Source organism: Pseudomonas gorinensis, assembly GCF_042015035.1.
GTDB classification, from domain to species: Bacteria; Pseudomonadota; Gammaproteobacteria; order Pseudomonadales; family Pseudomonadaceae; genus Aquipseudomonas; species Aquipseudomonas gorinensis.
The window spans coordinates 4408642-4463769 of sequence record NZ_CP167125.1; the positions used below are offsets into that span (position 1 = coordinate 4408642).

The 55128-nt window shown below is 60.9% G+C and carries 57 protein-coding genes and 2 pseudogenes (2 of these 59 cut by a window edge); 23 read left to right on the forward strand and 36 right to left on the reverse strand.

Going from position 1 to position 55128, the window contains the following annotated elements; genetic code table 11:
• The 10 genes in view from tagH to tssA are tightly spaced (at most 34 nt apart) and all read right to left on the reverse strand, a layout consistent with a single transcriptional unit that may run on beyond the window.
• On the reverse strand, positions 1–1036 hold the 5' portion of the coding sequence (tagH, locus tag AB7933_RS19950; RefSeq protein ID WP_024075947.1) for a type VI secretion system-associated FHA domain protein TagH. The gene continues 155 nt to the left of window position 1, outside the view; 1036 of the gene's 1191 nt are visible here — the first part of the coding sequence; the start codon lies at positions 1034–1036; the stop codon falls past the left edge of the window.
• Between the two features lie 15 nt (positions 1037–1051).
• Positions 1052–1183, reverse strand: coding sequence for a hypothetical protein (locus tag AB7933_RS19955; RefSeq protein ID WP_024075948.1), 132 nt, complete (start codon positions 1181–1183; stop codon positions 1052–1054).
• A gap of 27 nt (positions 1184–1210) precedes the next feature.
• Positions 1211–2737, reverse strand: coding sequence for a sigma-54-dependent Fis family transcriptional regulator (locus AB7933_RS19960; RefSeq protein WP_024075949.1), 1527 nt, complete (start codon positions 2735–2737; stop codon positions 1211–1213).
• On the reverse strand, positions 2734–5172 hold the full coding sequence (locus tag AB7933_RS19965; protein WP_024075950.1) for an AAA family ATPase: 2439 nt from the start codon (positions 5170–5172) through the stop codon (positions 2734–2736). The genes AB7933_RS19960 and AB7933_RS19965 overlap by 4 nt, the downstream gene beginning before the upstream one ends.
• A 12-nt stretch (positions 5173–5184) precedes the next feature.
• Entirely contained in the window at positions 5185–6192 is a 1008-nt protein-coding gene (tssG, locus tag AB7933_RS19970; RefSeq protein WP_024075951.1) for a type VI secretion system baseplate subunit TssG, read from the reverse strand.
• The gene (gene tssF / locus AB7933_RS19975) at positions 6156–7943 is read right to left on the reverse strand and encodes a type VI secretion system baseplate subunit TssF (protein ID WP_024075952.1); all 1788 of its coding nucleotides are present in this window, start codon (positions 7941–7943) and stop codon (positions 6156–6158) included. The genes tssG and tssF overlap by 37 nt, the downstream gene beginning before the upstream one ends.
• Positions 7933–8334 carry a type VI secretion system baseplate subunit TssE gene (gene tssE / locus AB7933_RS19980; RefSeq protein ID WP_024075953.1) on the reverse strand — a complete coding sequence of 134 codons (402 nt, stop codon included), beginning with the start codon at positions 8332–8334 and terminating at the stop codon, positions 7933–7935. The genes tssF and tssE overlap by 11 nt, the downstream gene beginning before the upstream one ends.
• 14 nt (positions 8335–8348) lie before the next feature.
• Positions 8349–9824: a type VI secretion system contractile sheath large subunit gene (gene tssC / locus AB7933_RS19985; protein WP_024075954.1), complete on the reverse strand. Its 1476-nt coding sequence runs from the start codon at positions 9822–9824 to the stop codon at positions 8349–8351.
• Between the two features lie 26 nt (positions 9825–9850).
• A complete protein-coding gene (gene tssB, locus AB7933_RS19990) occupies positions 9851–10348 on the reverse strand; it encodes a type VI secretion system contractile sheath small subunit (protein WP_024075955.1) in 498 nt (165 codons plus the stop codon).
• A gap of 34 nt (positions 10349–10382) precedes the next feature.
• Positions 10383–11936 (reverse strand): type VI secretion system protein TssA, encoded by a 1554-nt coding sequence (gene tssA / locus AB7933_RS19995; protein WP_081730343.1) that lies wholly within the window; start codon positions 11934–11936, stop codon positions 10383–10385.
• A 477-nt stretch (positions 11937–12413) separates the two neighbouring features.
• On the opposite strand from tssA, the pseudogene AB7933_RS20000 reads away from it, so the two are divergent.
• From AB7933_RS20000 to AB7933_RS20010, 3 genes and pseudogenes are all read left to right on the forward strand, one after another.
• Positions 12414–12485 (forward strand): annotated as a pseudogene (locus AB7933_RS20000) (type VI secretion system tube protein Hcp); the annotation flags it as partial.
• A 96-nt stretch (positions 12486–12581) separates the two neighbouring features.
• Positions 12582–13544: an IS30-like element ISPpu17 family transposase gene (locus AB7933_RS20005; RefSeq protein ID WP_004577240.1), complete on the forward strand. Its 963-nt coding sequence runs from the start codon at positions 12582–12584 to the stop codon at positions 13542–13544.
• A 1-nt stretch (position 13545) separates the two neighbouring features.
• Positions 13546–13998 (forward strand): annotated as a pseudogene (locus AB7933_RS20010) (Hcp family type VI secretion system effector); the annotation flags it as partial.
• A 53-nt stretch (positions 13999–14051) separates the two neighbouring features.
• Here the strand turns inward: AB7933_RS20010 and AB7933_RS20015 are convergent.
• A complete protein-coding gene (locus tag AB7933_RS20015) occupies positions 14052–14873 on the reverse strand; it encodes an aldo/keto reductase (protein ID WP_024075958.1) in 822 nt (273 codons plus the stop codon).
• A 106-nt stretch (positions 14874–14979) separates the two neighbouring features.
• Between AB7933_RS20015 and AB7933_RS20020 the strand changes: the two genes are divergently transcribed.
• Positions 14980–15474: a DUF1543 domain-containing protein gene (locus tag AB7933_RS20020; RefSeq protein WP_024075959.1), complete on the forward strand. Its 495-nt coding sequence runs from the start codon at positions 14980–14982 to the stop codon at positions 15472–15474.
• Positions 15475–15555: 81 nt separating this feature from the next.
• On the opposite strand, the gene AB7933_RS20025 is transcribed toward AB7933_RS20020, so the two are convergent.
• Positions 15556–16767, reverse strand: coding sequence for a TPM domain-containing protein (locus AB7933_RS20025; protein ID WP_024075960.1), 1212 nt, complete (start codon positions 16765–16767; stop codon positions 15556–15558).
• Positions 16768–16880: 113 nt separating this feature from the next.
• Positions 16881–17690 (reverse strand): diaminopimelate epimerase, encoded by an 810-nt coding sequence (gene dapF / locus AB7933_RS20030; RefSeq protein WP_024075961.1) that lies wholly within the window; start codon positions 17688–17690, stop codon positions 16881–16883.
• A gap of 78 nt (positions 17691–17768) precedes the next feature.
• Here dapF and AB7933_RS20035 point away from each other — a divergent pair, with 78 nt between their 5' ends.
• On the forward strand, positions 17769–18287 hold the full coding sequence (locus AB7933_RS20035; protein ID WP_024075962.1) for an AAA family ATPase: 519 nt from the start codon (positions 17769–17771) through the stop codon (positions 18285–18287).
• On the opposite strand, the gene AB7933_RS20040 is transcribed toward AB7933_RS20035, so the two are convergent.
• On the reverse strand, positions 18265–19869 hold the full coding sequence (locus AB7933_RS20040; protein ID WP_024075963.1) for a L,D-transpeptidase family protein: 1605 nt from the start codon (positions 19867–19869) through the stop codon (positions 18265–18267). The genes AB7933_RS20035 and AB7933_RS20040 overlap by 23 nt on opposite strands.
• A gap of 39 nt (positions 19870–19908) precedes the next feature.
• Here AB7933_RS20040 and AB7933_RS20045 point away from each other — a divergent pair, with 39 nt between their 5' ends.
• Positions 19909–20622, forward strand: coding sequence for a murein L,D-transpeptidase catalytic domain family protein (locus tag AB7933_RS20045; RefSeq protein WP_024075964.1), 714 nt, complete (start codon positions 19909–19911; stop codon positions 20620–20622).
• 29 nt (positions 20623–20651) lie between these two features.
• Entirely contained in the window at positions 20652–21398 is a 747-nt protein-coding gene (locus tag AB7933_RS20050; RefSeq protein WP_024075965.1) for a creatininase family protein, read from the forward strand.
• A 67-nt stretch (positions 21399–21465) separates the two neighbouring features.
• On the opposite strand, the gene AB7933_RS20055 is transcribed toward AB7933_RS20050, so the two are convergent.
• Entirely contained in the window at positions 21466–21807 is a 342-nt protein-coding gene (locus tag AB7933_RS20055) for a hypothetical protein (protein ID WP_024075966.1), read from the reverse strand.
• Positions 21808–21855: 48 nt separating this feature from the next.
• Positions 21856–22500, reverse strand: coding sequence for a hypothetical protein (locus AB7933_RS20060; protein WP_024075967.1), 645 nt, complete (start codon positions 22498–22500; stop codon positions 21856–21858).
• A 134-nt stretch (positions 22501–22634) separates the two neighbouring features.
• Between AB7933_RS20060 and AB7933_RS20065 the strand changes: the two genes are divergently transcribed.
• On the forward strand, positions 22635–22901 hold the full coding sequence (locus tag AB7933_RS20065) for a hypothetical protein (RefSeq protein WP_024075968.1): 267 nt from the start codon (positions 22635–22637) through the stop codon (positions 22899–22901).
• Here AB7933_RS20065 and yfcF read toward each other — a convergent pair.
• Both yfcF and AB7933_RS20075 read right to left on the reverse strand, forming a co-directional pair.
• On the reverse strand, positions 22876–23508 hold the full coding sequence (yfcF, locus tag AB7933_RS20070) for a glutathione transferase (protein ID WP_024075969.1): 633 nt from the start codon (positions 23506–23508) through the stop codon (positions 22876–22878). The two genes, AB7933_RS20065 and yfcF, sit on opposite strands and share 26 nt — an antisense overlap.
• Before the next feature lie 112 nt (positions 23509–23620).
• Positions 23621–24157, reverse strand: a complete 537-nt coding sequence (locus AB7933_RS20075) for a DUF924 family protein (RefSeq protein ID WP_041161238.1) — start codon at positions 24155–24157, stop codon at positions 23621–23623.
• 162 nt (positions 24158–24319) lie between these two features.
• Here AB7933_RS20075 and AB7933_RS20080 point away from each other — a divergent pair, with 162 nt between their 5' ends.
• Complete coding sequence (locus tag AB7933_RS20080) at positions 24320–25474, forward strand: DUF1624 domain-containing protein (RefSeq protein ID WP_024075971.1); 1155 nt, start codon at positions 24320–24322, stop codon at positions 25472–25474.
• A gap of 213 nt (positions 25475–25687) precedes the next feature.
• Here the strand turns inward: AB7933_RS20080 and metE are convergent, their stop codons facing one another.
• The 8 genes from metE to AB7933_RS20120 form a co-directional block, all read right to left on the reverse strand.
• The gene (gene metE, locus AB7933_RS20085) at positions 25688–27976 is read right to left on the reverse strand and encodes a 5-methyltetrahydropteroyltriglutamate--homocysteine S-methyltransferase (protein ID WP_024075972.1); all 2289 of its coding nucleotides are present in this window, start codon (positions 27974–27976) and stop codon (positions 25688–25690) included.
• A gap of 274 nt (positions 27977–28250) precedes the next feature.
• On the reverse strand, positions 28251–29570 hold the full coding sequence (locus tag AB7933_RS20090) for an OprD family porin (protein ID WP_041161239.1): 1320 nt from the start codon (positions 29568–29570) through the stop codon (positions 28251–28253).
• A 158-nt stretch (positions 29571–29728) separates the two neighbouring features.
• Entirely contained in the window at positions 29729–30562 is an 834-nt protein-coding gene (locus tag AB7933_RS20095; RefSeq protein ID WP_024075974.1) for a phosphodiesterase, read from the reverse strand.
• 10 nt (positions 30563–30572) lie between these two features.
• The gene (locus AB7933_RS20100; RefSeq protein WP_024075975.1) at positions 30573–31604 is read right to left on the reverse strand and encodes an ABC transporter ATP-binding protein; all 1032 of its coding nucleotides are present in this window, start codon (positions 31602–31604) and stop codon (positions 30573–30575) included.
• Entirely contained in the window at positions 31601–32395 is a 795-nt protein-coding gene (locus tag AB7933_RS20105; protein WP_024075976.1) for an ABC transporter permease, read from the reverse strand. Before AB7933_RS20105 ends, AB7933_RS20100 begins: the two co-directional genes overlap by 4 nt.
• Positions 32392–33210, reverse strand: coding sequence for an ABC transporter permease (locus tag AB7933_RS20110; protein WP_024075977.1), 819 nt, complete (start codon positions 33208–33210; stop codon positions 32392–32394). The genes AB7933_RS20105 and AB7933_RS20110 overlap by 4 nt, the downstream gene beginning before the upstream one ends.
• Positions 33211–34215 carry an ABC transporter substrate-binding protein gene (locus tag AB7933_RS20115; RefSeq protein ID WP_024075978.1) on the reverse strand — a complete coding sequence of 335 codons (1005 nt, stop codon included), beginning with the start codon at positions 34213–34215 and terminating at the stop codon, positions 33211–33213.
• Entirely contained in the window at positions 34199–35218 is a 1020-nt protein-coding gene (locus AB7933_RS20120; RefSeq protein ID WP_024075979.1) for a LacI family DNA-binding transcriptional regulator, read from the reverse strand. The genes AB7933_RS20115 and AB7933_RS20120 overlap by 17 nt, the downstream gene beginning before the upstream one ends.
• Before the next feature lie 354 nt (positions 35219–35572).
• Here AB7933_RS20120 and AB7933_RS20125 point away from each other — a divergent pair, with 354 nt between their 5' ends.
• Both AB7933_RS20125 and AB7933_RS20130 read left to right on the forward strand, forming a co-directional pair.
• A complete protein-coding gene (locus AB7933_RS20125) occupies positions 35573–36670 on the forward strand; it encodes a carboxynorspermidine decarboxylase (RefSeq protein ID WP_024075980.1) in 1098 nt (365 codons plus the stop codon).
• 28 nt (positions 36671–36698) lie between these two features.
• Positions 36699–37943 carry a saccharopine dehydrogenase family protein gene (locus tag AB7933_RS20130; protein ID WP_024075981.1) on the forward strand — a complete coding sequence of 415 codons (1245 nt, stop codon included), beginning with the start codon at positions 36699–36701 and terminating at the stop codon, positions 37941–37943.
• Between the two features lie 131 nt (positions 37944–38074).
• Here AB7933_RS20130 and AB7933_RS20135 read toward each other — a convergent pair whose 3' ends face one another.
• Entirely contained in the window at positions 38075–38854 is a 780-nt protein-coding gene (locus tag AB7933_RS20135; RefSeq protein WP_024075982.1) for an IclR family transcriptional regulator, read from the reverse strand.
• Between the two features lie 216 nt (positions 38855–39070).
• Between AB7933_RS20135 and AB7933_RS20140 the strand changes: the two genes are divergently transcribed.
• From AB7933_RS20140 to AB7933_RS20165, 6 genes are all read left to right on the forward strand, one after another.
• On the forward strand, positions 39071–39853 hold the full coding sequence (locus AB7933_RS20140; RefSeq protein WP_024075983.1) for an ABC transporter substrate-binding protein: 783 nt from the start codon (positions 39071–39073) through the stop codon (positions 39851–39853).
• Positions 39850–40518, forward strand: a complete 669-nt coding sequence (locus AB7933_RS20145; RefSeq protein ID WP_024075984.1) for an amino acid ABC transporter permease — start codon at positions 39850–39852, stop codon at positions 40516–40518. Before AB7933_RS20140 ends, AB7933_RS20145 begins: the two co-directional genes overlap by 4 nt.
• Positions 40515–41267, forward strand: coding sequence for an amino acid ABC transporter ATP-binding protein (locus AB7933_RS20150; protein ID WP_024075985.1), 753 nt, complete (start codon positions 40515–40517; stop codon positions 41265–41267). The genes AB7933_RS20145 and AB7933_RS20150 overlap by 4 nt, the downstream gene beginning before the upstream one ends.
• On the forward strand, positions 41264–42532 hold the full coding sequence (locus AB7933_RS20155) for an NAD(P)/FAD-dependent oxidoreductase (RefSeq protein ID WP_024075986.1): 1269 nt from the start codon (positions 41264–41266) through the stop codon (positions 42530–42532). Before AB7933_RS20150 ends, AB7933_RS20155 begins: the two co-directional genes overlap by 4 nt.
• A gap of 132 nt (positions 42533–42664) precedes the next feature.
• Positions 42665–43432 carry a methanethiol S-methyltransferase gene (gene mddA / locus AB7933_RS20160; RefSeq protein ID WP_024075987.1) on the forward strand — a complete coding sequence of 256 codons (768 nt, stop codon included), beginning with the start codon at positions 42665–42667 and terminating at the stop codon, positions 43430–43432.
• 788 nt (positions 43433–44220) lie between these two features.
• A complete protein-coding gene (locus tag AB7933_RS20165) occupies positions 44221–45045 on the forward strand; it encodes a hypothetical protein (protein WP_305452087.1) in 825 nt (274 codons plus the stop codon).
• On the opposite strand, the gene AB7933_RS20170 is transcribed toward AB7933_RS20165, so the two are convergent.
• Entirely contained in the window at positions 44968–45930 is a 963-nt protein-coding gene (locus AB7933_RS20170) for an IS30-like element ISPpu17 family transposase (protein ID WP_004577240.1), read from the reverse strand. The genes AB7933_RS20165 and AB7933_RS20170 overlap by 78 nt on opposite strands.
• 85 nt (positions 45931–46015) lie before the next feature.
• On the opposite strand from AB7933_RS20170, the gene AB7933_RS20175 reads away from it, so the two are divergent.
• Positions 46016–46807: a DUF2599 domain-containing protein gene (locus AB7933_RS20175; RefSeq protein WP_305452088.1), complete on the forward strand. Its 792-nt coding sequence runs from the start codon at positions 46016–46018 to the stop codon at positions 46805–46807.
• Between the two features lie 130 nt (positions 46808–46937).
• Here AB7933_RS20175 and glsB read toward each other — a convergent pair whose 3' ends face one another.
• Together glsB and AB7933_RS20185 are read right to left on the reverse strand one after the other, a co-directional pair.
• Positions 46938–47846 (reverse strand): glutaminase B, encoded by a 909-nt coding sequence (gene glsB / locus AB7933_RS20180; protein ID WP_024075989.1) that lies wholly within the window; start codon positions 47844–47846, stop codon positions 46938–46940.
• Between the two features lie 166 nt (positions 47847–48012).
• Positions 48013–48423 carry a hypothetical protein gene (locus AB7933_RS20185; protein ID WP_024075990.1) on the reverse strand — a complete coding sequence of 137 codons (411 nt, stop codon included), beginning with the start codon at positions 48421–48423 and terminating at the stop codon, positions 48013–48015.
• Between the two features lie 109 nt (positions 48424–48532).
• On the opposite strand from AB7933_RS20185, the gene AB7933_RS20190 reads away from it, so the two are divergent.
• Positions 48533–49393 carry an AraC family transcriptional regulator gene (locus AB7933_RS20190; RefSeq protein WP_024075991.1) on the forward strand — a complete coding sequence of 287 codons (861 nt, stop codon included), beginning with the start codon at positions 48533–48535 and terminating at the stop codon, positions 49391–49393.
• Here the strand turns inward: AB7933_RS20190 and AB7933_RS20195 are convergent, their stop codons facing one another.
• On the reverse strand, positions 49394–50035 hold the full coding sequence (locus AB7933_RS20195) for a ribonuclease T2 family protein (RefSeq protein WP_024075992.1): 642 nt from the start codon (positions 50033–50035) through the stop codon (positions 49394–49396).
• 89 nt (positions 50036–50124) lie between these two features.
• The gene (locus tag AB7933_RS20200) at positions 50125–51105 is read right to left on the reverse strand and encodes a Gfo/Idh/MocA family protein (RefSeq protein ID WP_024075993.1); all 981 of its coding nucleotides are present in this window, start codon (positions 51103–51105) and stop codon (positions 50125–50127) included.
• Positions 51106–51232: 127 nt separating this feature from the next.
• On the opposite strand from AB7933_RS20200, the gene AB7933_RS20205 reads away from it, so the two are divergent.
• Positions 51233–51595 carry an NUDIX hydrolase gene (locus AB7933_RS20205; RefSeq protein WP_041161240.1) on the forward strand — a complete coding sequence of 121 codons (363 nt, stop codon included), beginning with the start codon at positions 51233–51235 and terminating at the stop codon, positions 51593–51595.
• 135 nt (positions 51596–51730) lie between these two features.
• Positions 51731–52264 (forward strand): hypothetical protein, encoded by a 534-nt coding sequence (locus tag AB7933_RS20210; RefSeq protein ID WP_024075995.1) that lies wholly within the window; start codon positions 51731–51733, stop codon positions 52262–52264.
• Between the two features lie 23 nt (positions 52265–52287).
• Here AB7933_RS20210 and AB7933_RS20215 read toward each other — a convergent pair whose 3' ends face one another.
• The 4 genes from AB7933_RS20215 to AB7933_RS20230 are packed head-to-tail and all read right to left on the reverse strand — an operon-like array spanning position 52288 to position 54129.
• On the reverse strand, positions 52288–52782 hold the full coding sequence (locus tag AB7933_RS20215) for a periplasmic heavy metal sensor (protein ID WP_024075996.1): 495 nt from the start codon (positions 52780–52782) through the stop codon (positions 52288–52290).
• Positions 52779–53210: a hypothetical protein gene (locus AB7933_RS20220; protein WP_024075997.1), complete on the reverse strand. Its 432-nt coding sequence runs from the start codon at positions 53208–53210 to the stop codon at positions 52779–52781. The genes AB7933_RS20215 and AB7933_RS20220 overlap by 4 nt, the downstream gene beginning before the upstream one ends.
• Positions 53207–53785 carry an RNA polymerase sigma factor gene (locus AB7933_RS20225; RefSeq protein ID WP_024075998.1) on the reverse strand — a complete coding sequence of 193 codons (579 nt, stop codon included), beginning with the start codon at positions 53783–53785 and terminating at the stop codon, positions 53207–53209. Before AB7933_RS20225 ends, AB7933_RS20220 begins: the two co-directional genes overlap by 4 nt.
• 32 nt (positions 53786–53817) lie before the next feature.
• On the reverse strand, positions 53818–54129 hold the full coding sequence (locus AB7933_RS20230) for a YXWGXW repeat-containing protein (protein WP_024075999.1): 312 nt from the start codon (positions 54127–54129) through the stop codon (positions 53818–53820).
• 223 nt (positions 54130–54352) lie between these two features.
• On the opposite strand from AB7933_RS20230, the gene AB7933_RS20235 reads away from it, so the two are divergent.
• Entirely contained in the window at positions 54353–54493 is a 141-nt protein-coding gene (locus AB7933_RS20235; RefSeq protein ID WP_024076000.1) for a hypothetical protein, read from the forward strand.
• Between the two features lie 210 nt (positions 54494–54703).
• Positions 54704–55128: the 5' end (the start) of a sensor domain-containing diguanylate cyclase gene (locus tag AB7933_RS20240; protein WP_024076001.1), read on the forward strand. It continues 520 nt past the right edge of the window; only the first 425 of its 945 coding nucleotides appear in the window; it begins with the start codon at positions 54704–54706; its stop codon lies beyond the right edge, outside the window.

Below are 55128 nucleotides of genomic sequence, written 5' to 3' on the forward strand. Positions count from 1 at the left end.
TGTTGAACCGGGGCGATTTGTCCTGGCGCTCGAAACACAGCAGCAGATAGCTGGGGGCGAACGCTTCCCGCGCGCTGCGCGCCGCGGCACGACATGCCGCCAGCAATGCAATCTGATGCGTCTGCATATCCCGGTGCACTTGAGTGATCGCCAGGTCGGCGGGCAGTTGGCCAAATTCGCTGATGCCCAACAATGCGGCCAACGCCGTCTCGGCATCCGCGCACTGCCTGAGGGGGTTTGGGCTGTTCACAACGGGAGCGGCGGGCGCCAGGTTCGATTCACTTTTCAGTTCGTCGCAGGTGCGCAGGTTGTGCTGCAACCCCTCGATACTCAGCTTGAGCAAGCCGGCGACCTTGATCGCCAATGCCTCTCGCGCTGGCCTGTCAACGTCGTCGAGGCGGATCCCCAGCGCTGCCGCAAACTGCGTCCAAAAGGACTCGTTGTCCGCTGGCGCAGTGACAACCTGCGGGCTCGGGGGCTCCTCCAGGTCGGGCTCCACCCATCGAGGCAAGACCAGATGGTCTCGGTCCGCCGCGCTGTGAGTCATCCACTGCCCCGGTTCTTGGGCGACAGTACTCAATGCGTCCAGCCCGTCCAATGACGGATGGGTGAGGTCCTCATCATCCAGCGCCTGCATGGGGTCCAGGGCCAGGAAAGCATCGTCGGGAATCGGCCCCGGTGCCGTAAATCGCCGCGCGCCGGGCGGGGCCGGCGGCTCGATAAGCCTTGCGCGTATCGCCAATGCCCCCAGTTGAAAAAGATCACCGTCGGCGATCAGTCGCGCCTGCCCTTTATTCAGGCGTTCACCACTGTCGGCCACGCAAATGCCATTGCTGCTGATGTCCGTCAGAAAGTAGCGACCTTCACGGTAGCTCACCAGCCCATGGTGACTGGACAACAGTCGACTGGCATCGGGGATCACCCAGTCGCAACCGGCCCCGCGACCGATCACACCGCCGACACCGGCAAACGTCTTGCGAGCGCCGGCCAGCGGCTCGGTGCCAGCGCCGTCATACACTTCAAATACCAGTTGCATGCTCGGGTCCTCCATTCACTGGCCGCGACTGGTCGCTTGCGGGTCGCCCAACGGACGGTAGTCAGCATCATCGAAGACATAATTGGCGTTACAGCCGCCCAGCACACACAACACAAGCAACATGGCTTGCCACAGACGATCAGGCATCGGGTATCTCCCATAGACACAAGGCATTCAGCACTCCCCCTTGGCTTCACCAACAGGAATATTCAAGCGGGCAAGCCGGTAGAGCAGCGTGCGGCGAGCGACGCCCAGCTCACGGGCGGTGCGTGTTCGATTACCACGGTTCTTCTGCAGGCAATCGATCAGGACCATGCGCTCCACCCTCTCCAGGCGCTGGCGTAATGTGGTCTCTACAGCGGCCTCCGTTCGCGGCGACAGCGCCAGGTGCAGCGGCAGGATCACACCGTCATCACACAGCAGCACCGCGCGCTCCACCAGGCACTTGAGTTCGCGGACATTGCCGGGGAAGCCATGACTCGTCAGTTGATCCAGGGCCGCGCTTGACCAGCCAACAGCTGGCCGACCGAGTGCCATACAGGCCTCGTCGGCGAAATGACGCGCCAGTTGCAGCGCGTCGCCGTCGCGCTCACGCAGCGCCGGCAACTCGATGGGAAACTGCGCCAGCCGGTAATACAGGTCTTCGCGGAAGGTCCCCTGGGCCACCATGGCAAGCAGGTCACGGTGAGTCGCCGCGATGATGCGGACATCGACCTTATGGGAAGCATTGGCCCCCAGCGGACGCACTTCTCCTTCCTGCAAAACGCGCAGCAACTTGGCCTGCAGTGAGAGCGGCATGTCACCGATTTCATCCAACAGCAGCGTGCCGCCATGGGCTGCATCGAATAACCCGACGTGGTCGCGCTGGGCCCCGGTAAATGCGCCCTTGCGGTAGCCGAACAGCTCGCTCTCCAACAGGCCTTCCGGAAACGCGGCGCAGTTCTGCACCACGAACGCTTTAGCGCTGCGCGGCCCGGCGGCGTGGATGGCCCGCGCCACCACTTCCTTGCCGGTACCGGTCTCGCCACGCAGCAACACGGTGTACGGCGTGTGCAGGACCTTACCGATCAAGCGGCAGGTCTCGTTCATCGCAACACTGTTGCCGATCAAGCCGTACACACGAGTGGCGGGCGCTCTCGATTTGAGCCGGGTGACCTCCGATGCGGGCTGCATCCGTCGCAACAGGCTCAATTGCGCCAGCGCGAAGCCGCCAAGGCGCGCCAGCGAGGCAACATAACCTTGCAATTGGGCTGGGCGCGGGCTGGCGCACAGCAATACCCCCATGATGGTTTTGCTGCGCCCCAGCAGCGGTATGCAGGACAGGCAATGCCAAGGCTGCGCCACTGCCGGCAGGAACCCGATGTCATGCACGCACTGGCTCAGGTCATGCAGGGTAAGGGGCTGCCCTTGGGTCAGCACGTAGTGCAACAGAGGTTCACGCTGGGAGCCAGGGCCCGACGCTGGGTCGCCCGGCGGCAGCGCCCCGTGGAGATGCTGGGCGATCAGCTCAAGCCTGCCCGCCGGCTCATCGAACAGGTACAGCTGGCTGAGTTCACACTGGCTCAGTTGCGCAGCGCCGGTCACGCACAAGTCCGCCAGCGTGGTTTCGTCGTGTTCATGGCCCAGTCGGCAGAACCAGCCGAGCAAGGTCTCGGCATAGGTCAGGGGATGGGGTAATGGGGTAAACAGGCTTTTCATCATTGGCCGAACTCGCAGACTGGCCGACCGCTGCTATCCAGCCGTGCATGAACCCGTGACAGACCTGCATGGCCCACCGTTGCAGTCAGCAGCCGATCAGCGATCTGCGGCAGCAGGTCCGACTCGATCCACTGATCGATCGCGCGCGCTCCGCTGTCACCGTGTGTGCAGAGCCGGACCATGTGCGCCACCAGCTCGGGCGTGTGGGTAAACGCCAACTGGCGTTGCTGCAATCGCTGGCCAAGGCGCGCAAGCTTGAGGCGTGCCACGTCATTGAGCACCTCACCCGTCACCGGGTAATAGGGCACCACCCGCATCCGGGCCAGCAACGCCGGTTTGAAGTGTGCCCGCAGCGCGGGGAGGATCGCGGCTTGCAATACCTCGATGTCCGGGCGCAGGCCGTCGGCGCACGCCTCACTGATGCAGTCGCTGCCAAGATTGGAGGTCATCAGGATCAACGTATTACGGAAATCGATCTCCCGCCCTTCGCCATCATTGGCCAAGCCCTTGTCGAAGACTTGGTAGAACAGGTTCAACACCTCCGGGTCTGCCTTCTCGACCTCGTCGAGCAACACCACCGAATAAGGGCGTTGCCGCACCGCTTCGGTCAGGACACCGCCTTCGCCGTAGCCCACGTAACCCGGAGGTGCACCGATCAATCGAGACAGTGAGTGTTTTTCCTGATACTCCGACATATTGATGAGGGTGACGAACCGCTGGCCTCCGTACAGCAGGTCGGCCAGCGCCAGCGCGGTTTCGGTCTTGCCCACACCGCTGGGGCCGGCCAGCAGGAATACACCTACCGGCGCATCGGGTTCGTTGAGGCCGGCAGCTACGGCCCGCAGGCTGCGATCAAGCGCCTGCACGACCGGCTCCTGTCCCAGAATGCGTGCTCGCAAGGCATCGGCGAACCCCAGGACTTTTTCGCTGGGTTCAAGGGCCACTTGCTCGACGGGAATCCCGGTCCACGCACTGATGACCTGGGCCACCAGGCGCGGGCACACCGTCGGGCTTGCCGTCGGCTGCTCGCGCTGTTCAACCCAGCACTGCTCCAGGGCCTGGCGCTCCTGCTCCAGGGCATCCAGTCGCAGGCTCAAGGCTTGCAGGGCCACCTCATCGACCGGCAGCCCGACCTCGGCATCCCTGCGCAGCGCCAGGTGTTGCCGCGTCCCTTCGGCAAGCTCGGCGACAAGGCATTGCAAGGCTTCGGGCCGCGCCGACAAGCACGTGCGAGCCCTTGCGCACGCCGTATCCAGCACATCCACCGCTTTATCCGGTAGCTGGCGCCCGGCCAAATACCGCGCGCTCATGTGCGCTGCCGCGACAACCGCATCATCGCGCACGTACACGTCATGGCTGGCCTCATAGACCGGCACCAGTCCACGCAGGATCGATACCGCGGCCTCGACACTCGGTTCGCCCACCCGTACCGGTTGAAAACGCCGCGCCAATGCGGGGTCCTTTTCGATGTATTGCTTGTACTCCGACCAGGTGGTGGCGGCGATGGTCCGCAGTTGACCGCGGGCCAACGCAGGCTTGAGCAGGTTGGCGGCATCCGACGCACCACCCGGCCCCGCGGCCCCCACCAGCATATGAGCCTCGTCGATAAACAGGATCACGGCCTGGGGCGAGGCGTTGACTTCGTCGATCACCCCCTTGAGGCGGCGCTCGAATTCGCCCTTGATACCAGCCCCCGCTTGCAGCAGCCCCATATCAAGGGTCAGCACGCGCACATCCTGGAGGGCTGGCGGTACCTGCGATGCGACCACTTGCAGGGCGAAGCCTTCGACAATCGCCGTTTTCCCGACCCCGGCTTCTCCGACCAGGATCGGGTTGTTCTTGCGTCGACGCACGAGGATGTCGATCAATTGCCGGATTTCACCCTCCCGGCAGATGACAGGGTCGATCAAGCCTTCACGGGCCTGGCGCGTCAGGTCCTGGGTAAAACGCTGCAACCATGATTCAGCCACCACTGCCTGGACTTGTGCGCCCTGGCTCAATAAGAAGTCACGTACGCGATCAGCGTCCAAACGGCTCAAAATACCTTGATAACCGCTGCCGGCGTGCTCCAGGGGATGACGTAGCAGCGCGAGCAACAGGGCGCCCTGGTCAACGTCATGTCGCCCCAGTTCAAGGTGCGCAACCATCAACGCCTGTTGCAACCACTGCACCAAAGCCTGGGCGAACACCGGGTTGCGGGTTGCACACTGCGCGGTCTTTGGCTGCAGCGTCGCCTGCAGTTCGTGCAGCGCTACGTTGGCCTCTGCCAGCGCCTTGGCCAACACGCCATCGGCGTGCTCCAGCAGCGCCAGCAGCAGGTCCTCCACCAGCACTTCGCGACCGCCCCGGGCGATACAACGTTCAGCCGAGCGTTCCAGGTCGCTGCGGGTTTGCGCCGCCAATGTCCGTATCAATTGTTGCAGGTCTACATTCATCATAATCATCAGTCCTTAATGCGCATTGCCAGCCAGCGTGACCACACCATCCGCCCGCTCATGCCCCAGCCAACTGGTCCATCCCAGGCGACACACATTGCGTTCGCCGATATGCAGCGCGCGGATCTCCCCTTCGGCGAGCACCAGGCGCACGTCATATTCCAGCGGTGCGCGCGCGGTTAAGCGCAGCAGTGCACATAAGGGGCGCAGGTCCTCCCCGGTCGGCAGGAACTGGTGAAATCGTTGCCAGTCGAGCCCGAGCAGATGCACGGTGAACTTGCCGCTGCAATCGGTGACCCGACTCCCCAGCACCAGGTCCTGGCCGAGCGTGTGGTTGGCCGCCCCCAGCCGATTGCGCTGCTGTCCGTTGATTGACACGCTGCGTTCAACCCACTGTTCGATGAACAACCGGCGGTGCTTGAAGTAATGGCGCATCACCGTCTCAATCATTGCCGCCGAATGCGCGCGCAGGCTCAGCAGCCCCAGGTAAGGCAGCAGCCGTTTGCAGTCCAGCGCTGCCGCCCGACGAATGTCCTGGCCTCCCAGTCCGATCAAGGCAAACATCTGCGCCGAGAACGCATCACTGGCGCCCCGTCGGAAGCAGGCTCGATAACGATATTTGCGCCAGATCGGCAGCATCAGCCGTTGCAGGCGGTGGTGAAACACGTCCAGGAAATCCCGGGTGGCGTTACCGCCTGACACCTCTGCGTACGCCTGCTCCGCGTAGAACGCGGGCAGTGGTGACCCCGCGCCACATAGCCCGAGGACATTGAGGCGAAGCCGCGCGCGCAATTGACCGTACTCCACAAAAAACTCCACTCGATCGATGTCGTGTCCGGGAAAGCCCAAGCCTGGATTGGCCTGGAATTCCAATTGGTCATACAACGCGTCCTCATCCAGCAGTGGATGGGCATCACGCAAGCGCTCGATCACCTGTAACACCGCCTGGAACAGCGAGTACTCGCGGATGAAACGGGACAGTTCGGTTAAAGCAGGGGCTGCTCGCCCATGCGGGGTGGCCATAGGTACACATCTCCTTGTGTGCTGATCACTCGCAATTCGTGATACGAATTCAAGCTGGCGTACAGCGCAAAAAACTCGTTGAGCACCGAAGCGAATACAAAGGTTTCGCCCTGGCCGAGGAAGCCTTGGGTATCGATCGACAGGTCCACCCGCACACCGCGAATCGGCAGGCCATTGAGCAATCGGTCGACGGCTTCGTGCCGGATGGCGCGCAGCGCTCCCAACCGCTTTGCACTGATCTTCTGCGCCTGGCGGCTGTGATAACGCGGCAGGTCGTAGGTTTCGAGGATGACTTTCAGGGCATTGATATCGGTCAACGACAGGTAGTTGAGCGACAGGTTGCTGATCAGTCGCCACAGGAAGTCCTGGTCCAGGGGCGGAGCAAGACTCGTGGTCGGCACGGTGATATTTCGAAACGCCAGAAATTCCGGGGTCTGCTCGCAGGGCTGGTTGACCTGCCCCACCTGTAGCTGCAGCGGCAGGTTCTGATTGGTGCAGGTCAACTCGATCGACAGTGTTTCCTGTTCGTGCCCCTGGTCACGCTCAAACGCGATCCAGGTGTCGAGACCGGCATGCTGTGCCGATGCACGCTGGCGAAGGCTGTAGCTGGGGGCCATGTTCGAGGCTGGGGTGGCGCTGTCGTGTTCAAAGGACTCGAACGGTACGTAATGCCGATAACCCAGGCCACCCGGGCGCCATCCCGTCACGCTGTCCACGGAAAACACCGCGGCGTTGCCGCGGGTATATTCCCCAGGCACCAGCAGGTACTCATCCTGCTTGCCGTCCAGGCGAACGGGCACGGCATCATGGTTGAACAGATTGACGATGGGGGTGCAATAGAGCTTCACGTTGTCCAGGCCGGGGCGTTGCGGCTCATGCCCCTGGGTGCGCAGTTCAAAACGCATCACCATGCCACGCACCCGTTTGAGCAGTGCCTGGGGCACCCCATGTAACCGATCCAAACCGCTGACATCCACAAACAGGTATTTGTCAGGGAAGGCAAAATACTCCTGCAGCAGGCGATAACCACGGAAGGTATTTACTGGGTAAGGAATCAACGCCTGTTCTTCGCAGAACCCCACCGGGTGTACCTGGCTGGCACACAGCCGCAGCGACATTGCCTGCCCATCGGTCCCGTTGACGGGCTGGCCGTCATCACCGAGAAGCAACAACTCGATGCCGTCGAGATGACGCAGCAGGCCCAGGTACAACCCCTGGCTGACGTGGCGATCCCCGGCCAGGTGCAACCGCAACGTGTCGAACACCAACTCACTGAAATTCCCCGGAGCGCTCATGTCCAACCGCAGGTCCAACAGGGCTCGCTCACCCTGGAAGACATACGTCACGGCGCTCAGTTGCAGCGCCATGACCTGGGTGCTGTAGCAGGTCCGAAAGCGACAGCGCTCGCCATTGATGGCCGCGCTTTCCACTGCGGTGTCGCGCGCCACCCGGACAGCAGGCCCTGCCCGTTTCAACGGATCGAACTGCAAGATGCTGAACGATGGCAGAGGCCGCATGTAGTTGGGCCACAACAACTGCATCAACGAATGGGTCAGTTCGGGTAATTCGTCATCCAGTTTCTGCCGCAGGCGGCCGGTGAGAAACGCAAAGCCTTCGAGCAAACGCTCCACGTCCGGGTCCTGGCCGGCCTCTGCGAGAAACGGTGCCAGGGCTGGATTGCGCTCGGCGAAACGTCGCCCCAGCTGACGCAAGGCACTGAGTTCGCTTTGGTAATAACGATTAAAGGTCATCCGGCGCAACCTCGACCTGCCCACCATCACCCAGAAGCGCACTGAACACCACCGGTTGCCTGATTCCATTGGCGAGCAGCGTGGCCTCGATGGCAAATGCCAGGACCAGGGGATCGCGGTCGCGGGGCAATAGCCTTACGCGCACGTTCGCCAAACGCGGCTCATAGGCCTGGATAAACCGTTCGATCGACAGGCGCGATCGGCTCAATGATTCGTGCAGGCTCAGGCGCAGGTCATTGAGATCCGGCAAGCCGTAGTCGTGCAATGTCTGGACACTGCCCGCACGCGTGCTGAGCATCTTGCCCAGGTGCGTCGCGATGGACGCCACGCTGTTCGCCTGGGCAGGTGCCTGGCCGTCAAGGCGCTCGAATAGGCTGCAGTAATGTGTCATCCCCTGGTGCCTGCTCATTCTTTGTCGAGCTTGCCGACCAGGGACAAGGTGAAATCCGCCCCCATGTACTTGAAGTGAGGTCGCACACTGAGGTTGACGCGGTACCAGCCAGGTTCCCCGTCGACGTCACTGACGACAATACGGGCGGCTCGCAGCGGACGCCGGCCGCGCACTTCGGCGCTGGGGTTTTCCTGGTCCGCCACGTATTGGCGAATCCACTTGTTGAGCTCCAGCTCAAGGTCGGTGCGCTCCTTCCACGAACCCAGTTGTTCGCGCTGCAGCACCTTGAGGTAATGGGCCAACCGGTTGACCACCATCATGTACGGCAACTGGGTACCCAGGCGGTAGTTCAGCTCGGCCTCCCTGCCCTCGGCGCTGGTGCCGAAGTACTTGGGTTTCTGCACGGAACTGGCGGAGAAGAACGCGGCATTGTCACTGCCCTTGCGCATGGTCAGGGCAATAAAGCCTTCCTCGGCCAACTCATATTCGCGACGATCGGAAACCAGCACCTCGGTAGGAATCTTGGTTTCGATTTCGCCCATGCTGTGGAAGTGGTGCAACGGCAGGTCCTCCACCATGCCACCGCTTTGCGGACCGATAATGTTCGGGCACCAGCGAAACCGGGCGAAGCTATCGGTCAGGCGCGTGGCGAACGCGTAGGCAGTATTGCCCCACAGATAGTGTTCGTGGCTGTTGACCACGTTTTCCTGGTAGGCAAAGGTCTTGACCGGGCACTCCGACGGGTCGTAGGGGGTGCGCAGCAGGAACCGTGGCACGGTAAGGCCGATGTAGCGGGCATCTTCGCTCTGGCGAAAGCTCTGCCACTTGGCAAACTGGGGGCCTTCGAAATGATCCTTGAGATCCTTCAGGTCGGGCAGCCCGGTAAAGCTTTCCAAGCCAAAGAACCCCGGCCCGGCAGCCGCGATAAACGGCGCATGGGCCATGCAGGCCACGCTGGAAACGTACTGCATCAGCTTGACATCCGGCGCGCTGGGCGAGAGGAAGTAGTTGGCAATGATGGCGCCTACCGGCTGGCCGCCAAACTGACCGTATTCGGCACTGTAGATGTGTTTATAGAGCCCGGACTGGTTGATTTCCGGCGAGTCTTCAAAATCATCCAACAGGTCCTGCCGCGCGACATTCAGCAGTTCGATCTTGATGTTCTCGCGAAAATTAGTGCGATCGACCAGCAACTGCAGGCCCTTCCACGCGGCTTCAAGCGCCTGGAAATCCGGGTGGTGGAGAATTTCGTCCATCTGCTGGCTGAGCTTGGCATCGATTTCGGCGATCATCCGATCGACCAGGCGTTTCTTGACCGGCTCACCGCTGTTGTGCGGTTTGACCAGCTCTTCGATAAACGCCGAGACCCCGCGCTTGGCGATGCCATACGCCTCGTCGTCAACCGTCAGCAGCGTCTGGGCAATAATGTTGTCAAGGATGCCGCCGTTGTCATCCGTTGATGTGGCCAGCGGTTTATGTTGTGCGCTCATCGTTCAGTGTCCTTTTCCTGAAAAAGTCATACGGTGGAACTGCCCAGCCCCAACTCGGCCAATACCCGAGCACGGGATTCATCATTGGCCAGGGCTTGCTCGATGGCCTTGCGAAAGCTCGGCGTATTCCCCAGTGGCCCCTTCAATGCCATCAACGCTTCACGCAGCGTCATCAGCTTTTTCAGTTCGGGAATCTGCTCCACCAGGCTTGCGGGGTTGAAGTCCTGCATCGAATTGATCCGCACCTGTATGCCCAGCTCTTCAACGTCGGGCGCGTCCTGGAGGCGATTGGGCACGCTGAGCGCCAACTCCAGCGCTTGCTTGGCCAGCACCTCGTCCAGGGTGTTCTTGTCGATACTGATCGGCTTGCGGTCTTCCAGCTTGCGCAAGTCCTCACGCTGGGTGAAATCCCCCAGTACCAACAACTTCAACGGCAGTTCAACTTCTTCCTGTGCGTCTCCAACGGCAGGTTTGAAGGTGATATTGATGCGTTCCTTGGGTGCTACCGAACCTTCTTTGGCCATGGTCTATCTCCTTTTTTTCGAGCGGCTCGAAAGCCTATTCAAGTACCGCTTCCAGGTCGAAGTGGCACAACCTGCGATGGGTGTCTTCCTTGCGCTCCCGCACGGCATGGCTTTGTGGCAACAGGTCGCAGCAGCGATACAGCAACTGCGCCACCTGCAGCGCCAGGCCAGGCTCCCAACGGTCCAGCCCCGCCTGCTGCAGTTCATGATCCAACTGTTCAAGCTGGATTCTCGCCAGCTCGTACTTGCCGGCCAGTACACACAACCGGGCCTGGGCCAAACGCCAATGGAAGCGCGCTCGCTCGCCGCGTGCGGCATGCAGGCCCTGCCTGAGTTCCCCGACGGCGGCCTTGAGCCCGTCCTTGCGCAACCGTGGCATGACATCCTGCAACGCCCTCTCCCACGGCTCGGCGTCGGCATCGATCGATATCTGCGAGGGTGAGGTTCTTTGCAGATGGCGATTCACCTGCAGCGCAATCCAGTCGCGAGTCGCAGCATCCGCAAACGGAACGCCGTCGTGAAAGCAGAACCCGAGGAGGTTCGGCAGGCGTTGCAACAACAGGGCGAGGCTGACTTCCACCTCGGACATCGCCAGATGAGCCTGCAGCGCCTCGAGGCACTCCCACTGCATGCGCAAACCGTCGAACCAGAACATCGCACTGGCCAGGCTCGCTTCAAGCTCAAGCACCAGGTCGGCGTAATGACCTTGGGCAAAACGCTCCTGGTAACGGTTGAGCTTGTCGGATGTGGGGCCACGCAGGCTGGTGATCCCTGCACTGTCGGCGTCGGGGTAACTGACCAGGGGCAGCCAGGCCAGCGTACGGCCCAGGCGCAATGCGCGCAGGTCTGTAGCGTCCTGGCGCAGCCACCAGGTACACAATGGGCGAGCCTGGTCCTGCAGGGTGCGAAGTCGCTTATGTGCGTCTTTTTCGTTATCGATTGCAGCTTCCGGCTTGAGCAATTGAGTCGCTGCCTGCTTGACCTGTGCAACGACCGCCGTCACACCGGCCGGCTCGGGACCGCATTGCGCCGTGCGCGCCAGGCGCTCTGATAATTGCCTGCGAATCGGCAGAAGGAGTGGCGCGTCGCTTCCCAGGCATGCGCTCCAGCATTCATCCAGGCTGGAAAGGTGTTCAAGGATGGCTTGGAACAGTGGTTGCTGATCCGCGATTGCAAGGGTTTGCGCAAACAAGGGCTCAAGGCGCAGCACCAGCCAGCCGAAAGCTGCGCCACGGGTACGCATCTTGGCGGGGTGGACAGCCGCCCAATGCTGTTCGCAAAGATGACGCAGCAGGCCCAGGCCCGCCAGCAAACCAGGAAAGGATTCACGCTGGTACAACGCCCAGGTCAACCATGCCGCGACCCGCAAATCCTTGGAATGCTGACGCAGCACGCCTTCGCTGATGACCCTGACGAGCTGCCAGTCTGGCTGGCTGCCGCCGTGGATCGATTGGGCCTTGGCCAGCTCGGTTTCAAGGGCTTCATATTCGCTGGAGAAGCGCACTTCACTGCCGGCATAACTTGCATCTGAACATGGCGTTCGGGCGACCTCAAGGTAATAAGCGCAAAGCGTGTCTGAGTAAATCATTTTTAACCGCGCACGATTATCCAAGATAGGACCGGCGAACTAACTGCGTATTGGCTGCGCACCAGTAAGCCATGAAGCTTCGTGAAAAACGTGACGAAGCGAGCGAACATTAGTCACGCAAAAAACATTCAGCAAGCAACATGCACCCACTTAAGGAATTTCCTACAATCACCATAAAACCTGGCCTGCGCAGCAATTTGCGCAGTTTAATCCGTTGCAAAACACCCTGACTGCTCGCACTTCATTGATTAGAGCGGCCCAAACAGAACAAGCAACTAATTGCGCACTTAAGCGCAAATACCAGCCGTTAATATCGCCCCCGCCTCCCCGCAACTTATAAAATACAAGCGCACGCCACATCGAACCCCTTATTTCATTGGAGTTCCAACTTTCAGGCACGCTTCTTGTTATAGGGGTTTTGCCCATCCGGCCCGTCGCCGAATGGAACTCCCTATCAATAAGGCAAGGAAACCCGACATGCCAACACCCGCGTATCTTTCTATTACCGGTGTCAAGCAAGGTTTGATAACGGCAGGCACTTTTACCCAGCCTGAATTCATAGAATAAGCGCAACGCTTGAAACGAGAGGCAGAGAGCCAGCCACCGGTAGAATCCAGGCTCTCACACCGAAGGATTCAAGCGCAGATGACTACGCATTACCGGCAGCTGACTCAGGGACAACGTTACCAGATTGAGGCTGGCTTGAGCGCCGCAGAGAGCCAGGCGAGCATTGCAAAGCGGGTCGGCGTGCATCCCTCGACGATCAGTCGCGAGGTTCGCCGCAACAGCACCCAGAATATCTACAAGGCTGTTTCTGCGGCCCATGAAAGTGATGCTCGTCGAGCGGGTGCGCGCAAGTTTTGCAAGCCGGCGACATGGCTCAGCCATCATCTCCCGGTGTGGCTCAAGCATGGCATGAGTCCGGAGCAGATCGCCCAGCGGTTGAAGCAGGAGCAGCCAAGCCGGGCGGTCAGCCATGAGTGGATTTATCGGTTCATTGCCGCCGAACAGCGCGCCGGTGGTGAGCTTTATACCTATCTGCGACATCGCCGAAAGCGCTACCGGAAACGCTATGGAAGCCACGATCGGCGCGGGCAGCTGCGTAATCGCGTGTCAATCAGTGAACGCCCAGCCGAGGTCGAAAGCCGCGAGCGCCTGGGGGACTGGGAGGGCGATACGGTACATGGACTGGGCGGTAACCTGGTGACCCTGGTTGATCGCAAAAGCGGCTATCTGAGCGCCTATCCGGTCAAGCGCAGAACGCGCCGGCAGGTAACGCGGGCGATCAATCTGATGCTTCAGGGCCATGCCGCTCACACGCTGACGCTGGATAACGGAAGGGAGTTTGCCGGGCATGAACGCATCGCGCTACGGAGCCAGTGCCAGGTCTTTTTTGCAGACCCCTATTCATCCTGGCAACGTGGCACCAATGAAAACACCAACGGTCTGCTCCGCCAGTATTTCCCCAAGGGCAGCGACTTCAGCAAGCTGACCGTCGAAGCCGTCAATCGGACAGTAGCGAGGATCAATCTACGCCCGCGCAAGCGCTTGGGCTGGAAGACGCCGTACGAAGTGCATACAGGGGTGAGCGTTGCACTTATGTGTTGAATTCAGGCAGGACTCGGTAGGTGGCATTTACCAGGAAGGTCATGAGGACCAGATTCTCGTGCAGGCGTTTGCTCACCAGGTAATCATTCCCCGCGACCCGCAATCGGGCCAACCGACGGGGCAGAGGGTGCATAAACCGTTGATGATCAGCAAGGTCTTCGACAAGTCATCGCCATTGCTCTTCAGCGCCCTCACCAGCGGCGAAGAGGTCAAGTGCCGACTGGAGTGGCTGCGGACCTCAGCGGCAGGCACGCAGGAGCACTACTTCACCATCGAACTCGAAGGGGCGACCATCGTCGACATCCAGTCGCGCATGCCCAATTGCCAGGACCCGGACAACGCGCATTTCACCCACCTCGAAGACGTCTACTTCAGCTATCGCAAGATCACTTGGACCCATGAGGTCTCCGGTACATCCGGCTCGGACGACTGGCGCAGCCCGGCGGCCGGCTGACCCGGCCTGATGCGCAAACGGCTGCCAGGGACGGCGCCGTTTCTGCGCGACACTCAGACCATCGACAGGGGGTGCTTGCGCTTGGGCGCGCCGAACACCCGGTCGATGGCCTCCAGATCGTGTTCATCCAGCACCAGGTTCGCGGCGCTGGCGTTAAGGCGCACGTGTTCGGGCGTCACGGCCTTGGGGATGGCAATCACCCCCTCCTGGCGCAACACCCACGCCAAGGCCACCTGGGCAGGCGTGACCTCATGAAGGTGAGCGATGTGCTTGAGCGTCTGGCTGGATAGCAGCCCACCCCCCTGGGCAATCGGACAATAAGCCATCAATGGCAAGTGATGCTGTTGCCACCATGGCAGCAGGTCGAATTCGATACCGCGCTCTTCAATGTTGTAGAGCACCTGGTTGGTGGCGCAGGCCGGGGAAGCAAGTTCCTGCAGGTCGGCGACATCGAAATTGGACACGCCCCAGCGGCCGATTTTGCCGGCTTCGCGCAGCCGCTCGAAGGCCTCGACCGTTTCTTCAAGCGGATACTGGCCGCGCCAATGCAGCAGATACAGATCGATGTAATCAGTCCCCAAGCGCCGGAGGCTGGCCTCGCAAGCACGGGGGACACCCTTGTGGCTGGCGTTATGGGGGTAGACCTTGCTCACCAGGAACACCTCGTCACGCTTGCCGCGAATGGCCTCGCCGACCACCTCCTCGGCCCCCCCTTCGCCGTACATTTCGGCGGTATCGATCAGGGTCATGCCCTCGTCGATCCCCAGTTGCAACGCGGCGACTTCGGCGCGGCGCTGGTCGGGGTTCTCGCCCATGCGCCAGGTTCCCTGGCCGATGACAGGGACGGGAACGCCGGCCAGATCAATGGTTCGCATGACAATCTCCTGATGAGTTCGCGGGTTAACAGTGTGGCATTGGCCGGACAAAAGGGTTCAATCGAAGTATGGTTGCCCTTTGCCAAGCTGCCAGGAAGGACCTGCAATGCTGTTTGTCGTGATGCTCGGGGGCAAGCACCCCCGCGCCCGGATCGAAGTCCATGATGTGGTATTCGCCGTGGCGGATACGTTGGAAGGCACCTACCCGCAATTGCGCGACGCCTGGTTTGGCAGCCCCAAGGGTGTGCATATCGATGCCTGGATGGCCGTGGAGGGTGTCGATGGCTGGACAGTCGAGCTCAGCCCCCTGGCACCCCAGGCCGGGGCGCAACATCTGTATTTCATCAACCTGGGCGGCTATGAAGCCCACAGCTTTGGCGAAGCCCATCACTACCTGCTGGTGGTCGCGCCCAACAAACAGGCAGCCAAAGCCAAGGGTCAGCGACAGATGCTGCGCCACTGGTCCCAGGCTCACACCGACGGGGTATTGGATATCGATGACTGCCTCCCCATCGACCTGGTGGACGGCCGCTATGTCCACCTTGTGCAGGGGCCGCACCGGCCAATCGTGCAGCAGAACGACTATATCGTGCTGCCCTGATCGCCGTGCTGGCTCACCTAAGGACGTGCACTGCAACTACCGGAGCTCTCACCCAAGGTCGATGGGCTACGCGACTCGCGATCACCAACTGCCGGACGCCCCGCCGCCGCCGCTGGAACCGCCACCTCCCGACGAACTGCTGCTGGAACTTGAGCTGCTGGCGCTCGAACCGGAACCGCTGCCCGAGCTCGATCCCGACCCAACGCTGGCCTTGCCAAAGATAAACAGCGCCACGAATGAGGCAATCGGGATCGCAAACAGCCAGCCATCACGCCCGCGCTCGAACAGCACGCCCGCCACCACGTACACCGCCACCGCCGCCAGCGCTCGCGCAACACATCCCACGCGGCTGCGTTTCCAGGCATCTTTCATGATGACAAACAGGATCAGGTACATCCCCAGCACCACCAATGCGCCCAGGGGAAACGCCAGCCAGTGGATGAAATCGACATCCACGTAACGATCCGTCACTACCAGCCCGGCAATGTAGGCCAGCAGGCCCAGCACGCCATAAAACACCGTGCGCGCCATCCACAATGCACCGAATGTGGCACCGCCGATCAGCAGGGTCAGCGGTAACAACAGTAGGTACACCGGCCAATCCTGACCACCGGCGAACACCGCCAGCAGCACCGTCACCGCGACCGCGACCACCAGCGCCCGGCGCCATGGCAGCTTGCCGGCGCTGATCAACACGCCGCCGATGGCGCCCACGATGAACGCCAGCAATACCGCGATTGCCGGAGGCGGCAGCCCCGGGCTGGCCACCTTCGGCAGGTCGCCACCCTCGACCAGCACGCTGAGGTCGTCCACACCCTGTTGGATACCCCCCGCGTAGTCGCCCTGGCGAAGCGCCGGAGTGATGTGTTCTTCGATGATGCGGTGGGCCAACAGGTCGGTGACGGTACCTTCCAGGCCATACCCCACTTCGATGCGCACCTTGCGATCGTCCTTGGCCACCAGCAACAGGATGCCGTCGTTGACGTCCTTGCGCCCCAGCTTCCAGGCGCGGAACAGTTGGTTGGTGAAGTCTTCGAGGCTGTCGCGGCCGGTGCTGGGTACCAGCAACACGGCTATCTGCGCGCCCTTGCGTTGTTCGAGGGCCGCGAGCTGGTCGGTCAGGCGGCGGATGGCCGTCGCATCGAGGGTATTGGTGAGGTCGATCACGCGCTGGTCCAGCGCGACCTTGATCGGGCTCGCAGGTGCCGTGTCGGCCTGGGCGGTGCTGATCAACAGGGTGACAGCCAGCAGGGCCAGCAGACTCAAGGCGGATCGCCGCAACCACAGCATCATGTTTTGTTACCTGAAGTGTCTTCCTTGGGCTGCCGACTTTACCCTATCGGTGCTAGACCGGGTGCAGCCCATGGCGTTGAGGCCCCAAATGAACCTGTCGGTACTCGGCACGCCTACACCGGAATCGCGTACACCGTGCCTTGCATGATCGGCTCCACACGCCCGGTCAACAGCACACCACCCTGCCCGTCCCACTGCACGGTGAGCGTGCCGCCGTCGCAGTGCACTTCAACCGTATCGTCCAGCAAACCACGGCGGATACCATTTACCACCGCCCCGCAGCAGCACGACCCGGAACCCAGCGGTACACCGCCGCCCCGCTCCCAGATGCGCAGGCGGATATGGCGGCGATCCAGTACCTGGACAAAATGAACATTGGTCCTGGCCGGGAATAACGGGTGAACTTCCAGGGCGGGGCCCAGCGCTTCGACGTCGACGGCAGCGATATCCTCGACAAAGAACGTGCAGTGTGGATTCCCCATGCTGCACGCGGCCGGGCTGCCGCTGATCGGCAAGGTTCGGGTATCCAGCGGCTCGGCGAGCGGCACTGCGGCCCAGTCCAGCGATGGCGCGCCCATATTGACCGACACCCGCTGCCCCGCCACCCGCACGCACGTCAGCAACCCGCGCTCAGTGCGCAATACGATCGAATCGGTGCCGGTTTCCTGCATCAAGCGGTCGGCCACCCCCCGAGTGGCACTGCCACAGGCCTCAAGGGGCGTGCCATTGGGGTTCCAGAACTTGATACGCGCAGCGGCATCGGCGCAGTCGAGCACCACGGCCAGTTGGTTGAAACCGATACCGGTGTGGCGATTGCCCAGGCAGCGGGCAACCTGCGCGGTGATCGGGTCGTCCTGGCCACGGCGGTCGATGATGATGAAATCATCGCCATGAGCATGCATTTTCACGAACGGCAAGGTCATGCTGGGCTCCTAGGGTCGACCGGTGGGTGAACAGGAGGATACCCTGAACCGGCCCTCCGGACTTATCGAGATAGAACCATGCTTATCGTCTTCAGCGGCCTTCCCGGAACCGGAAAGACCACCATCGCCCGTGAACTCGCGCGCCAGACTCGCGCGGTTTACCTGCGCATCGACGTGATCGAGCAGGCGATTCGCAATGCCGGCGTGCTGGCGGCAGATGTGGGCACGAGCGGCTATGGGGTGGCCAATGCGCTGGCGCTGAGTCATCTGCAACTGGGTCATACGGTGATAGCCGATTGCGTGAATCCGGTCCGGGAAAGCCGATCTGCATGGGCGAACGTGGCCACGCAGGCTAGCGTGGACGTGCTCGACATCCAGGTGATCTGCTCTGACCCACAGGTCCATCAACGCCGCGTGGAAACCCGCTCAGGCGACATCGCCGGCCTGGTTCCGCCCACCTGGCAGTCGGTCCTGGACCATGAGTATGAGGCTTGGGATGAAGCGCCATGGACCCTCGACACGGCGCTGCTGACGGTGAACCAGGCCGTCACCCTGGTGATTGCGCGCCTCGCTTCTACAGGGCTTGGGAACCCATAGCCTTCATCAACACCAGATCGCGCCCGTAGATATCCGGCGCATACACCAGCCCGCCCTGGCGATCCACTTCCACCGTCCAGTAGCCCAGTAACACCGGCACCGGCGTGGCCAGTCGGAATTCATGGGTCACACCCGTGGCCAGCAATTCATCGGTGCGAGCACGTTCCGCCGGCGTCACCAGCAGGTCGCGCAGCAGCAGCGGTTGCTCGACCCGCACGCAACCGGAGCTGAACGCGCGCGGGCCTTTGGTGAACAGTGGCTGGCTGGGGGTGTCGTGCAGGTACACCGAATACGGGTTGGGGAAGCGCATCACGATCTTGCCCAACGGGTTGCGCGGGCCGGCTTCCTGGCGCAGCAGGATGTTGCCGGGGCGTGCCCAGTCGATCTGTTCGGGGGCCAGCGGGTGGCCTTCGGCGTCGAGCACTTGCAGGTTCTGCTGGCGCAGGTACTCGGGGTTGAGCCGAATCGCCGGGAGTTTGTCCTCACGCATGATGGTCGGCGGGATGGTCCAAGTGGGGTTGAGGGTCAGCCGGGTGATGCGCGATTTGAGCAGCGGTGTCTGGCGCTCGGCACGCCCGACTTGCAGGCGGGTTTGCCACACGGGAATGCCGCTCTGGTAAACGCTCAGTTGTGCGGCGGCCACGTTGACCAGCACGCCCTCGGGTTCCAGGTCCTGGCTCAGCCAGCGAAAGCGCTCCAGGTTGATGCGCAATTGTTCGCGACGAATCGCTGGGCTGATATTGAGTTCGGCCACGGTGCCCGCGCCAATCACGCCATCGGATTGCAAGGAGTGGCTGAGCTGGAAGGCTTTGACGGCCGTGACCAGTTCATCCCGGTATTGCCTGCCGTTGCCGGCGGGAGCCTGGGCCAGGTAGCCGCCGCTGTATAAGCGCCGCGCCAATTCTGGAACCCGTGGGTCTTCCATGCCGGGGCGCAGCAACGGGCCGCTGGCGACCGCTTCCCAGTGCGGCAACGGTTGTTGGCGCGCCGTGGAGTAAACATTGCGCAGGCTGCGATACAAGTCGGCGCTGGGACGGGCTTGGTCAAACGCCTGGGCCATATCGTGCAGGCCGGTGGCGGCAAACCCCAGCACTTCGGTGTTGGGGTCACGGGCGGGAGGCTGGGCATGCCACAGCGGTTCGAAGCGCGATTGTTGCAGGCGCCCGTAGTGCAGGTCTTGCAAGGCTTGCAGGTACTGGCGGCTGGTGTCGATATCGTTGCACAGCACGTTCGCCGTGGCATTCGCCGGGGGCAGGCTATAGTGGGTGGGGTCCAGGCCGTCATCGGCCAGCATCAGCAACTGAGATTGCAGGGCCTGGCGGCGTTCGTCGGCGGACCACAGCGGTACATCACCCTGCTGCTGGTAGAACGCCTGCAGGCGCGATTGCAAGGCGGCGTCGATCCGGGGGGCAAGTTCGGGGCAAACCCCAGGCAACTGCGCAAGGGCCTGCTGTATGGGGGCCGAGTTGACCGGACTGGGCGCCGTCACTGGCAATGAATCCACCATCAGCGCGTCGGCTGTCGCGACCAATGGTGCAACGAGCAAGCAAATGCTCACGTAATATGCGTGTTTTTTGAACAATGGCTTTGCTCCAATCCACAGCGGGGGGATGTACTGTAGATGCTGACTTTTATGTGCCGTCTCGGCCTTATCACTGTGAGCCTGGCAATGTTGAGCAGTGTTGCGCTCGCCGCCAATGGCAACCCTCCTTCCTTGTATAACAGCCTGGCGCGCTCGGCTCCAGAACTCAATCCCACAGTACTGAAAAGCGCCCTGAGCGCCGTGCAGTGTGCGATCAATAATGGCGAGGAACGTTCCGAGCGCCTGGCTGTGATTGACTATTCCCAACCTTCGACCGCCCGTCGGCTGTGGATCTTCGACTTGCGCAAGAAAACCCTGGTGCTGCGCGACCTGGTGGCCCATGGCGCGAAGTCCGGGGAAAACTTCGCCACCCAATTTTCCAATCGCGAGGGCAGCCACCAGTCCAGCCTGGGGCTGTTCCGCACCCAGGAAAGTTACCTGGGCACCCATGGCTACTCGCTGCGCATGGATGGCCTGGAGCCGGGCTTCAATGACCAGGCCCGCGACCGCGCGCTGGTGATTCATGCCGCCGACTACGTAAGCCCGCTGTGGAGCAAGCGCGAAGGCCGTATCGGCCGCAGCCAGGGGTGCCCGGCAGTGCGCCCGCAGGTAGCACGCCAGGTCGTGGATAAACTCAAGGACGGGCAGTTCATGTTCTCGTGGTACCCCGACCAGCGCTGGTTGAAGTCCTCGACGTACCTCAACTGTAAACCCCAACAGGTGGCAAGTAGTCGTACAATCCGTGGCGGCTAACCTGTCCCACCGATAAAAGAGAGCGTCGCATGCTGCTACATAAGTCCACCTGGATCGAGATCGAGCAGTTCCTGGAGCGCAGTCGCACGGTAGTGATCCCCATCGGCTCCAACGAGCAGCACGGCCCCACGGGCCTGCTCGGCACCGACTGGATGTGCCCGGAGATCATCGCCCATCAAGCCCAAGAGAACGCCGACATCCTGATCGGCCCGACCTTCAATATCGGCATGGCCCAGCACCACCTGGGCTTCCCCGGCACCATCTCTCTGCGCCCTTCCACCTTTATTGCCGCGATTGGCGACTGGGTGCGCTCGCTGGCCGGGCATGGTTTCGAGAAGATCCTGTTCCTCAACGGCCACGGCGGCAATATCGCCACGATTGAAGCGGCCTTTTCCGAGCTGTACGCCGAAGCCAGCTACGCCCGCCGCCCGGCCGGGTTCGCGCTGAAGCTGGTGAACTGGTGGGACCTGGAAGGCGTCAACGACCTGGCCCATCGGCAGTTCCCGGTAGGTCATGGCAGCCATGCCACGCCGTCGGAAATTGCGGTGACGCAGTGGGCTTATCCGGAGTCGATCAAGACTGCCGCGTATTCGCCGCAGATCGCCAATACCGGGCCGATCCGTGAAGCACTGGACTTCCGCGCCCGCTTCCCCGACGGGCGCATGGGTTCCGACCCGGCCCTGGCGACGGTGGAGAAAGGCGCAGAATTGGTGGCGTTGGCGGCTCAAGGGCTGGTCAAGACGGTCGACAGCTTCAGCCACGAAGCAAAACCCTAGGCGTTACATCAATCAGACTGCGGGAGAGGGCAACCCCCTCCCACGCAAGGTCTTGCGTGATCAGTGATTACTGGCATTCCTTGGCGGCCAGTTCGAGGCGCGAAGGGGTGATGGTCGACGCCAACGGCTTGCGCTCATACAGGAACACCTTGGTGCTGTCCTGGGACTTGTAGGCTTCCAGCACATCATCGGCGGCGATCTTGCTGGTCAGCACCACCTTGGCGTGGCGCGAGTTCTGCGTCACGGTCGAGGTGATGTCGTGCTTTTCAAGCTTGGGCAATACACATTGCACATAGCCTTCGGGGGTTTTGGCGGTTTGCAGGGTCAAGCTCGGCGAATTCGGCGCGGAGACACAACCGGCCAGCAACAAAGAAGCGACAGCCAGAACCGGTACAAAAAAAGAGCGCATACAAAATCCTGAAAAATAGAAATAGAAATAGAAAAGGAAAAATTTACATCAACCTGCTTGGACCAGCGCCTTGAGCGATGCATCAAACTGCTTCAAGGCATCTTGTTGCACATCACGCTGCTGCTCGATCTGCGCCGCAATCTCCGGCGCGGCCTTGTCATGCACCCACACCGACGGCACTTGCTTGTGCACCGAACCTTCAGCCTTGGCGATGTATTGCAGGTTCGCATCATAGAACCGCGCAATAAACCGCGCCTCGACCTGGTCGTTTTGCTGGGTCAGCAACTGGTTATGGGTATCGAGCATCACCACCACATCAGGATGAGCCTGCACCAAGGCATCCAGGCTGTCGTAGAACGTCACCGACAGGAAGGTACCTTGCAGCGAGTTCATCAACCAGTCGATCGCCAGTTCAGGGTCGGAGCTGTTAACGAACGCCTCGCGGATACGTGCATCAAGGCTGCCCTTGGCACCGTTCATGGCCATCGTGTGGTAGCGCTCAAGGTAGTTGAGGTTGTCGAGCGTATTTTCGCTGTACAGCACCCCAACCGACTGCGTGCGGCGCAGAGAGTCTACGCTAGCGTCGATAGGTAGCAAATGGCTGCTACGCAGGTCATCGGCAATTGCCGGGGTGGTCATGCCCACAACCCCCAGCATCAGGGTCATCATAGCCAGCTGGATAAACGTCCTCATCGCGCGATTTCCTTGAACGGCGTGTCGATGGGGATGATTTTCCGCTTTTCATGAAAAAACAGAACTTGCGATCTTCGATGGTGACTATCATCTGAACCGATAGTGCTGAACATAAAATTTATAAGGACCATGCCATGAAGCCCCACCAGAAAACCTTCGACCGGATCCGCGATGCCGTATTGCCGGAGTTTCGCGATCGGGTCGCCGATTACCTGGTTGACTATGAACAGGTGCTGCAGGACCCGATGGCCGACCCGGACCACGTCTATGCCAGTGCCCAGCAGCTACGCGGTTACCTGCGCGGCTTGAACACCACGCGGGTCCTGGGCATGGCCGATTGGGAAGAGTTGGACCGCCGCGTGGCGCAGGAATGGCCTAAAGCACGGGTCTTGGCAGATTGACCCAGGCTTGCACCGAGGGGCGCTGCCACTGGCGCCGGGCATAGTCCACCAACTCGGCAGGTACGCTGTCACCGTTGAGGATCAGGCGGTTGAGCATCACTGCAAGGTCTACGTCGGCAATCGACCACTCCCCGAACAAGTACGGCGGGTTCCCCGCCAACAACACCTGCGCCGCGTCGATCAACTTGCGCGCGGCGGCTTCGGCCGGCGCTGACAACGGCGGCATCGCTTGCCCGTAGAACACCACCAGCGTCGAACGCTCCTGGCGAATCGGCAGCAAATCGCTGCGCAACCACGCCTGCACCTGCCGCGCCCTCGCCCGCTGCTTGGGATCAGCCGGGTAGACCGGCGTCTCGGGGTAAGCCTGCTCCAGGTACTCGCTGATCGCGGACGATTCCGACAAGGCAAAGTCGCCCTCCACCAGAGTCGGCACCCGTTGGGTCACAGACAACTGGGCAAAGTCCTCCGCCTGGTTGTGCCCGGCGTCCAGGTCGAGGGTGACCATGTCGAAGGCCAGGCCTTTTTCGCGCAGGGTGACAAACACCGACATCGCATAGGGGCTGGTGAACAGCGAATCAACGTAAAGACGCAACGGACCTTGGCTCATGGGACGATCTCCTTGGATGAGCCCCCACGCTACGAGATGCGCCGCCATAAAGACAATGCAGGGTTTTTATGGGGGCATTCCCGAGAGGAATAACAGCGCGACGGGCCGTCGATCAGCCGGCGAAACCACCGGCCTTGAGGAAGGCGTGCTCCGAGTCGGTGGTCTGCCTGGCCAGCACGTCATTGCGATGGGGAAAGCGCCCGAACCGCTCGATGATGGCGGCGTGCTCCTTGGCCCAGCGATAGGTGTTGGCATCCAGTGCCTGGTTCAGGGCCAGGGAGCGTTGCTGATCCTGCGGGTTTTCCGAGTGTTCAAACGGCAAGTAGCAGAACGCGCGCAACGCGGGTTCGATCAATTGATCCAGCCCCGTGTCGACGATGCGCTGGGCATACAGGCGCGCCAACGGGTCGGTGGCGAACATATGCGCGGTTCCCCGAAAGGCATTGCGCGGATATTGATCGAGCAGGATCAGCAAGGCCAGGCCGCCCTCCGCTGTGTCCAGCCAGCCTTCCAGCTCGCGCCGGGCGGCTTGCAGGTGGGTGGCGCGGAACGTGTCGCCAAAGCTGGCATCGAAGGCCGCGTCCTTGGCGAACCAGCGCTTGGGGCCGGCTTGCTGCCAGAAAGCGATGACGGATTGCGGGGTGTGGATTACCGCGTTGTTGCGAGTACTCACGATCAGCCTCTCCCTTGCTTGTGTTCCTCACAGTGAACCAGAAGGACTGCGTGGCTGAAACCTTAACCGTCAGCAGCGCAGGCATTTGCGTTATAGGATAACATCCAGTTTTTTCGCCCGGCCCTGTGATTTCTGCTTATGACCGACACTGTTCCCCTGCGCCAACGCCTGCTCTCCATCGACGCCCTGCGCGGCCTGGTGATCCTGTTCATGCTCCTCGACCACGTACGCGAAACCTTCCTGTTGCACCGACAGGTCACCGACCCGATGAGCCTCGACAGCACCGAGCCTGCACTGTTCGCGAGCCGCACCCTCGCCCATCTGTGTGCGCCGGTGTTCGTACTGCTCACCGGGCTGTCCGCCTGGTTGTACGGTCAGAAATACACGGGCCGTCGCGATGTGTCAGCGTTCCTGTTCAAGCGTGGGCTGTTCCTGGTGGTGCTGGAATTTACCCTGGTCAACTTCGCCTGGACCTTCCAGCTGCTGCCCAGCGTGATCTATCTGCAGGTGATCTGGGCGATCGGCATCAGCATGATCGCCCTCGCCGCGCTGGTCTGGTTGCCGCGCCCGCTGTTGATCGCGCTGGCGCTGGTGATCATCGGCGGGCATAACCTGCTGGATGGGCTGCACTTCGATCCAGGCTCGGCGCTGCATGTTCCGTGGACGATCCTGCATGAGCGCAGTTGGATTGAAGTGTCCGACACCCTGCGCCTGCGCACGACCTACCCGGTGCTGCCGTGGATCGGTGTGATTGCCCTGGGTTACGGTCTGGGCCCGTGGTTTGCCAATGCCGCATTGCCGGCCGTGCGCCAGCGCCATTTGCTGTTCGGCGGTGTGGGTGCGTTGGCGGGGTTCGTGCTGTTGCGTGCGCTCAATGGCTATGGCGAAAAGCCCTGGCAGGCGTATGACAGCGGCATGCAGACGCTGATGAGCTTTTTCAACGTGACCAAGTACCCACCTTCGCTGCTGTTCCTGGCGTTGACGTTGGGGGTTGGGCTGTTGCTGTTGCTGGCGTTTGAACGCGCGGGGCATCGATGCTGGATCAACGTGTTAGCGGTGTTTGGTTGCGTGCCGATGTTCTTTTATCTGCTGCATCTTTATGTGCTGAAAGTGCTGTATGTCGCCTGTGTGGCGCTGTTTGGCTTGAACCATGGCAACTACTTCGGTTTCGACAGTATCGGTGCGGTGTGGCTGATGGCGTTGGTGCTGCCCCTGGCGCTCTACCCGCCCGTGCACTGGTTCGCCAGGCTCAAGGCCCGGCGCCGCGACCTGGCGTGGCTCAAATACCTCTGACCTGGTACAGACTGAATGTGATGCCAGTCAGTTACGCGTACATGGCCTTTTGTAGGAGCGAGCTTGCTCGCGAAAAACATCAACGATAACGCGTGTTCCCTGAATCAACGCGGCGCCTGTGAGTTTTTCGCGAGCAAGCTCGCTCCTACAAAAAAGCCTTTGGGCAAGCCCGCTCGCCACAGGTTACTTGTGCCCTTTCTGTTTTGTAAGGTTTTAAGCCAACTCAGCCCGTAGCTGGCGAGCCGCGGTGACCATATGAATCAACGCCGCTTCCGTCTCCGGCCAACCCCGTGTCTTCAACCCGCAATCCGGGTTCACCCACAAGCGTTCGGCCGGAATGCGCTGGGCCGCCTTGCGCAGCAGGTTGGCCATTTCCGAGGCATCCGGCACCCTTGGCGAGTGGATGTCGTAGACGCCCGGGCCGATGTCGTTGGGGTAGGCGAAGGCTTCGAACGCACGCAGCAGTTCCATGTCCGAGCGTGAGGTTTCGATGGTGATCACGTCGGCATCCATCGCCGCGATGGACTCGATCACATCGTTGAACTCGCTATAGCACATATGGGTATGGATCTGGGTTTCATCGCGCACGCCCGAGGCGCACAGGCGGAACACTTCGGTGGCCCAGTCCAGGTAGGGCTGCCACTGCGCACGACGCAACGGCAGACCTTCACGGAACGCCGCTTCGTCAATCTGCACGATCTGGATGCCAGCGGCTTCCAAGTCCAGCACTTCATCACGAATCGCCAACGCCAGTTGCCGAGCCTGCACTTCGCGGCTCACGTCCTCGCGCGGGAAGGACCACATCAGCATGGTCACCGGGCCAGTCAGCATGCCCTTCATCACCTTGTGGGTCAGGCCCTGGGCGTAGCGGATCCACTCCACCGTCATCGCCTTCGGACGGCTCAGGTCACCGAAGATCACCGCCGGTTTTACGCAGCGCGAACCGTAGCTCTGGACCCAGCCGAAGCGTGTGAACACGTAGCCGTCCAGTTGCTCGGCGAAGTACTCGACCATGTCGTTACGCTCGGCTTCACCGTGTACCAGCACGTCCAGGCCGAGGTTTTCCTGGACCTCGACGGCATGCTTGATCTCGCTGTGCATCGCTTCGACGTATTCGGCTTCGCTCAGCTTGCCTTGCTTGTAGGACTGGCGCGCCAGGCGGATCGACGCGGTTTGCGGGAACGAACCGATGGTGGTGGTGGGGAACAGCGGCAGGTTGAGGCGCGCGCGCTGTTTGTCGATACGCTGGGCAAACGGCGACTGACGTTGGCTGTCCTGGGCGGTGATCGCTGCCACGCGAGCTTGCACCGCGGGCTTGTGAATACGCCGCGAGGTCGCTCGGGCAGCCTGTACGGCGCGGCTTTGCGCCAGGGCGGCGAGCACATCGGGGGCTTCGGGTTCGTTCACCGCGCGGGCCAGTACCGCGACTTCGGCACACTTCTGCACGGCGAACGCCAGCCAGCTTTTCAACTCGGCATCCAATTGGTCTTCGCGGCCCACGTCCACGGGGCTGTGCAACAGCGAACAGGACGGCGCCACCCACAGGCGATCGCCGAGTTTTTCATGGGCATGCTGCAAGGTCGCCAGGGCTTTCTCCAGGTCGCAGCGCCAGACATTGCGGCCATTGACCACCCCCAGGGACAACACCTTATAGGCCGGCAGGCGATCGAGGATGGTCGGGTACTGGTCCGGCGCACGTACCAGGTCGATATGCAAACCGTCGACCGGCAGGCTAGCCGCCAGGCCAAGGTTCTCTTCCAGGCCGCCGAAATAGGTGGCCACCAGCTTTTTCAGCGGGTCGCGCTGGATCAGGTTATAGGCGCGCTCAAATGCGTTTTTCCAGGCCTGTGGCAGGTCGAGGACCAGAATCGGCTCATCGATCTGCACCCACTCCACGCCCAACTCCGCCAGGCGCTGGAAGATCTGGCCGTACAACGGCAGCAGGCGCTCGAGCAGGTCGAGCTTGTCGAAGTCACCGCCCTTGGCCTTGCCCAGCCACAGGTAAGTCAACGGGCCGATCACCACCGGCTTGACCGTATGGCCAAGCTCACGGGCTTCCTGCACTTCCTCGAACAGCTGGTCCCAGCCGAGGTGGAACTGCTGGTCAACGCTGAACTCGGGTACCAGGTAGTGGTAATTGGTGTCGAACCACTTGGTCATTTCCTCGGCGTGTGCCCCCCCACAACAGCTGTCGCTGACGCCACGGGCCATGCCGAACAGGGTGTGCAGGGTGGCCTGGCCATCGGCGGGACGGAAACGCTCGGGGATCACGCCGAACATCAGCGAGTGGGTCAACACCTGGTCGTACCAGGCGAAATCGCCGGCGGGCAACAGGTCAATACCGGCCTGCTGTTGCAACGCCCAATGGGTCTTGCGCAGCTCACGGCCGACAGCCCGCAGGCCAGCTTCGTCGAGTTCGCCCTTCCAGAACGCTTCCTGCGCTTTTTTCAGTTCACGATCGCGTCCAATGCGCGGAAATCCGAGGGAATGAGCGACTGCCATGACTTACAACTCCACTGTAGGTATTAATGGCAGCCATTGTCGGCAGACGGTGATAGTGAGACAAACTCATTTTATTCCTGATGATCACAAGATTCACTCATGTTAATGCGGCCATGCCACACTCGTGGCGCCGGGCAGCCTGAACATCCCCCCTTGTAGGAGCGAGCTTGCTCGCGAAGAACGCCAACGATCACGCGGGCTGCGTGACGGTCCGCGGCGCACTTAGGTTTTTCGCGCGCAAGCTCGCTCCTACAGGGGGGATCCGCTCGGCCGGTTACATCAACGGAATCGAGTAATTCACAAACACCCGGTTCTGATCCTGGTCCCGCGCGACCTCGCTGCGCGACACGCCGTTGCGCCAGCCGAACCCGACGTTCTTGAAGGTGCCGCCCTGCACCACGTAGTCCAGGCCGATATCCCGTTCCCACTCGCTGGCGTTATTGCCGCTGGCGGTGAGGATATGGTCACCTTTCAAATACATCATCGACGCCTTCAAACCCGGCACGCCCAGCGCTGTAAAGTCATAGGCATACTGGGCGAAGGCTGTGCGTTCGCCGGCCTGGATAAAGGTCTGCACCGTACGGTCGGTGTAGAGGTACAGGCTCGAACCGCCCTCCCCTTTGTTCGCCAGGCCGCCTTGGTTGAGTTGGGCAAAGTTGCTGTCATCGGACACTTGCTGGTAACCCGCGGTAATCGCATGCGGCCCCAGGGAGTAAATGAAGGCTGCACTCCAGGTGTTGTTGTCGATTTCACCGCTGCCGTTTTTGGTATAGCCGCTGAACTTGTAGCCTTCGGCACGCCCCGCGGCGCTGCTGTTTTTGCCGTCCGAGGTGGTCTTGAAGTAACGCAGGTCGGTTTTCAATGAGCCGTAGTCACCCAACGGCAACACGTGGATCAACCCGGCGAAGTGTTGCTGGTAATAGTCTTCGAGGTTGGCGTAGTAGTACTGGACCATCAGGTCCTTGGTCAGTTGGTAGTCCGCACCGGCGTAGGTGAATTTATTGCTTTCGCGGGTGCCGCCGGCTGCTGCCAGGCCACTGCTGTCGCTGGAGCCGCGCCCCGTGGCGTGCTGGAGCTGGCCGCCGATCAAGGTCAGGTTGTCGATGTCTTTGCTGGTCACCTGGCCGCCTTCGAACGATTGCGGTAAGAGGCGGCCGTCGTTGCTCACCAGGATCGGCAGGTTCGGGCGCAGGTAGCCGTAACGCGCTTCGGTCTTGGCGAAACGCGCCTTCGCGGTGGCACCGCCACGGGCCCAATTGTCGGCGGCCTTGCCGTCATCGTTGGGGATCATCGAACTGCCCACATGGCGACCGGCGCCGCTGTCGAGGGTCACGCCGAGCATGCCGATGGCGTCCAGGCCAAAGCCGACGGTGCCGTCGGTAAAACCCGACTGGTAATTGAGGATAAACGCCTGGCCCCACTCTTCGGTCTTCGACGGTGCCGCCGTGCCGTCGCGGTTGTCGTTGTTGAAGTAGAAGTTACGCATACTCAAGTTGGCTTGGCTGTCGCTCAAAAAGTCAGCAGACGCCAAGGGGCTCAGGGCAATACCCAGGCCACCGGTCAATACACTCAATACATTCAACGTGGCTTTCATCAGGACGAACTCCGGCGCGGAATCCAAGTTCCGGGCGCAAAAAATGGGCAGCAGGATGCCGTCGGCCAAACGTGACGTTGGCCGGGGCGTTAACGGTTATTCAGTTGCTTAGTGCTTAGTTAGTTACCTGGTTGAGTGAAGTGAAACCTCCGTAAACCTCAGTCAATCAATCCATGAGCGTCATAGAACGGATACGGCCCCGGGTAATCCCCGAACACGCCGTTGTGGCTGATCAAGCCGTGTTGCGCATCCCAGCGATGCAACAAATACCCCGCCGGTTCCAGGTTGAAATGCGCGGGCGCGGCGTCTTGCAGGTCCAGCACGATCTGATGGGAGGTGCCGGGACACACACAACTCAAGCTGCCGCCAAAGCGCCGCTGCATCGGCCGGTGCAGGTGCCCGCACAGCAGGCGTTCCACTTGCGGGTGGCGCGCCACGACGCGCTCCAGCGCGGCGGCGTTGATAAAGGGTTCGCGGTCCATATGGCCGATGCCGCTGACAAACGGCGGATGGTGCAGGATCAGCAACGTCGGCGTGTCAGGACGTCGCGCCAGTTGCTCATCCAGCCACTGCAATTGGCTGTCCAGGAGCTGGCCGCCATGCCCACCGGGGATAGTCGAGTCCAGGCCGATGAGGCGCAGCGGATGCTCATCCACCACCCAGTCCAACGGCTGCTCTGCCGACAAAGGCAAATAGGCATGATCGCGGAATGCGTCGAGCAACGGCCCGCGGGTGTCGTGGTTGCCCGGCACCAGGTAGCACGGCATGTGCAGGCGCGCGAGTTCAGGGTGCAGCACGGCGTATTCATCGGCGCGGCCGAAGTCCACCAGGTCACCGCTGACCACCACAATGTCGGGCCGTGGGTGGCTGGCGTTCAAATGGTCGACGGCACGGCGCAGTGCGCCCAAGGTATCGACAACCCCATAGGTCAGGCGCTGGCCGGCTTTAAGGTGCAGATCGCTGATCTGTGCAACAAGAAACGGACGCTTCAAAAGTCGACTCTCATGCATTCAGGGTAAACAACATGTGCGGCGCAACGGCCAAGGCAATCGGCGCGCCGACGACATGCAGCTGGTTGTCGCTGCTGTCCACCAGCAGCGGTTGCAGGCCACCCACATCCACCAGCAGGCGGCTCTGGGCGCCCTGGAAGAACTGCGCGAGCAGATGCCCGTGCAGGTGCCCTTCGCTCTCCATCACCCGTAGGTGTTCGGGGCGGCAGTACACCGTATTGGGCATGTCGGCGGCCCGCCACGGCAGCTCGCCGCCGCAGACTTTCAGGCCATGGGCGGTTCGCGAGGTGACGGCAAAGGCATTGAGGTTGCCGACAAAACCGGCGACGAACGCATTGGCCGGTTTCTGGTAGATCTCCCGTGGGCTGGCCAGTTGCGCGACACGGCCGTGCTCCATCACCAGGATACGATCGCCCAGGGCCATGGCTTCGCCCTGGTCGTGGGTGACAAATACCGAGGTGATACCAAGGCCGCGCAGCAGCTCATTCAGCTCGCTGCGCAGGCGCTCGCGCAACTGCGCATCCAGGGCCGCCAGCGGTTCATCCAGCAACAGCACTTTGGGGCGTGGCGCCAAGGCACGGGCCAAGGCCACGCGTTGACGCTGGCCACCGGACAATTCGTGGATGCTGCGTTTGCCGTGATTTTGCAGGCCCACCAGCTCAAGCAATTCCTCGCAGCGCTTATTGCGCACCAGTGGCGACATGCCGCGAATCTTCAAGCCGTAGACGATATTCCCCGCCACATCCAAGTTGGGAAACAGCGCGTAATTCTGGAACACCATGCCCACATCGCGGCGCTCAATGGGCAGGCGGGTGACGTCCTGGTCGCCGAACAACACCTGGCCCACATCCGGGCGTTCCAGGCCGGCGATCAGGCGCAAGGTGGTGGTTTTGCCACAGCCCGACGGGCCGAGAATCGCCAGGGTTTCACCGCCTTCGACGGTCAGGTCCAAGTCATGCACCGCCACGGTGCCGTCGGCGAAAGCCTTACGGCAGCCCTTGAGACGAATAGTGATAGCAGTCATCGACGCTCTCCACGGGACAGACGCGCACTGATGGCCTGCAACGCAATCAACAGCGGCACGATCATCAGCAAAAAGATAAGGGTGTAGGCGCTGGCGATTTCCAGGCGCGCCGAAGCGTAGCTGTCGGCCAGGCCCACCGGCAGGGTCTTGGTCATCGGTGTATGGAGCATCCAGGTCAGGTTGAATTCACCCAGCGACAAGGTCACCACCATCAGCACGCCCGCCAGAATCCCTGCCCGGCAGTTGGGCACTACCACGCTGAAAAAGCGCTTGATCGGCCCGGCGCCGAGGCTGGCCGCGGCCTCTTCCAGCACCGGCAGTTGCTGGCGTTGCATCACCGCCATCACCGGGCGTACCAGGAACGGCAAGGTAAACAGCACATGGCCAACCAGGATGAACAGCCAGCTGCTACGAAAGCCGCCGAACTGGCCATAGGTCAGCAGCAAGGCCAACGCACTGGCCAGGCCCGGCATGGCCACCGGCAGCACCATCAGTTCCTCGAAGGCGCGGCTGAAGCGGTTGTTCATGCGTACCAAGGCATAGGCCGCCGGTACGCCGATCACACACACGCACACTGCGCATGCCACGGCCAATTGCAGCGACAGCCATACGGTGGGCGAATAGGCCTGCCACACCTGGATCAACCAGTCGAAGGTCAGGCCGCTGGACAGGCCGACAAAGAAATTGCGCGTCAACCCGGCCAGCAATGACATCAGCACCGGCACCAACATGAAGGCGCACACCAGCAAAGTGAACAGCAGTTGAATCACAAACAGCGATGAGCGCTTCACAGGACCGTCCCCGCGTTTTTCACCAGGCGTCGCGTCAGCAACAGGACCGCCCAGGTCACCGCACCGAGCACCACCGACAGCGCAGCGGCCACTGCGAAGTTGGCATAGTTGGTGAACACGTTGTAGATCGCCACCGGGGTGACATTCAGGCGTGTGCCCAAGGTAAACGCAGTGCCGAAGGCGCCCATGGAGGTGGCGAAACAGATCGCCCCGCACGACGCCAGCGCCGGCGCCAGGCCCGGTACGATCACGTCGCACACCACGCGCCAGTGCCCGGCCCCCAGGGAATGTGCGGCTTCCTCCAGGCTGCGGTCGAGGCTTTCGCACGCCGCCATCACCGTGAGGATCACCCGCGGGATCGAAAAGTACAGGTAGCCGACAAACAGCCCGGCCAGCGAGTAGGCAAAGATCCAGCGCTCACCGGCCAGTTGCAGGCCCAAAGAGGCCAGCAACCCCTGGCGCCCGGCCAACAGGATCACCAGGAAGCCCACCACCACGCCCGGAAACGCCAGTGGAAACGTCAACAACGCCACCAGCGCCGAGCGACCGAAAAAACGCTGGCGCGCCAGGAAGACGCCGCTGATGCCGCCAATCAACAGCGCCACCAGTGTCACGAAAACGGCAAGCGCGCAGGTTTGCGCCAGGCTGCCCAAATATTGCGAACTGCTCAGTACCTGCCAATAACCACTGCCATGGCTGTCACGGCTCTCGCCGCCGAGCACCATCAAGTGCGCCAACGGCAACAGCCAGAACGCGAGCAGCACTGCAAACGCCGGGGCCAGCGCCCAGGCTGCATGTTTTGCCGATGCGGCCACTTACTTGACCTCGTTCAGATAACGGGCGGCAAAGGCTTCCTGCACAGCGGCCATTTTTTGGTAATCCACCACACCGGCACGGGCATAGTCGCTATCGGGCAGGAACTGGGCGGCGACCTCGGCGGGCATCTTCATCGGCCGTACCGGGCGCAGGTAAGCCTTGGCCCAGAGTGCCTGGCCTTCGTCAGACAGCACGAAGTCGAGGACCTTTTCAGCGTTGGCGCGATGGGGCGCGTTGGCGACCAGGCTCATCACATAGGGCACGCTGATGCTGCCTTCCTGCGGGATCACGAAGGCGACGTTGGCCTTGTCCTTGTAGCGGGCGCGGTAGGCGTTGAAGTCGTAGTCCACCAGGATCGGCAACTCGCCGGACAGCACCCGCGCATAGGCTGTTTGCTTGGGCACGATGGGGGCGTTTTTCGCCAGTTTCTGGAAGTAGTCGATGGCCGGGGCGAAGTTATCCAGGTCGCCGCCCAGGGCGCGGTTGATCGCCACGGCGGATACATAGCCGACAAACGCGCTGGATGGATCGAGGTAACCGACCATGCCTTTGTATTGCGGCTTGAGCAGGTCTGCCCAGCTTTGCGGCACCGGCAGGCCGCCCAATGCATCGACGTTGACCATGATGCCCAAGGTGCCGGAGTGGATCGCGAACCAGTGGCCGGCGGGGTCTTTCAGGCCGGCGGGAATCTGCTCCCAGCCCTTGGGCTTGTAGGTGTCGACCACTTCGGCCTTTTGCGCTTGCAGGCCGAAGGTCACGCCGTAATACACCACGTCGGCGACCGGCGCGGCCTTCTCGGCGACCAGTTGCGCCAGGGATTCGCCGGAGTTCTTGTTGTCCAGGGGCACTTGCACCCCAGTACTGGCGGCGATGGCCTTGAGTTGCGTGCCCCAGTCGGCCCAGTCCGGCGGGCAGTTGTAGCAAATCGCGGTATCGGCGGCCTGGGCCAGGCTGGCCACACCGCACAGCAGCACAGCTGCCAGGGTTTTACTGAATGCGCGCATCAAGAGTCTCCTCATGGGGTTGAGTGCTTTCGCCCGGCCGCACATGGCAAGGCAGGCAATGGGAAATCGGGGCATTGCCGGCGATCTGCGCCAGCAGTTGATCAATCACGGTGCTGGCCAGCAGTGCGATGGGCTGCACCACACTGCACAGGGTCGGGTGCATCTGGGTGCCGAGGGCAATGCCGTCGAACCCCATCACGGACAGTTGCTCGGGCACATTCCAGCCGTTGCGACGCAGCTCGGCGATCAGGCTGATCGCCAGGAAATCGTTGGAGCACACCAACGCAGTCGGCGCCTCGGGGCCGCGCAGGAACGGCTCGATCGCGGCGAACTCGGCCTGGGTGTGCGCCGGCATTTCGATCACTGCGCGGCTTTTGAGGGCGTATTCCTTCATCGCATCGCAATACCCGGCGTAGCGCAGGCGTGCGCGGTCGGACTGCAAGGCGGGGCCGGCGACCATGCTGATGCGTCGATGGCCGGCCTCCAGCAGGTAGCGCGTGGCCAGGGCCATGCCCGCGCGGTTGTCCACCGATACGGCGCTGTAGTTAGGGTTGCTCGGTTGGTGATAGGCCAGCACGAACGGGGTTTTTTCGGTATTCAGGCTGCTGAGCACGCTGTTGCTTTCGGCATCGGTGACCGTCAGCACCAGGCCGTCGACGCGCTGGCGCAGCAACTCCTCCACCACAATGCATTCGCGCTCGCTGCTGTAGTCGGTGGTCGCCAGCACCAGGCTGTAGCCACGCAACCGCGCGGCACGCTCCATGGCCTGGAACTGTTCGGCGAACACCGGATTGAGCAGGTTGGGCACCACCACGCCGATCAACTGGGTGGTTTGCAGGCGCAGTTGGCGGCCGAGCAAGTTGGGCCGAAACCCCAACTCACGGGCGGCGGCGAACACTTGTTCACGGGTCGCCGGGCGCACCTGGTCAGGGGAGGCAAAGGTGCGGGCGGCGGTCGCGCGGGATACGCCAGCCAGCCGCGCAACGTCTTTCAGGTCAGTCATGTTCACTCGCTTGAGATCGATCTCATTGGCGAGGACGGTAACGGTGGAATGTGGCAGGAAGGTGGTGGGGAGATGACAGTTTGATGGCAGTGAAGCACTGTCACATAGGCCAACATGTGGGAGGGGCTTGCCCCCGATAGTGGTGGATCAATGAAGAATAGGCTGGCTGAAGCACCGCCATCGGGGGCAAGCCCCTTCCCACATTAGAGCGGTGTCCATGCATAGATAGTCATACTCAGTGGTTAGGATCGTAAAGCTGGCGCAGCGAAATCCGCCCACTAACCTTTCGATTCGATCCAAGTGCGGGCACAATGCGTGTCCTTTTTTGGCAGGCACCGCCGCAGGCTCTCAAAAATGATCAAAACGCCGTACTACCTCATCGATAAACAGAAGCTTCTGGTCAACATGCAGAAGATCGCTTACGTGCGCGAGCAGTCCGGCGCCAAGGCCCTGCTGGCGCTCAAGTGCTTTGCCACCTGGTCGGTGTTCGACCTGATGCAGGAATATATGGACGGCACCACCTCGTCGTCGCTGTACGAGTTGAAGCTCGGTCGCCAGAAGTTCGAAGGTGAGGCACACGCCTACAGCGTGGCCTGGGCCGACGATGAAATCGAAGAGATGCTGGTCAACTGCGACAAGATCATCTTCAACTCCATCAGCCAGCTGCAACGTTTTGCCGAGCGCTCCGAGGGCAAGACCCGTGGCCTGCGCGTCAACCCGCAGGTGAGCAGCTCCGACTACCTGCTGGCCGACCCGGCGCGCCCGTTCAGCCGCCTGGGCGAATGGGACCCGGTGAAGATCGAAGACGTGATCGAGCAGATCTCCGGCTTCATGTTCCACAACAACTGCGAGAACGGCGACTTCAACCTGTTCGACCAGATGCTGAACACCATCGAAGAACGCTTCGGCGCGCTGCTGCACAAGGTCAACTGGGTCAGCCTCGGCGGCGGCATCCACTTCACCGGTGAAGGCTATGCCATCGACGCCTTCTGCCAGCGCCTCAAGGCGTTCTCGCAGAAGTACGACGTGCAGGTCTACCTGGAACCCGGCGAAGCCGCGATCACTAACAGCGCTTCGCTGGAAGTCACGGTGCTCGACACCCTCTACAACGGCAAGCACCTCGCCGTGGTCGACAGCTCCATCGAAGCCCACCTGCTGGACCTGCTGATCTACCGCCTCAACGCCAAGCTGGCGCCAAGCGCGGGTGAACACACCTACATGGTGTGCGGCAAATCCTGCCTGGCCGGGGACATCTTTGGCGAGTATCAATTCGATCGTCCGCTGGCCATCGGCGATCGGCTGTCGTTCATCGACACCGCGGGCTACACCATGGTCAAGAAAAACTGGTTCAACGGCCTGAAAATGCCGTCCATCGTAGTGAAACAACTCGACGGTACAGTCGAGGTGGTTCGTGAATTTGGTTACGACGACTACCTGTCCAGCCTTTCGTAAGCTGGCGGATAAAGGAGAGATAAAGCAATTGAAAAAGAACGTTCTTATCATTGGTGCAGGAGGTGTCGCCAAGGTGGTGGCCCACAAGTGCGCGCAGCACAACGACGAACTCGGTCGTATTGCTATCGCGTCGCGCAACATCTCCAAATGCCAGGCCATCATCGACAGCGTCAAGGCCAAGGGTAGCCTCAAGGTACCCGCCGATATCCAAGCCTTCGCGCTGAACGCCCTGGACGTGGAAGCGACCAAGGCCCTGATCCGCGAGACCGAATCGCAGATCGTCATCAACGTAGGTTCCGCGTTCCTCAACATGTCGGTACTGCGTGCCTGCATCGACACGGGCGTTGCATACCTCGACACCGCCATCCACGAAGAGCCGGGCAAGGTCTGCGAGACCCCGCCGTGGTACGGCAACTACGAATGGAACCACCTGGAAGAGTGCAAACAGAAGAACATCACCGCCATCCTTGGCGTGGGCTTCGACCCGGGTGTCGTCAACGCGTATGCCGCGCTGGCGCAGCAACAGCATTTCGACCGCATTGATTCGATCGACATTCTCGACGTCAATGCCGGCTCCCATGGCAAATACTTCGCCACCAATTTCGATCCGGAAATCAACTTCCGCGAATTCACCGGACAGGTGTGGAGCTGGCAGAACAGCCAGTGGACCAGCAACACCATGTTCGAAGTCAAGCGCACCGACGACCTGCCGGTGGTCGGCTCGCAGAACCTCTACCTGACCGGCCACGATGAAGTGCACTCGCTGTCGAAAAACCTCGACGTGCCCAACGTGCGATTCTGGATGAGCTTCGGCGAGCACTACATCAACGTATTCACCGTGCTGAACAACCTCGGCCTGCTTTCCGAAAAGCCGGTGAAAACCGCCGAAGGCCTGGAAGTGGTGCCGTTGAAAGTGGTCAAGGCCGTACTGCCCGACCCGTCTTCCCTCGCCCCCGGCTACACCGGCAAGACCTGCATCGGTGACCTGGTCAAAGGCACCAAGGATGGCCAGCCGCGCGAAGTGTTCATCTACAACGTGGCGGATCACGAAGAAGCCTTTGCCGAGACTGACAGCCAGGGCATTTCCTACACCGCCGGCGTTCCACCGGTGGCTGCCGCCCTGTTGGTTGCCCGCGGTGAGTGGGATGTAAAGCGCATGGCCAACGTTGAGGAATTGCCGGCTGAGCCATTCCTCAAGGCGCTGGACGTGATGGGCTTGCCGACGCGGATCAAGGACGAGCACGGTGATCGGGCCTGGGATGCGATTGCCTGATAGGCGATAGCTGACCGAACCAACATGTGGGAGGGGGCTTGCCCCGATAGCGGTAGATCAGTCACAGCTGTATTGACTGACACACTGTAATCGGGGCAAGCCCCCTCCCACATTGGGTTTCAGGGTGTCTGTTATTCCAGGTTCCGGGCTGAGTTGCTCAGTGCCCTTGAGCATTGCAACAGTGCCGGCGCCAATTGCTTCTCCGCATCCGCCCTGCTCCACCGACTGGTTGGCGCCACCACATGCACCGCTGCCACCGGGCGGCCATTCGCACCGAGCACTGGCGCGCCGATAGTCATGTCGCCCAGAAACAACTCCTGGCCATTCACTGCATAACCCTGCTCTCTCACCACCTGCAACGAATCCAGAATCCTGTCGACCTCAGTCAATGTCTGGCTGGTGTGCGCAATGCGCTGGCTGTTCTCGATCAACGCCAACGCTTCCTCCTGCGGCAGCGCACTCAAATACGCCCGCCCCGATGCCGTGCAGTACATCGGCACCCGCGAGCCGATCGGCATATGCACCGGCACAAAGCCTGAACTGACGAAGCGCGCGATGTAGGTCATGTCGTAGCCCGCCGGCTCGGTGAGGCACGAGGTCTCGCCGGTCAAGCGCGTGAGTTCCGACAGAAACGGGTTGGCCACTTCGATCAGCGAATGCGCATCCAGATAACTGAAGCCCAACTCCAGCACCCGCGGGGTGAGTTGGTAATGCCGGGTGCGGGAATGTTTCCGAAGGTAACCCAGGCTTTCGAGGGTAAACACCATGCGCTGGGCGGAGCTTTTGGTCATGCCGGCGGCGTCCGCCACCTCTGCAAGGCTCATGCTACGGCGCTGGGCGCTGAATGCCTTGAGCACCGACAGGCCTTTTTCCAGGGATTGGTTGTGCAAACTGTTGCGTTCTTCGGACATGGCGAACTCACGGGCGGGGTCAGTCAGACGTAGCGATATTTCTACCCTAAATTGCCAAAATAGACCATTAAAAATCGCATACCGATACGAACAGTTCATTTTTTCTATTTTCTATAGCGACATACGATTCTTATTCATCGAAATGGCATAGAGCTTGCGGTTTCATCCGTAGCCGCTAGCGCTACTGACAATCCGTTTTCCTTATGGAGTAACCCGATGAACAGTCTTTCGCCCTTGTTTCGCCGCCTCGCCTTCGGTCTGTGCGCCACCCTATGCGTCGGCGTTGTGCACGCCGCCGGTGCGTCCTCGTACAAAGTCGGTGCAACGGCCAGCGGCTCGCCGTTTACCTTCCTCGATATCAAGAGCAACAGCATCCAGGGCGTGATGGTCGATGTGGCCGAGGCCGTGGGCAAGGCTGGCGGCTTTACCAGCCAGATCGAACAGACCAACTTCGCCGCGCTGATCCCCTCCCTCACGTCCGGCAAGCTCGACTTCATCTCCGCCGGCATGCTCAAGACCCAAGAGCGCACCAAGGTCGTCGACTTCAGCGCGCCGGTGTACGCCTACGGGGAAGGCCTGATCATCAGCGCCGAGGACAACGCCGCCTACCCGGACTTGATGCCACTCAATGGCCAGGTGGTCGGCGTACAGGCCGGTACGATCTTCTATGACCAACTGAACAAGCTGGGCATCTTCAAGGAAATCCGCACCTATGACTCGATCGGCGAGATGGTCCGCGACCTGTCCCTGGGCCGTATCAAGGCAGCGGTCGGTGACCAGCCCGTGGTCGCGTACCAGATCCGCCAGAAGCTGTTCAAAGGGGTAAAACTGGCCCCTGACTACACGCCCGCCAACGTCGGCGAAGTGTGCCTGGTGGTGCGCAAGGGCGACACCGAAACCCTCGCGCGCCTTAACACCGCCATCGCCAGCATCAAGGCCGACGGCACTCTGGACAACATCCTCAAGAAGTGGGGGCTTGATACCCAGGTGCGCCCATGAACCCGGCCGAATTCCTGCAGAACGCCCAGGACTTCCTGCCGATTTTGCTGCAGGGCGCCTGGGTAACGATCCAGATCACCGTACTGTCGTTCCTGCTCAGTAGCGCGATCGGCCTGGTGCTGGCGTTGCTCAAGTTGTCACCGATCCGCGTGCTGTCGTGGACCGCGAGCACCATCATCAATGTGATCCGTGGCCTGCCAATCATCGTGCAACTGTTCTACATCTACTTCGTGCTGCCGGACATGGGGGTGCACCTCACAGCGTTCTATGCCGGGGTGATCGGCATGGGCATCGCCTACTCGGCGTACCAGGCCGAGAACTTTCGCACCGGCATCATCGCCGTGGAACAGGGCCAGCGCGAAGCCGCCGAAGCGCTGGGCATGCGCTCAGCATTGATGATGCGCCGGGTGATCCTGCCCCAGGCGTTTCGCATCGCGCTGCCGCCCTACGGCAACACCCTGGTGATGATGCTCAAGGACTCGTCGCTGGTGTCGACCATCACCGTGGCCGAGATGACCCGCCAGGGCCAACTGATCGCCTCGTCGACCTTCCAGAACATGACCGTCTATACCCTGGTCGCCCTGCTCTACCTGCTGATGAGCCTGCCGCTGGTGTATGGCTTGCGTCGAATGGAACAGCACCTGGGCCGGAGGAAAAAAGCATGATCGAGATACGCCAACTGCAAAAACACTACGGCAGCCACCGCGTGCTGCACGGCGTGGACCTGGACGTGGCCAAGGGTGAAGTGGTGTGCCTGATCGGTCCGTCGGGCTCAGGCAAATCCACCCTGCTGCGCTGCATCAATGCGCTGGAAGCCTATGACGGCGGCCACATCAACGTGTTCGGCGAAACCGTGCAGCGCGCCAGTAAAACCGTTCACGCCCTGCGCAGCCGCATGGGCATGGTGTTCCAGCGCTTCAACCTGTTCCCCCATCGCACCGTGCTGGAAAACGTCATGGAAGGCCCGGTGTACGTCAAAGGCGAACCGCTCAAGCAGGCCCGCGAAGAAGCCCTGGTGCTGCTGGAAAAAGTCGGCCTGAGTGCCAAGGCCGACGCCTACCCGGAACAGCTCTCCGGCGGCCAGCAACAACGCGTGGCCATCGCCCGCGCCCTGGCGATGAAACCCGAAGCCATGCTGTTCGACGAACCCACCTCGGCCCTCGACCCGGAACTGGTGGGCGACGTGCTGGCGGTGATGCGCACCCTGGCCGATGAAGGCATGACCATGATTGTCGTCACTCACGAAATGGGCTTTGCACGGGAAGTGGCCGACCGCGTGTGCTTCCTGCATGGCGGCTACATCGTCGAAAGCGGCGCGGCCGAGCAAGTGCTGGGCAATCCGCAGCATCCACGTACCCAGGATTTCCTGCGGCGGGTGCTGCACCCCACTGGCGATACGCGGAGCCTGTCATGAAGTCATTGTGGTCGGCGACGGCGCCGTCGGTGATGCCGACGCCTGCGCTGAGTGAATCGGTGAAGGTGGATGTGGCGATTGTCGGTGCTGGCTATACCGGGCTGTCGACGGCGCTGCATCTGGCCGAGCGCGGGGTCAGCGTGTGTGTACTGGAAGCTAACGAACCGGGCTGGGGGGCGTCCGGGCGCAACGGTGGGCAGGTCAACCCGACGCTCAAATACGACCCGGAACAACTGGTGCGGATGCTCGGGCCGGAGCGCGCCGAACCATTGATCTCGACCGTCTCGAACTCGGCGGACCTGGTGTTCAACCTGATCGAAAAGCACGGAATTGATTGCGCACCGGTACGCAAAGGCTGGATGCAGGTGTCATACAGCAAAAAAGGCGTCGCCGGGCTGCACGCACGGGCGGATCAGTGGGCCAGCCGGGGTGTACCCGTGCAGCGCCTGAACGCGGCGGCAGTGGCTGCGCGCATGGGCAGCGAGGCATTTGCCGGTGGCTGGCTGGACGGTCGCGCCGGGGCGCTTCAGCCGTTGGCGTATGCCCGTGGGCTGGTGGGCGCGGCGTCGGCGGCGGGTGTGCGCATTCATGGTCACAGCGCAGTGACGGCATTGCAGCGCCAGGGTGCTGGCTGGCACTTGCAAACCGCTGGTGGTGCGCAAGTGAGCGCCGACCAAGTGGTGCTGGCGACCAATGGCTACAGTGGCAACCTGTGGCCGGGCATGGCGCAGAGCATCCTGGCAGCGAACAGTTTTATCGTCGCCACCAAGCCGCTGAGCGGGCCCGCGGCCGAGAGTATCCTGCCGGGGCAGGAAACCGTGTCCACGGCGCAGCGCTTGCTGTTGTACTTTCGTAAAGACAGTCACGGCCGCTTACTGATGGGCGGGCGCGGGCTGTTCAACGATCCCTCCTCGCCTGCGGATTTCGCGCATCTGGAACGATCATTGGCGTTGTTGTTTCCGCAGCTGGGGCCGTTGGAATTCGAGTATCGCTGGGCCGGGCGAATCGCGATCACCCGGGATTTCATGCCCCACGTACACGAGCCTGCGCCAGGGCTGACGTTGGCGCTGGGCTGTAACGGGCGGGGGATTGCGCTGTGTACCAGCCTGGGCCAGCAATTGGCGGGACGGTTATGTGACAGCAAGGCGGAGTTTGCCTACCCGGTGACGCCGTTGCAGCGCTTGCCGATGCATGGGTTGCAGCGGTTTTACATTGGTGCGGGGGTGGCTTGGTACAGCTTGTTGGATCGGCTCAATATCAGCTGAATCCTGCTGTCCGCAACGCCGAGAACTGTCAACTCTCACAGCTTACCGCGCACGCAAAACCCGCTAGGCTTAGCCATGGAGTGGCTGACCTGCGGGTTTGCTGTCCATTCATCCTGTGGGAAAGGCACGCTCATGAACCTCGACAACAACCGCACCGCCCGTGCCATCGGATTGGTGTACAGCGCCTGTTGTTACGTGGTGTTCCTAATCACGTGCTTATATTTGATCGGCTTCGTCGGCAACGTGGCAGTGCCCAAGAACATCAACGATGGCCCCCTCGTCGCGTGGCCCGTCGCTGCGCTGATCAACTGCGCACTGATCCTGCTATTCGGCGTCCAGCACACGGTCATGGCACGTACAGGCTTCAAACAATGGCTGGCGGCAATCATCCCGACGTCGGTGGAGCGCTCCTCGTATGTACTGCTCAGCAGCCTGGTGCTTGTGCTGATGTTCTGGCTGTGGCAACCGATGACGTTCACCGTTTGGAAGGTTGAAACGACGTGGGCCAAGGCCCTGTTGATTGGCCTGTTCTGGCTGGGCTGGGGCATCGCTTTACTGGCAACCTTTTTGATCGACCACTTCGAACTGTTCGGGCTCAAGCAGGTCATCGACCGTTGGCGCAAACCCACACCGCAGGCGCCAGTATTCAGGACGCCGCTGCTTTACAAGATCGTGCGCCACCCGCTGTATCTCGGTTTTCTGATCGCCTTTTGGGCAACGCCGTACATGACGTCTGGGCACCTGCTATTCGCGATAGGGATGACGGTTTATGTCTTCATTGGCGCCAGCTTTGAAGAGAAGGACCTGGTGAGGTTGTTTGGTGAGCGGTATCGCCGGTATCAGCAGGAAGTGAGCATGATTTTGCCGTGGTCGAAGACACGCAAAAAAGACCCTGAATAGCCCTTTGTGGCGAGCGGGCTTGCCCTAATGCCGTTCAGTTATGCGTACATCGCCTTCTGTAGGAGCGAGCTTGCTCGCGAAAAACGTCAACGATAACGCGTGTTTCCTGAGTGAACGCGGCGCCTGTGAGTTCTTCGCGAGCAAGCTCGCTCCTACAAAAAAGCTTTAACTGAACGGCATTAGGGCTTGCCCCGCGTTGGGCTGCGCAGCAGCCCCAACACGCAGCCCCGGAGCTGCCTGGCACACTGATCGACCGACACGGGCGATATGGCGTTCATAGGCCATACAGACATCCATCTGAGAAAAGGGAAAAATCCTGGGCTGCGACGGCAGCGTAGCATTCGCGTTCTGGGTTTGCTCTTCTAGGATTTTTCCGATAAGGGTTTAATGCGCGAACTGCATGCATATAGCCCCACGTTTAAAAGTTTATTGAAAGAAGCTTTCCAGCCCCTGTGCAACCTCTCACTTTTGAAGCCCCATCAACTCTCGATATTTAGACCAAAAGTGTTGCGTGCTTAATAAACACCTGGCACTCGCCCATGAAAAATATCGAGCCCGCCATTACAACTACCAACAACTAACTAAACAGACATCCCACCCCTCTCATTAAAGCTCGCAACACCTAAAAAACTCAAGATAATAAGACCCCCTCCAGCCATAGCTAAAAAATATAAAAACCTGTGAAAAGTAACAGGTACATATTTTCCTCGCACTGATTAGCCTTTACATGCAAAGACAAAAATGCATCGGCTCGCCACCCATTTTATAGGTATAAAAAGAGGCACATCATGAAACGCATAAGGCATCTAATACTCTTAAGCCTCTCCTTTCTATTCAGCCATGCCAATGCGCAATGGAGTTCAGGTTCGCCTATTGACTCCATTACCGACGGCCAAAACACATTGATCGCCATTCAAAATCAATACCACGATACTGCCGTCGACTGCGGAACCGTTAACCGCCCGGCTTTTTTGTGCAATGGCCTCTTGTTAAGGGTGACCAAAAAATCCAATGCCTATAGAGTCTGGGACCCTAGCCCAACATCAATCGCCAGACACTCAATTTCATTTTCTTTTTTAAGAGCAGACGCCAAATTCTCAAACTTCGCCTGGAATCTGCCCGATGCGAATGGCTATATAATCTATCCCAATCTTCTGGCACCGCCCGGCAAGATCCCGGTTGATGTTCTTTGTTCATTCCCGAAAGACTCCTGGGACTGGTATCGCGATGTTCCTTGCGGCAGCATCACCCTGGAGAATGGGAAATACTTTCAAGCCAGTCGTTTATGCGCCCTACAAGGAATCACGACCGCCCAACAATGGTTACAACACTGGAATGACAGCGCTTCATTCTCTGACCCCTATCTATCTCAGTGCGGATTCGATGTGAGAAAAACAGTACCGGGAGGCAGTATCCCGTTCATGGAGTCGATCAAGGCGAAGAACCTGCTGGGTTTTGCCCCCGATTGGAATGATCTGCAAGTTACCGCCTGGCCCCCCAAAAGCGGCAGTACTTTACCGATTCAAGCCCTGAATTCAACACATAAGTGCAACGCTCACCCCTGTATGCACTTCGTACGGCGTCTTCCAGCCCAAGCGCTTGCGCGGGCGTAGATTGATCCTCGCTACTGTCCGATTGACGGCTTCGACGGTCAGCTTGCTGAAGTCGCTGCCCTTGGGGAAATACTGGCGGAGCAGACCGTTGGTGTTTTCATTGGTGCCACGTTGCCAGGATGAATAGGGGTCTGCAAAAAAGACCTGGCACTGGCTCCGTAGCGCGATGCGTTCATGCCCGGCAAACTCCCTTCCGTTATCCAGCGTCAGCGTGTGAGCGGCATGGCCCTGAAGCATCAGATTGATCGCCCGCGTTACCTGCCGGCGCGTTCTGCGCTTGACCGGATAGGCGCTCAGATAGCCGCTTTTGCGATCAACCAGGGTCACCAGGTTACCGCCCAGTCCATGTACCGTATCGCCCTCCCAGTCCCCCAGGCGCTCGCGGCTTTCGACCTCGGCTGGGCGTTCACTGATTGACACGCGATTACGCAGCTGCCCGCGCCGATCGTGGCTTCCATAGCGTTTCCGGTAGCGCTTTCGGCGATGTCGCAGATAGGTATAAAGCTCACCACCGGCGCGCTGTTCGGCGGCAATGAACCGATAAATCCACTCATGGCTGACCGCCCGGCTTGGCTGCTCCTGCTTCAACCGCTGGGCGATCTGCTCCGGACTCATGCCATGCTTGAGCCACACCGGGAGATGATGGCTGAGCCATGTCGCCGGCTTGCAAAACTTGCGCGCACCCGCTCGACGAGCATCACTTTCATGGGCCGCAGAAACAGCCTTGTAGATATTCTGGGTGCTGTTGCGGCGAACCTCGCGACTGATCGTCGAGGGATGCACGCCGACCCGCTTTGCAATGCTCGCCTGGCTCTCTGCGGCGCTCAAGCCAGCCTCAATCTGGTAACGTTGTCCCTGAGTCAGCTGCCGGTAATGCGTAGTCATCTGCGCTTGAATCCTTCGGTGTGAGAGCCTGGATTCTACCGGTGGCTGGCTCTCTGCCTCTCGTTTCAAGCGTTGCGCTTATTCTATGAATTCAGGAGCCTTTTTTTTCACAACCGCCGCGAGCCTAGCTGACGCCCAAGCCAATCAACAAGAGTTCTATACAGACACCGGTATTATTGTTCCAATACTCAGTCTAAAACTCCCCACCTCGGCACAAGAGGAGGTAGTGTTTGGTTTCAGTTCCTCGAACCAGGCCGTCACTGGCCCGGGGGCGCCCACCACTGCCCTTACCCGTCCTACGATTGTGGAACCGGCGGAAGGCGCCACGGTTTCCTCCCCCTTCACTATTTCCGGTAAGAGCGCACCGTATGCCGAAATTGAGGTATATCCAAAAGAGGGTGCGTACTTGCTTGGTAAGACGACTGCTGGCTCAGATGGCACCTGGAGAATCCCTGCTGCAACGATGGCCAGTTATGATCCGATCACTGCCAGGCAGACCCTCAACGGTCAAACGTCAAATTGGGCCGACGATCGTAACTTTTCACTGAACACCTCGACCTGCACGTCCTATATTGCTTCCGCTTCCTGGTTGTTACGTTATGACCCTGGCACCAACAAAGAACAATGGACTCTTTCGGTAATCCCTACCGCTTGCGGCAGGCTCATTGGCCCAGATAAAACCGACGCGGCTTATCAAGAACTCGTTCAGAAATATGCCAACGACCCACAATGGAAAAATAACGACGGCGGCGGCATGCGTCGACAATTTGTCTGTCACCTCGCCATCGCAAAAAACAAAGCGGAGTGGAACTTGGAACCCTTCCGGCCGAATGTGTCTCACGAGACCGCTGTCGCCGAAAAATGCAATCCAATCTGAAACCCGATTGATTAACGTGAAAGCCACTCACCTGGATCAAGCTCATGGACCTAGCAGTGTTATCTGCGGGTTCCATGAGCTTAGAGCCTGTTGAGTCATTCGTTTAACCGTGCACAGTGTCGCGTTAATCTCAAAACACCGACCACCCAATCCGCTCGCTCAACAACTCCAACGCCTTCATCCCCGCCAGCGAATTCCCCGCTGCGTTCAACTCCGGCGACCATACGCACACGGTGAACTGCCCCGGCACCACCGCGACAATCCCGCCGCCGACCCCGCTCTTGCCCGGCAAGCCCACGCGGTAGGCAAAGTTGCCCGCCTCGTCATACAGCCCACTGGTGGCCATGATCGAGTTCACCTGCTTGGTCTGGCGCGCGGTCAAGATCTGCTCGCCGCTGTGGGCGCTCACCCCCGCGTTAGCCAGGAAGCTGAATGCCCGGGCCAGATCCAGGCAGCTCATCTGCAACGCGCAGTAGTTGAAGTAACTGTGCAGCACCGCGTCCACATCGTTATGGAAGTTGCCGAACGACTTCATCAAGTAAGCCATGGCCGCGTTGCGTGCGCCGTGCTGGGCTTCGGATTCGGCAACGACGCTGTTGACCAGGATCTGCGGGTTGCCCGACAGACGCCGCACAAAGTCACGCATCGACAAAATCGGCACGGCAAAGCGTGATTGGTTGATGTCGCAGATCACCAGCGCGCCGGCATTGATGAAGGGGTTACGGGGTCGCCCGCGTTCGAATTCCAGTTGCACCATGGAGTTGAACGGTTGCCCCGAAGGCTCGTGGCCCAGGCGTTCCCAGATGGTTTCGCCACCGTGGTCGATGGCCTGCACCAGGCTGAATACCTTGGAGATGCTTTGCACCGAGAACAGGGTGTCGGCATCGCCGGCGCAGTAGGCGGAGCCGTCGTTGCCGTACACCGCAATACCGAGTTGGTTGGCCGGTACGTCGGCCAATGCGGGGATATAGTCGGCGACTTTGCCGAGGCCGATCAGTGGGCGCACTTCGTCGAGGATCGCCGATAGCATCGCCTGCATAGCGTGTGAGGTCATCGTTCGTTGAATCAGTGATAGCGGGGCGCGGAGGATACTTCAATGTGCTCGCAAGCCCCACACAATCTCCTTCTCCGGTTCGGCAAAGGTGAAGGAAATCAGCCGGGGCGGACTGTCTACAGCGACTGACGCCCCCCGCCCGGTGCACATTTCAAAATTGCGCCACATCGCAAACTCGCTCATCGAGCACGTCCCGCGCCAGTGCCCACGCCTGCTCCCGGGACCCTACCACCAGCAGCGGATAGCCCCACGCCTTGCTGAACGTGATGGTGAACGGTTTGAGCGCCAGGCGTTTGGCCGCGCTCGGTTCCACCTGGATCATGCCTTTGACGAACGCGCGCAGGGCCGGTTTGTTTTTCTTCATCCAGATCGAGGCTTGTTTGCGCTCCTCGTGGGAGTGTTCGTGATTGTTCTCATCCACGGCTTTTTCATGCAGTAGCAGGAAGGGTTGCTGACGCGCCAACAGGCTTTCGAAGATCACGAAGGTATCGTCCGGCCCGCCTTCGTTGGGCGCGTCAAAGACGATTTTCACCACAGGGAAGGTTGAACTGTCGAGTCGCATGGCAAAGCTCCTGAATGAGAGTGGATCTCACTATAGGCGCCGAACCGCTGGACGACATTGCACAGAATAGCCAGAATGTTTCGCAACTCAGCCAAGCCGCGGCACTGCCATGAAGCGCCATCGTCTCGACCTGCATGACCCCTCGCGCGCCAAGGATGCCGACCTGATCCCACGTGCCGTGGTGGCAGTGAGCGCCAGCAGCGCGTCACAGAGTTGGGAGCATGCTCCACACACCCACCGCAAGGGCCAGTTGATGTACACCCTGCGCGGGGCGATTCATTGTGAAATCGAGGCCGGTATCTGGATCGTGCCTCCACAATGCGCGCTGTGGATTCCCGGTGGCATGCCCCACGCGGCCCGTGGCTCCGGGGCGGCGGAGGTGTATTGCCTGCTGGTCGACCCGCACGCCGCCAACGCCCTGCCCCCGCAGGCGTGCACCCTGGCCGTGTCCGGGCTGCTGCATGAGCTGATCAGCAAAGCGGTGAGCTTCCCGCCGTTATATGAGGTGGACGGGGCACAGGGGCGCTTGATCAACACGCTGCTGGACGAACTGGCCATGGCCCCGATCGAACACCTGCACCTGCCGATGCCCCAGGACCCAAGGCTGCGCCGCCTGGCTGACAGCCTGCTGGCCAACCCCGCGGACAAGGCCACCCTCGCCCAGTGGGCGGTACGCATCGGCATGAGCGAACGCAGCATGACGCGCCTGCTGCTGGAGGAGTTTGGCCTGAGTTTCGGCCGCTGGCGCCGGCAGTTGCATGTGATCCTGTCCCTGCAACGCCTGGCCAAGGGTGAAAGCGTGCAGCGGGTCGCCCTGGACCTGGGCTATGAAAACGCCAGCGGGTTTATCACCATGTTCCGCAAGGCAATGGGCCAGCCGCCAGCGCGTTACCTGGCCGACCGTGCCGGAGCCTCGAGTGCCAACGCCGCGTTGGCACCTGCCGCCATTGCATTGCACCCAGGCAGTTGATCAGCGCTGCAGTGGAATCCGAATATCGCCGTCGCGGCACTGGGTCTTCACACTCCGGGGGCAGCCGGCAAACCGCAGTTCCTTGCTCAGGCACACCCGCACTTCCGATAACACCTTGCCCTTGCAGATCACCGCCACGCTGTGGTCGCCCATGGCGGGATTGCTCTGGCGAAACAGGTTTTCGATGTCGCGCGCCTGCAGGTAGGCCGGGGCATCGAACGGCTGCAGCTGTTGCGGAATCTGTACCGCGCCCAAGGCCGCATCGGTCGCCTCCAGATAGCGCGAAGCGTCGAGGCCGCTGCAGGTACCGTGCTTGGTCCATTCGTGTTTGAGCAATGCCCGTGTCGGGAATATCAACGCGCCTTTGGCCAGGTCTTGCGCCGACAATCGCGATTGTGGATCACACGATGCCGGCCACCCGCCCTTTGCGTACTGCGGCCATAGCCCATGCAGCACAAACCCATAGCCCTTGCCCGAACATTGCTCGTTGTCCGGGTGCGTCAGGCAGAAGGTCGGCGACCACGACAGCGACAACACATAAAAATCAAAATCCCCGGCTGGCCGCTGCTCACGCGGTGCCGCTTGCGCCACCATACATGCCAGCACCCACCCCATAGCCATCCAGGCTGCCTTGTAGTTCATCCGTCTGTTCCTTGAAAAAAGAGGCGACCATTGTCGGCCCGCGGGTGTCCCCGGCGATAGGCGCCGAAGCCACGCGGCCTTGGGGAAAACTACTCAGGATGGTAGGGATTACGCTTCAACACTTTGTCCAGGATGCGGTCGGTCTTCAACGCCTCGATCGCCAGCGACGGATGCTCGGCTTCGCCACGAATGTGTGCGTTCATCGCCAGCACGTGATGCCACTGGATGTGCTCGTGGCACGGCACTTCCAGCACCTCGTCCACGTCGCTCTCAAGGTGCAGCGGCTGGTCTTCGAACACCGCAAACGTGATGCGGCCGCGACTGCCGATCAGCTCGACGCGGTCTTCACGACGGTCCGCGACGAAGTTCCAGCAGCCCATCCCCAACGCCCCCGAGCCAAACGTCCAGCAGGCGGTCACCGCATCTTCAGCCGTGTACTCCCCGGCCTGCCGCGCGGTAAACCCGCTGACCTCGACAATGTCCCCGGCCAGGAACTGGAACAGATCGAACCCGTGGCTGGCCAGGTCGACAAAATAACCACCGCCGGCAATGGCCGGGTCGGTGCGCCAATTGGCGGCGCTGGCGTCTTCGGCGGCTGGCGGCTTGCAGAGGCTCCAGTTGACCTGGCGCAACTCGCCGATACGCCCGGACCGCAACCAGTCACGCACTTGCTGGAAACGTGGCAACGAGCGGCGGTAGTAGGAAACGAACAGGTGCAAGCCAGCACGTTCGAAAGTGCGCTGCATCAACGCGCTCTGCTCGGCGTTGAGGGCCATGGGTTTTTCGACGCAGCAATGCTTGCCCGCCGCCGCGACCATCAGGCTGTACTCCAGGTGGCTGTCGGGCGGCGTGGCGATGTACACCGCGTCCACTTCGGGGTCGTTGATCAGCGCTTGGGCGTCGGTGTAGAAGCGCGCAATGCCATGACGTGCTGCATAATCGCGCACAACCGCTTCGCGGCGCCCCATCACCGCCACCAGGGCTGAGCCTGGCGCTTTGTAGAAAGCCGGTCCACTCTTTAACTCAGTGACACTGCCACAGCCGATCATGCCCCAACGTACGGTCGTCATCAGTTTTCCTCGTCCGTTTTCATCAATCAGGCAGTATCCACGTACCTAACCCAACGCGCTACAACCACCTAGCATGACAATTGCATTACACTTTTGTGACAGACATTGCGCCGTGGGAGCACAGATGATGAAAATACGCGCAACCGTCATTTGCGAACACGAAGGGCATATCCTCTTCGTACGCAAGGCCAGGTCGAAATGGGCACTGCCAGGTGGCAAGGTCGAACAGCATGAACGCCCCGTCGGCGCGGCCGAGCGGGAGCTGGAAGAAGAAACCGGGTTGAACGTGGACGGCCTGCTGTACCTGCAGGAACTGAAGGCCCGCGACACGCTGCACCATGTGTTCGAAGCCTCAGTGGTGAATATCGCCGATGCACGGCCCTGCAACGAGATCGTCGACTGCCAGTGGCATGCCTACGGCGCTGTGGACGAACTGGACACCACCGACGCCACCCGGCACATCGTCAAATCCTTCCTGCGGCGCCTGTAGCGCCGCACTCAGCATCCTTCGCGGTCGCCAACACTGAACGGGCAATCACCTGTCAATGTTGACAGTAGACCGATCGACGTCATCGGCTTACGGTCGTAGACGCAGGTTTCGCTGCCACAGGAAGGATGCAATGCCATGAAGCTACTCTACGAATTCAAAGAAGTGTTCGGGGACGATGACATACCCGAAGTCCTGATATCTCGCCTCAGCGATGAAAATAACGAACTTGATAAGCCAGACTTCACCGTACGTGTGTCTTCACTCAACAATGACGGGAAGTATTACGTTATCAGCAAGCCGGAAGATGTGGATGGTAACGGTAAAGGTGACAAAAATGACGCGTCCTACTATGAGCTGGCCGCCAAGCTGGTAACCGACTTGGTCACCTTGAGCGACATCGGTGATAAGAAGCGCTTTAGTCGCATATTGATAAGATTCAAACCTGGCTCAACAACGGATATCGAGATCCTGCATTTCAAAGACGGCAACAACATCATCTCTGCAGCTGACTTTATCGTGACGGTAACAGACCCCGACCGCTACGGTAAGTATCGAAAAGTCAAGGACCTCATCGACGCCGATGGCGATGGCGACGCAGACAGCAATGACCGTCTGATTTACCGGACGCTGGCCACATCGTTTGCGTCAATGACAGACCCGCGCCCGTAGCAGGTCTGTCAGGATGAAACAGCTCAGGATCGAGGCTTACTCCCTACCGACTCCAGGGGCATCGATTTGTTTTTTGCCTGCCCGCGCATGTACAACGCCTCGACCAGCTTCTGCCGCTCATCCTGGGGCAGGTTACCGGCGAACTGCGCCAGGGTGCTGTCCACCAGTGCCCGAAGGGCCATATCGGCCTCCCGTGCCTTGGCCAGCTCTGCCACCAATGCCTCACGGTCCAGGCTTGGCGCTTCCAATTGCTTGATCACACCCAATCGCGCTTCACGCCCCGCCATGATCAGCGGCTGGCTGTCGTCGCGATTGTGGCGCAACAACTGGCGCAGCTCCCTGCGTCGCTCCACCGGCAGCTTCAACATCGCCTGGCGCAAGCCGTGCTGATTGACCACCGCTGCGGCGGTCGGCGTGTTGGCCATCCAATGGTAGAGGCCGCCACCGACGCCGCCGATAAGAAACACGTTGAGCAACACCGAAACGAGCAACCACGGCTTGAGGGATCTGCTTGTCATTGCTCGGCTTCCTCGGCATTGACGGTGAAGACGACTTCCGCGTCGCCCTGGTCGAAGACGCTGGGCAGCACGTCGGATGACCGCATGGGCAGCGGCACGCTCATGGACGCCACCAGCATTCCCGTGACGACGCCTGCGATCCCTACGCCCACAAGGCCGGCCGGCGATAACCAACCGGCGTAACGCGACCAGAAAGACTCACCGCCCACTGCGGATCGGCGAATCTGCCTGACCAACGCCGCGTCGGCGACGAGCGGCTGATAGCTGTCCAGCTGGCTGTCGAGCCAACGCGCCTGCTGCAAGGTTTCGCGCGCATGCACATTGCCGCTGCGGAGCAATGCCTGGGCCGGTGCCTGTTCAGCATCGGGCCAACGCCGCAGGTCCGCCCCGTAGGCGTCGGCCAGATAAGCAAAGCGTTCGGGTGTCATGGTGTTCCCCTTCCTGGGCGGGCAAGCCCGGGTGTGTCGGCAAGTTGGCTGCGCAACTGGCGTCGGGCCCTCGACAGCAGGCTCTCCAGTGCCTCGACGCTGATATTCATCAGGGCCGCGGCGTCGATGTTCGACAGCTCCTGGTAGTACTGCAACACGATGGCTTCGCGCTGGCGCTCGGGCAAGGCCGCCAACGCGGCGGCCATGCGTGCACTGCGGTCCTGGGTTTCCAATTGCTCTTCAGGCGATGGCGAGCTGTCTGCCACCTCCAGCGCCTCTTCGTCGCTCAACGGGCGCTCCTTGCGCCGGCGCAGGCGGTCACGGCACAAGTTGAGCACCACCCGGTGCAGCCAGGTATCGAAACGCGCCTCACCACTGCGCCAATTGGCAGCCTGGCGCCAGATGCGCAGGAAACTTTCCTGGGCCACGTCCTTGGCCTCGTCGGCATCGCCCAGTATTCGACCGGCGAGCGCAAGCAACCGGGGTAGCTTGCGGGTCACCATTTCGTTGACGGCCGCAGGTTCGTTATTGCCGATACGTGCCAGCAGCTCAACGTCCGGATCAGTGTCTTTCAATCGGGCAAGTCTCGGTCCGGGGCTAAGAGGTTTCAGCGAATCCAGTGCCCTTCACGCCAATACCAGTTCGGGCCATGGGCTTCCCAGTGCCCAGGCTCCCAGCGGGCATGGCGCATCACCGGCTGCCAGTGACCCGGCACCCAGGCGTAACCGCGTCCTTCCCAGCGCCAGTGGCCAGGGTCCCAGGCATAACCGGGGCGCTCGGCGGGAATCATTTCCACGCGCTGCGGGGGTGGCGCCTGCTGGATGATGATGTCGGTCTGGGCAAAGGTCGGGGTACTGACGAACGCAGCGAAGGCCAGCGGGATCAGCACGGCATAACGCAAATGGGCCAGGGGTCTCATGGCAACTCCTTCATTGGCGTGCAGGAATACACGCTGCTGATGGGTTGAACGGCGTGTGCCGGAAAATCCGTCGCAGGCCGCGGCGTTTTTTTTCAGGCAGTGGTCAAACGCAGTATTGCGCAGGGGATGGCAAGGCTTGATGAAATGTTTGAAAGCTTCGCGACGGATTTACACGGGTGACGGCGTTTAACCAGTACGCACAACACACCCATGAGGAAATACCATGTCTCGTCGCCTATCCATGCTGGTCGCCGCCTTGTTGATCGTCAGCCTCAGCGGCTGTGTGATCGTGCCGGAGCATCGGCATTGCTGCTGGCGCTATTACGGCGCCGCCGCGACACCGACCGACACCGTCAACGGCTGATCCCGCGCGCTAACCCCTCCGCGTCCGGCCTGGAGCGCGGGGGGATGCAAACGTATCGACCCTGCCGCTTTTCACCGCGTAAATGCCCCACGGCTGACGCCAGAATGCCCATCACTCGACCTCCCGTCTGCTGCTGCACCCAGCGCTTGACTCCAGCCCATGATCAAATGACGCTGTTGGCGTTTAGCCATCATCGCGAGCCGCCCAATCATGAGCACCGAACTCCCAAGCCTGCCCGACAGCGATGTGTACAAGACGCTGCTGGAATCGACCAAGGCCATCCCCTGGCGCATCGACTGGCAGACCATGACCTTCAGTTATATCGGCCCGCAGATCGAAGCGCTGCTGGGTTGGGCGCCGAAAAGCTGGGTCAGCGTGAATGACTGGGTGGAGCGCATGCACCCGGATGACCGCGAATACGTTGTGAATTTCTGTGTCTCGCAATCCCGTGCCGGGGTGGACCACGAGGCCGATTACCGCGCGCTGACGGTCAACGGCGACTATGTGTGGATTCGCGACGTGGTGCATGTGGTACGCAAGGATGGCGAGGTCGAAGCGCTGATCGGCTTCATGTTCGATATCAGCGAGCGCAAAAAGACCGAAGAGCACCTCACTCGCCTGCAAAAACAGCTGGA

What these genes read in the sequence shown, in the direction of transcription:
- AB7933_RS20140 (WP_024075983.1), top strand. Translation starts at nt 39,071, where the DNA reads ATGAACAGTCTTTCGCCCTTGTTTCGCCGCCTCGCCTTCGGTCTGTGC.
- tssF (WP_024075952.1), bottom strand. Translation starts at nt 7,943, where the DNA reads ATGACCTTTAATCGTTATTACCAAAGCGAACTCAGTGCCTTGCGTCAG.
- AB7933_RS20080 (WP_024075971.1), top strand. Translation starts at nt 24,320, where the DNA reads ATGACCGACACTGTTCCCCTGCGCCAACGCCTGCTCTCCATCGACGCC.
- mddA (WP_024075987.1), top strand. Translation starts at nt 42,665, where the DNA reads ATGAACCTCGACAACAACCGCACCGCCCGTGCCATCGGATTGGTGTAC.
- AB7933_RS20175 (WP_305452088.1), top strand. Translation starts at nt 46,016, where the DNA reads ATGAATTCAGGAGCCTTTTTTTTCACAACCGCCGCGAGCCTAGCTGAC.
- AB7933_RS20050 (WP_024075965.1), top strand. Translation starts at nt 20,652, where the DNA reads ATGCTGCTACATAAGTCCACCTGGATCGAGATCGAGCAGTTCCTGGAG.
- AB7933_RS19955 (WP_024075948.1), bottom strand. Translation starts at nt 1,183, where the DNA reads ATGCCTGATCGTCTGTGGCAAGCCATGTTGCTTGTGTTGTGTGTGCTG.
- AB7933_RS20035 (WP_024075962.1), top strand. Translation starts at nt 17,769, where the DNA reads ATGCTTATCGTCTTCAGCGGCCTTCCCGGAACCGGAAAGACCACCATC.
- AB7933_RS20200 (WP_024075993.1), bottom strand. Translation starts at nt 51,105, where the DNA reads ATGACGACCGTACGTTGGGGCATGATCGGCTGTGGCAGTGTCACTGAG.
- AB7933_RS20115 (WP_024075978.1), bottom strand. Translation starts at nt 34,215, where the DNA reads ATGCGCGCATTCAGTAAAACCCTGGCAGCTGTGCTGCTGTGCGGTGTG.
- AB7933_RS20065 (WP_024075968.1), top strand. Translation starts at nt 22,635, where the DNA reads ATGAAGCCCCACCAGAAAACCTTCGACCGGATCCGCGATGCCGTATTG.
- tssA (WP_081730343.1), bottom strand. Translation starts at nt 11,936, where the DNA reads ATGATTTACTCAGACACGCTTTGCGCTTATTACCTTGAGGTCGCCCGA.
- AB7933_RS20055 (WP_024075966.1), bottom strand. Translation starts at nt 21,807, where the DNA reads ATGCGCTCTTTTTTTGTACCGGTTCTGGCTGTCGCTTCTTTGTTGCTG.
- glsB (WP_024075989.1), bottom strand. Translation starts at nt 47,846, where the DNA reads ATGCAGGCGATGCTATCGGCGATCCTCGACGAAGTGCGCCCACTGATC.
- AB7933_RS20170 (WP_004577240.1), bottom strand. Translation starts at nt 45,930, where the DNA reads ATGACTACGCATTACCGGCAGCTGACTCAGGGACAACGTTACCAGATT.
- AB7933_RS20025 (WP_024075960.1), bottom strand. Translation starts at nt 16,767, where the DNA reads ATGATGCTGTGGTTGCGGCGATCCGCCTTGAGTCTGCTGGCCCTGCTG.
- AB7933_RS20135 (WP_024075982.1), bottom strand. Translation starts at nt 38,854, where the DNA reads ATGTCCGAAGAACGCAACAGTTTGCACAACCAATCCCTGGAAAAAGGC.
- AB7933_RS20190 (WP_024075991.1), top strand. Translation starts at nt 48,533, where the DNA reads ATGAAGCGCCATCGTCTCGACCTGCATGACCCCTCGCGCGCCAAGGAT.
- yfcF (WP_024075969.1), bottom strand. Translation starts at nt 23,508, where the DNA reads ATGAGCCAAGGTCCGTTGCGTCTTTACGTTGATTCGCTGTTCACCAGC.
- AB7933_RS20100 (WP_024075975.1), bottom strand. Translation starts at nt 31,604, where the DNA reads ATGACTGCTATCACTATTCGTCTCAAGGGCTGCCGTAAGGCTTTCGCC.
- AB7933_RS20150 (WP_024075985.1), top strand. Translation starts at nt 40,515, where the DNA reads ATGATCGAGATACGCCAACTGCAAAAACACTACGGCAGCCACCGCGTG.
- dapF (WP_024075961.1), bottom strand. Translation starts at nt 17,690, where the DNA reads ATGACCTTGCCGTTCGTGAAAATGCATGCTCATGGCGATGATTTCATC.
- AB7933_RS20155 (WP_024075986.1), top strand. Translation starts at nt 41,264, where the DNA reads ATGAAGTCATTGTGGTCGGCGACGGCGCCGTCGGTGATGCCGACGCCT.
- tssG (WP_024075951.1), bottom strand. Translation starts at nt 6,192, where the DNA reads ATGGCCACCCCGCATGGGCGAGCAGCCCCTGCTTTAACCGAACTGTCC.
- AB7933_RS20120 (WP_024075979.1), bottom strand. Translation starts at nt 35,218, where the DNA reads ATGACTGACCTGAAAGACGTTGCGCGGCTGGCTGGCGTATCCCGCGCG.
- tssE (WP_024075953.1), bottom strand. Translation starts at nt 8,334, where the DNA reads ATGACACATTACTGCAGCCTATTCGAGCGCCTTGACGGCCAGGCACCT.
- AB7933_RS20230 (WP_024075999.1), bottom strand. Translation starts at nt 54,129, where the DNA reads ATGAGACCCCTGGCCCATTTGCGTTATGCCGTGCTGATCCCGCTGGCC.
- AB7933_RS20145 (WP_024075984.1), top strand. Translation starts at nt 39,850, where the DNA reads ATGAACCCGGCCGAATTCCTGCAGAACGCCCAGGACTTCCTGCCGATT.
- AB7933_RS20015 (WP_024075958.1), bottom strand. Translation starts at nt 14,873, where the DNA reads ATGCGAACCATTGATCTGGCCGGCGTTCCCGTCCCTGTCATCGGCCAG.
- AB7933_RS20205 (WP_041161240.1), top strand. Translation starts at nt 51,233, where the DNA reads ATGAAAATACGCGCAACCGTCATTTGCGAACACGAAGGGCATATCCTC.
- AB7933_RS20020 (WP_024075959.1), top strand. Translation starts at nt 14,980, where the DNA reads ATGCTGTTTGTCGTGATGCTCGGGGGCAAGCACCCCCGCGCCCGGATC.
- AB7933_RS20210 (WP_024075995.1), top strand. Translation starts at nt 51,731, where the DNA reads ATGAAGCTACTCTACGAATTCAAAGAAGTGTTCGGGGACGATGACATA.
- AB7933_RS20185 (WP_024075990.1), bottom strand. Translation starts at nt 48,423, where the DNA reads ATGCGACTCGACAGTTCAACCTTCCCTGTGGTGAAAATCGTCTTTGAC.
- AB7933_RS20235 (WP_024076000.1), top strand. Translation starts at nt 54,353, where the DNA reads ATGTCTCGTCGCCTATCCATGCTGGTCGCCGCCTTGTTGATCGTCAGC.
- tssB (WP_024075955.1), bottom strand. Translation starts at nt 10,348, where the DNA reads ATGGCCAAAGAAGGTTCGGTAGCACCCAAGGAACGCATCAATATCACC.
- AB7933_RS20195 (WP_024075992.1), bottom strand. Translation starts at nt 50,035, where the DNA reads ATGAACTACAAGGCAGCCTGGATGGCTATGGGGTGGGTGCTGGCATGT.
- AB7933_RS20045 (WP_024075964.1), top strand. Translation starts at nt 19,909, where the DNA reads ATGCTGACTTTTATGTGCCGTCTCGGCCTTATCACTGTGAGCCTGGCA.
- AB7933_RS20220 (WP_024075997.1), bottom strand. Translation starts at nt 53,210, where the DNA reads ATGACACCCGAACGCTTTGCTTATCTGGCCGACGCCTACGGGGCGGAC.
- AB7933_RS20215 (WP_024075996.1), bottom strand. Translation starts at nt 52,782, where the DNA reads ATGACAAGCAGATCCCTCAAGCCGTGGTTGCTCGTTTCGGTGTTGCTC.
- AB7933_RS19960 (WP_024075949.1), bottom strand. Translation starts at nt 2,737, where the DNA reads ATGATGAAAAGCCTGTTTACCCCATTACCCCATCCCCTGACCTATGCC.
- tssC (WP_024075954.1), bottom strand. Translation starts at nt 9,824, where the DNA reads ATGAGCGCACAACATAAACCGCTGGCCACATCAACGGATGACAACGGC.
- AB7933_RS20165 (WP_305452087.1), top strand. Translation starts at nt 44,221, where the DNA reads ATGAAACGCATAAGGCATCTAATACTCTTAAGCCTCTCCTTTCTATTC.
- AB7933_RS20090 (WP_041161239.1), bottom strand. Translation starts at nt 29,570, where the DNA reads ATGAAAGCCACGTTGAATGTATTGAGTGTATTGACCGGTGGCCTGGGT.
- metE (WP_024075972.1), bottom strand. Translation starts at nt 27,976, where the DNA reads ATGGCAGTCGCTCATTCCCTCGGATTTCCGCGCATTGGACGCGATCGT.
- AB7933_RS19965 (WP_024075950.1), bottom strand. Translation starts at nt 5,172, where the DNA reads ATGATGAATGTAGACCTGCAACAATTGATACGGACATTGGCGGCGCAA.
- AB7933_RS20125 (WP_024075980.1), top strand. Translation starts at nt 35,573, where the DNA reads ATGATCAAAACGCCGTACTACCTCATCGATAAACAGAAGCTTCTGGTC.
- AB7933_RS20005 (WP_004577240.1), top strand. Translation starts at nt 12,582, where the DNA reads ATGACTACGCATTACCGGCAGCTGACTCAGGGACAACGTTACCAGATT.
- AB7933_RS20060 (WP_024075967.1), bottom strand. Translation starts at nt 22,500, where the DNA reads ATGAGGACGTTTATCCAGCTGGCTATGATGACCCTGATGCTGGGGGTT.